Genomic DNA, 51,096 nt, shown 5'->3' on the forward strand with positions numbered 1-51,096 from the left:
CGGATGAATGGAGCGAGGATTTTTTGGTTCCTTTTTGATCCTTCAAAAAGGGACCCGCCGTAAGGGCGGAAAGGTGAATAAGCGTCGACATCAAAAATGAATGCGCATACATCTTCCAAAACCACCAAACAACAACAACAACAACAACAACAACAACAACAAGGGGAGAATCAGAAGTCAGAACAACCACCCCCAATCCGCCCCCCTGTCAAACCCCTGAAATCAATTCAAAGCATCAAGCAAAGCCTGGTTCATCTCCGGCGTCCCAATCGTAATCCGCAGGAACTGCGCAATCCGCTCCTGCTTGAAGTGCCGAACAATCACCCCCTGCTCACGAAGCCGCGCCGCGATCCCGGCAGCATCCTGCCCGGGATGCCGGGCAAAGATAAAGTTCGCCGCCGAAGGCAGCACTTCGAACCCACGCGCCACCAACTCAGAAACCAGCACGTCCCGGCTGTCGATAACCTTGCGGCAGGTCTCATCGAAATACTCACGGTCGTCGAACGCCGCCGCCGCCCCGACAATCGCCATGCGATCCAACGGATAGGAGTTGAAGCTATTCTTGATCCGCTCCAACGCCTCGATCAGGTCGGGATGCCCCACCGCCAGGCCAACCCTGAGCCCCGCCAGCGAACGCGACTTGGACAAGGTCTGGGTCACCAGCAGGTTGTCATAGCGATCAACCAGGCTGATGGCCGTTTCGCCACCGAAATCGATGTAGGCCTCATCGACCACCACCACCGAATCCCGGTTGGCCTGCAGCAGTTGCTCGACCGCCTCAAGCGGCAACAGGCAGCCGGTCGGCGCATTGGGGTTGGGGAAGATGACCCCGGCATTAGGCTTGCTGTAGTCCGAAACCCGGATCTGGAACTGCTCATCCAGTGCTACCTGCTCGAACGCGATACCGTACAGACCGCAATACACCGGATAGAAGCTGTAGCTGACGTCCGGGAACAGCAGCGGCCCACGATCGTGCTGGAACAGGCCGTGGAAGATGTGCGCCAGCACCTCGTCCGAGCCGTTGCCGACGAACACCTGGGCCGGCGTCACACCGTAGTATTCGGCCACCGCCTGCTTGAGCCGGTCACCATTCGGGTCCGGATACAGCCGCAGGTTGTCGTTGAGCTCGCCGCGCATGGCTTCCAGCGCCTTGGGCGACGGGCCATAGGGGTTCTCGTTGGTGTTCAGCTTGACCAGCCGCGCCAGCTTCGGCTGCTCACCCGGCACGTAAGGCACCAGGTCCTTGACGAAGGGACTCCAGAATCGACTCATGCTCAGTTCCCCTTCTCGTTGAGGATGCGGTATTCGGCGCTGCGCGCGTGGGCGGTCAGCGATTCGCCCCGGGCCAGCACGGAAGCGGTGTGACCCAGCTCGGACGCGCCCTGCTCGGAGCAGAAGATGATCGACGAACGCTTCTGGAAGTCATACACGCCCAGTGGCGAAGAGAAGCGCGCGGTGCCGGAAGTCGGCAGCACGTGGTTGGGGCCGGCGCAGTAGTCGCCCAGCGCCTCGCTGGTGTGACGGCCCATGAAGATCGCGCCGGCATGGCGGATCTGCGGCAACCAGGCCTGCGGATCGGCCACCGACAGCTCCAGGTGCTCGGGGGCAATGCGGTTGGCCACCTCGATGGCCTGCTGCATGTCACGCACCTGGATCAGCGCGCCACGGCCATTGATCGACTTCTCGATGATCTCGGCACGCTCCATGGTCGGCAGCAGCTTGTCGATGCTGGCAGCGACGCGATCAAGGAAAGCGGCGTCCGGGCTGACCAGAATCGCCTGGGCATCCTCGTCGTGCTCGGCCTGGGAGAACAGATCCATGGCGATCCAGTCCGGGTCGGTCTGGCCGTCGCAGACCACCAGGATCTCCGAAGGGCCGGCGATCATGTCGATGCCGACCTGGCCGAACACATGGCGCTTGGCGGTCGCCACATAGATGTTGCCCGGGCCGACGATCTTGTCCACCTGCGGCACGCTCTCGGTACCGTAGGCCAGGGCTGCCACGGCCTGGGCGCCACCGACGGTGAACACACGGTCGACCCCGGCGATGCAGGCCGCGGCGAGTACCAGTTCGTTGACCTCGCCACGCGGGGTCGGCACTACCATCACCACCTCGCTGACCCCCGCGACCTTGGCCGGAATGGCATTCATCAGTACCGACGATGGGTACGACGCCTTGCCACCAGGCACATACAGCCCGGCACGGTCCAGCGGCGTGACCTTCTGGCCGAGGACAGTGCCGTCAGCCTCGGTGTACTGCCACGAGTCCTGCTTCTGCCGCTCATGGTAGATGCGCACGCGGTTGGCGGCCTTTTCCAGGGCCTCGCGCTGTACCGGGGTGATGCGCGTCAGCGCAAGCTCCAGGCGCTCGCGATCGAGGATCAAATCGTCGATCGTCTTGGCATCAACACCATCGAAACGCTGGGTGAACTCCACCAGTGCCTGGTCACCGCGCTCACGCACGGCCTTGATGATGTCGAGCACGCGCTGGTTGACCGCGTCATCGGACACACTTTCCCAGCTCAGCAGATGATCCAGATGTCGGGCGAAATCCTGGTCAGCGGCGTTGAGACGGGCAATTGCAGTGGACACGGTCATGGCGAGGGCCTCGTTATTAGCGGATGTTCAGGCGCCCTAAAGCTACCACTCCATCCGCGCGGGCACCTGAGAAAAAAGGCTATGACGCGGATAGACGGGCGCGACAGCGGAGGTCGCGCGCAGAGGTCAGCCGCGGTGTCGCGATTCGACGGCGTTGCGCAGGGTGTCGATCAGGCTCTGGATACGGGCGTGCTGCATCTTCATGGAGGCCTTGTTGACCACCAGGCGCGAGCTGATCGTGGCGATCAGGTCCTGGGGCTCGAGGCCGTTGGCGCGCAGGGTATTGCCGGTGTCGACCACGTCGATGATCTTGTCGGCAAGGTTGATCAGTGGCGCCAGCTCCATGGAGCCGTACAGCTTGATGATGTCGACCTGGCGGCCCTGTTCGGCATAGTAGCGCTTGGCTACATTGACGAACTTGGTAGCCACGCGCAGGCGGCCTTTGGGCTCTGGTGCGCCGGTTACGCCAGCGGTCATCAGCTTGCACTGGGCGATCTGCAGGTCCAGGGGTTCGTACAGGCCCTGGCCACCGTATTCCATCAGCACGTCCTTGCCGGCCACACCGAGGTCGGCGGCGCCATGCTCGACATAGGTCGGGACATCGGTGGCACGCACGATGAGCAGGCGCACATCATCCTGCGTGGTGGGGATGATCAGCTTGCGGCTCTTGTCCGGGTTCTCGGTCGGCACGATACCGGCCTCGGCCAGCAGTGGCAGGGTATCGTCGAGAATACGGCCTTTGGATAGCGCGATGGTCAACATTGGAACGTCGGTCCTTAAGCGTCTACTGCCGGCCGGGCTCAGCAGCCCGACCGCATACGATTCGGCTGGCGCGTCCCTGCGCCACGGTGACTGCTAGCCCGGCACGCGACGGATTTTCGCGCCCAGCATCTGCAGTTTCTCCTCGATGCACTCGTAGCCACGGTCGATGTGGTAGATGCGATCGATCAGGGTGTCGCCTTCGGCGACCAGCGCCGACAGCACCAGGCTGGCGGAAGCACGCAGGTCGGTGGCCATTACCGGCGCACCTTTGAGCGCCTTGACGCCAGTGACGATGGCAGTGTTGCCCTCGACCTGGATCTGCGCGCCCATGCGGTGCATTTCATACACGTGCATGAAGCGGTTTTCGAAGATGGTCTCGATCACCGCGCCAGTGCCTTCGGCGATGGCGTTGAGTGAAATGAACTGCGCCTGCATGTCGGTCGGGAACGCCGGGTACGGAGCGGTACGCAGGTTAACGGCCTTCGGCCGCTTGCCGTGCATGTCCAGCTCGATCCAGTCTTCGCCGGTGGTGATGTCGGCGCCGGCTTCCTTGAGCTTCTCGAGGACAGCTTCGAGGATGGTCGGGTCGGTATCCTTGACCTTGACGCGGCCACCGGTCACGGCAGCGGCGACCAGGTAGGTGCCGGTCTCGATGCGGTCGGGCATGACACGGTAGTTGGCCGAGTGCAAGCGCTCGACGCCATCGATGGTGATGGTGTCGGTACCGGCGCCCTGGATCTTCGCACCCATGGCGATCAGGAAGTTGGCCAGGTCGACCACCTCCGGCTCACGGGCGGCGTTCTGCAGCACGCTGCGGCCCTTGGCCAGGGCGGCGGCCATCATGATGTTCTCGGTGCCGGTGACGCTGACGGTGTCGAAGAAGAAGTGCGCGCCACGCAGGCCGCCTTCGGGGGCCTTGGCCTTGATGTAGCCGCCTTCGACGTCGATCTTCGCGCCCATGGCCTCCAGACCGCGGATGTGCAGGTCGACCGGACGCGAACCGATGGCGCAGCCCCCCGGCAGGGCCACTTCGGCCTCACCGAAGCGGGCCACCATGGGGCCGAGCACCAGGATCGAGGCACGCATGGTCTTGACCAGCTCGTAGGGAGCGACCAGGGTCTTGATGGTACGCGGGTCGATCTCCACCGAGAGCTTTTCGTCGATCACAGGCTCGATGCCCATGCGGCCGAACAGCTCGATCATGGTGGTGATGTCGTGCAGGTGCGGCAGGTTGCCGACCGTGACCGGGCCATCGCACAGCAGGGTGGCCGAAAGGATCGGCAGGGCGGAGTTCTTTGCGCCGGAAATGCGGATCTCGCCATCGAGACGCGCGCCACCAGTGATAATAAGTTTGTCCATACGTATCTCGCCGCCAAGTAGGCTCAGGTGCGCTCAGCCCAGGCTGCGCTGCTGAAGAATTTCATAGTTACCGCGTGAATGCTGCCGTTGGCGATCCACGGATTGAGGTGAGCATAGATCGCCTGCTGACGCTTGACCGGGCTCTGGCCGGCCAGCTCGTCGCTGATCACGTTCAACTGGAAGTTGCAGCCTTCGCCTTCAACTTCGACCTGGGTTCCCGGCAATTTCTCTTCCAGAAAGCTTTTAACTTCTACGGCCTGCATGCTCAACCTCGATCGGCGCCCAACGCGCGCGGGTCGGCCATCATACAAAAAAGCCCCTCGCCTGCGAAGCCCATGAAGGGGCGCACTGACCGAGGGGCCTTTCCCGAACGGCAGGGCATCAGCCCGCCAATACCTCATCGAGGTCATAGACCCCGGCAATTTCCTGCATGTTCTCGGGGATACCGCGCAACTCCCAGGTTTTTCCAGCCGCCTGGGCATCGCGCATGAACCCCAGCAGCAACGACAGGCCGACGCTGCTCGACTTGACCACCGCAGTGCAATCGAACACCAGGCGCGCCTCGCCACTGGCGGCGATCAACGCCTTGCCCTGTTTGCGCAGGGCCGGGCCGCTGCGATAATCCAGCACGCCGGCCAGGGCAAGAACGCCCGGCGCGGCCATGCTCACGGCGGCGTCGCTCATTTGACTTCCTTATCCGGCGAGCTGTCGGCTGTTTCCTTGGCCTTGGCCACTTCACCGGCCCAACCGTCGATGGTCTTGTCCAGGTTGTTGCCATTACGCTGCATGGCATCCTGGAACTGGTCGCGGAACAGCTTGCCGATGTTGATGCCGTTGACGATGACGTTACGCACCTTCCACTCGCCGTCCAGCTTGACCATGGTGTACTGCACCGGATAGACCGCACCGTTGGTGCCGGTGATCTTCATGCCGACGCTGGTGCGATCGTCAGCCTCGGTCTTGGCCGGGTCGACGGTGATGCCCTGGTTGTTGTACTCCAGCAAGGCGTTGCCATAGAACTGCATCAGGCTGCGCTTGAAGTTCTCCTGGAAGCGCTGCATCTGCTCGGGCGAGGCCTTGCGCGAATACTTGACCGTCATGATGCTCTTGGAGATGCCGTCGGCATCGACCACCGGGCCAAGATTGGCGTTGAGCGCGTTGTAGAACGCATTGGGGTCGGCCTTGTACTGCTCCTTGTTGCTCTTCAGGTCGCTGAGCAACTGGGTGGTGGTGCCCTGGATCACATCACGGGCAGACTGCCCCGGCGCCGCCAGGGCCAGCAGGGGGAAGGCCGCCAGCAGAACCAGCAGGCCACGTCGCAGGATCGAAATCATGGAAACTCCTTAATTAGCCGGTTGAGCTTCTTTCGGTTCCTTGCCCACCGAGTTGAGCAGGAACTTGCCGATCAGATCTTCCAGCACCAGCGCCGACTGCGTGTCGTGGATGGTGCTGCCATCCTTGAGAACCACGTCCTCGCCGCCCACGCTGATGCCGATGTACTTCTCGCCCAGCAGGCCGGCAGTCAGGATCGAGGCAGTGGAGTCGGTCGGCAGGTTGTCGACATGCTTGTCCAACTGCAGCGTCACCCGACCGGTGTAGGAGTCGCGATCCAGATCGATGGCGGTGACCTTGCCGATGGTCACACCGGCCATGGTCACTTTAGCTCTGACCGTCAAACCGGCGATATTGTCGAAGTACGCATAAACTTTATATGTGTCGCTGCTCGGGCTGGCCGACAGCCCGCTGACACGCAGGGCCAGCAGCAGCAGCGCCAGGATCCCGGCCAGGAGGAACAGGCCGACACCGATTTCCAGGGTGCGGTTTTGCATCAGAAATCTCCAAACATCAAGGCGGTCAGAATAAAGTCCAGACCCAGGACTGCCAACGAGGCATAGACCACGGTCTTGGTGGTGGCACGGCTGATCCCTTCTGAAGTGGGCTCACAGTCGTACCCCTGGAATACGGCGATCCAGGTGACGACGAAGGCGAACACCAGGCTCTTGATCAGCCCGTTGAGCACGTCGTCGCTGAAAGAGACGCTGTTCTGCATGTTGCCCCAGAACGAGCCTTCGTAGACGCCCAGCCAGTCCACGGCAACCCACGAGCCGCCCCAGATGCCCACCACACTGAAGATCAGCGCCAGCAGCGGCAGCGAAATGAAGCCGGCCCACAGGCGTGGCGCCACGATGTACTTGAGCGGGTCGACGCCGATCATTTCCAGGCTCGACAACTGCTCGGTGGATTTCATGTTGCCGATTTCGGCGGTCAGCGCGGAGCCCGCGCGACCGGCAAAGAGCAATGCAGTGACCACTGGCCCCAGCTCGCGCAGCAGGGTCAGGGCGACCATCTGCCCCACCGCCTGTTCCGAGCCGTACTTGTTGAGAATGCTGTAGCCCTGCAGGGCCAGCACCATGCCGATGAACACGCCGGACACGACGATGATCGCCAGCGACAGCACGCCCACCGAATACAGTTGCTTGACCAGCAGCTGGAAACCGCCGCCGATACCACTGCGCCCGCCCAGCGAATGGCCGAGGAACAGGCACGAGCGTCCCAGCACGGCCAGCACATCGATGGCCGAACGGCCGAACAGACGGATACGTTCGAGTAAGGATTTTCTGCGCATCAACGCGTCCCCAGCAGATCGGCGCGGTAGTCAGGCGCAGGGAAGTGGAAGGGTACCGGGCCATCCGGGTCGCCTTTCATGAACTGGCGGATGCGCGGGTTGTCCGAGCCCATCAATTCGTCCGGCGTGCCCTGCCCCAGCACCTGGCCATCACCGACCACATAGATGTAGTCGGCAATGCTCGCGGTTTCCGCAAGGTCATGGGACACCACGATGCTGGTGATGCCCAGGGCATCGTTGAGCAGGCGGATCAGGCGCACCAGTACGCCCATGGCGATCGGGTCCTGGCCGACGAACGGCTCGTCGTACATGAGGATCTGCGGGTCGAGGGCGATCGCTCGGGCCAGCGCCACACGGCGCTTCATGCCACCGGACAGCTCGTCGGGCATCAGGTCGATGGCGCCGCGCAGGCCCACGGCCTGCAGCTTCATCAGCACGATGTCGCGGATCATCTCGTCCGACAGCTGCGTATGCACCCGCAGCGGGAAGGCCACGTTCTCGAACACATCCAGGTCGGTGAACAACGCACCGCTCTGGAACAGCACGCCCATCTGCTTGCGCGCATCGAACAGGTCGCCCCGCGACAGCGCGGGCAGGTTCTGCCCATTGACCCAGACTTCGCCGCCGGCCGGGCGCAACTGCGCGCCCATCAGGCGCAGCAAGGTGGTCTTGCCGCACCCCGAAGGCCCCATGATGCCGGTGACCTTGCCGCGGGGAATGCGTATGTCCACGTTGCTGAAAATGCTGCGCGAACCGCGCTTGAAGGTGACGCCCTTCAACTCGACCGCGTAGGCGCTATCCACACTCATCTAGACTCCTTGCTAGTGCAGCCTCGTCATAGTGGACGCCTGCCTTCATCTGGAAGGCACACAGGTCCCCGGCGGGCCGAATAGCGGCGAACTATAGCACCGCTGATAGGCCCGCCCCAAGGCCGTCACCCCACTCGTTCAGGGCGCAGACAGGCAAGCGCGGCATCCATATGACATTCGAAGGATGAGCCTTTCACACATTGCGGCTATAATCGCCGCCTTTTCATCAGGCATTGCGTTTCGACATGACTCAATCCAGCGAGCTGATCCAATCCGCCCAGCGCACCCTGCGCCTCGAACTCGAGGCCGTGGAGGCCCTGCTGGCCCGCATCGACGGGGACTTCGTCAAGGCCTGCGAACTGATCCTGGCCAGCAAGGGACGGGTCGTGGTGGTAGGCATGGGCAAGTCGGGGCACATCGGCAACAAGATCGCCGCCACCCTGGCCAGCACCGGCACCCCGGCATTCTTCGTGCACCCGGCCGAGGCCAGCCATGGCGACATGGGCATGATCACCCGTGACGATGTCATTCTTGCCCTGTCCAACTCCGGCAGCACCGCCGAGATCGTCACCCTGCTGCCCTTGATCAAGCGCCTGGGCATCCAGATGATCAGCCTCACCGGCAAACCGGACTCGCCCCTGGCCCAGGCCGCCGAAGTCAACCTCGACGCCAGCGTCGCCCAGGAAGCCTGCCCGCTCAACCTGGCACCCACCTCTTCCACCACCGCGGCGCTGGCGCTGGGCGACGCCCTGGCCATTGCCCTGCTGGAGGCTCGCGGCTTCACCGCCGAAGACTTCGCCTTCTCCCACCCGGGCGGCGCGCTGGGCCGTCGCCTGCTGCTGAAGGTCGAGAATGTCATGCATGCCGGCGAAGAACTGCCCGTGGTAAAGAGCGGCACCCTGCTCAAGGACGCGCTGTTTGAAATGTCTCGCAAAGGTTTGGGCATGACCGTGGTGCTGGGTAACGACGGCAAGCTGGCCGGAGTCTTCACCGACGGTGACCTGCGCCGCAGCCTGGACCGCAACATCGACGTGCACAAGACGCTCATCGACGAAGTGATGACCGTGCACGGCAAGACCGCCCGGGCCGAGATGCTCGCCGCCGAGGCACTGAAGATCATGGAAGACCACAAGATCAGCGCGCTGGTGGTTGTCGACCAGGACGACCGCCCGACCGGCGCCCTGAACATGCACGACCTGCTGCGCGCCGGAGTGATGTAAATGAACCAGGACCTGATGCAACGCGCCAAGGCCATCAAGCTGGCCGTGTTCGACGTCGATGGCGTGCTCACCGATGGCCGCCTGTACTTTCTCGAGGACGGCAGCGAATTCAAGACCTTCAACACCCTCGACGGCCACGGCATCAAGATGCTAATGGCCTCGGGCGTGACCACCGCGATCATCAGCGGGCGCAAGACCCCCGTGGTCGAGCGCCGGGCCAAGAACCTCGGTATCCAGCACCTGTTCCAGGGCCGCGAGGACAAACTGGTGGTGCTGGACGGCCTGCTCGCCGAACTCAATCTAAGCTATGAACAGGTCGCCTACCTCGGCGACGATCTGCCCGACCTGCCGGTGATCCGCCGCGTCGGTCTGGGCATGGCGGTGCAGAATGCCGCGGCCTTCGTTCGCCAGCACGCCCACGGCGTTACCCAGGCCCGCGGCGGCGAAGGCGCCGCCCGCGAGTTCTGTGAACTGATCATGCAGGCCCAGGGCACCCTGGACGCTGCCAACGCCCATTACCTGTAAGGCTGCCCATGCTCAGCAAGAAGATCAGAAATGTCGCGCTGCTAGGCGGGATTGCCGCCGTGCTGGTTGCGGTAGGCTATTGGAACATCAGCCCGGAAAGCTTCCTCGAGCAACCCCAGGCCCAGGTCGACCAGAGCGCCATCGACTACTACGCGATCAACGCCCACAGCCTGCAGTTCCTGCCCGACGGCAAGCTGCAGTACGAGATGACCGCCGCCAAGGTCGAGCACCTCAAGGCCAGCGAGGTCACCCTGGTGACCACCCCCGACCTGCACATGTACCGTGGCACCGAGTACCCCTGGCATGTGCAGAGCAAGCGCGCCGAGGTCAACCCGGACGGCACCGAGGTGGAGCTGATCGACGAAGTGCGCGTGGCGCGCACCGACGAGAAGCAACGCGAAACCATCATCACCAGCACACGCATGACCGTGTTCCCGCAGAAGCAATATGCGCAGACCGAGCAAGCCGTTAGAATCGACGGCGCCGGTGGCACGACTACGGGCAAAGGAATGAAAGCGTATTTGAAAGAAGGCAGGATGGACCTGCTCTCTAACGTAAGAGGACAGTATGAGGCTCGTTAAAACCATCCCCCTTCTGCTCAGCCTGGGCGTAGCACTGGGAAGCGCGAGCGCCTTCGCCCTGCCGAACGACCGTGACCAGCCGATCCGCATCCAGGCGGACAACGCCCACCTGGACGACAAGCAAGGCGTCGCCACCTACACGGGCGATGTGATCATCACCCAGGGTTCGATGATGATCAAAGGCAACACCGTGACCATGACCCGCGCCGCCAATGGCGATATCGACGTGGTCACCTCGGTGGGCAACCTGGCCTACTTCGAGCAGCAGCAGAGCGCCGCCAAGCCCGACAAGATGAAAGGCTGGGCCGTGACCATCCAATACCAGGCGCAGAAAGACGTGGTGATCCTCACCGACCGCGCCAAGGTCGAGAACGAAGGCAACACCACCGAAGGCGAGAAGATCGTCTACAACACCAAGACCCAGGTGGCTACCGCCGGGCGCGGTGGCAACGTGACTGCACCGCGTCAGCGTATCGACATGGTCATTCAACCGAAGAAAAAGGCCGAGTAAATGGCAACCCTCAAAGCCCAGCACCTGGCCAAGAGCTACAAGGGCAGGCAAGTCGTGCGCGACGTCAGCCTGTCCATCGACAGCGGCCAGATCGTCGGCCTGCTCGGCCCCAACGGCGCCGGCAAGACCACTTGTTTCTACATGATCGTCGGCCTGGTCCAGGCCGACCAGGGCCGTGTGCTGATCGACAGCCTCGACGTCAGCCACCAGCCCATGCACGGGCGCGCACAGGCCGGTATCGGCTACCTGCCGCAGGAAGCCTCGATCTTCCGCAAGCTGTCGGTGGCCGACAACATCATGGCCATCCTCGAGACCCGCAAGGACCTCGACCGCGAAGGCCGACGCAAAGAGCTGGAAAGCCTGCTGCAGGAATTCCACATCAGCCACATCCGCGACAACCTGGGCATGAGCCTGTCCGGTGGCGAACGTCGCCGGGTCGAGATCGCCCGCGCCCTGGCCACCGCACCCAAGTTCATCCTGCTGGACGAACCGTTCGCCGGTGTCGACCCGATTTCCGTCGGCGATATCAAGCAGATCATCCACCACCTCAAGAACAAGGGCATCGGCGTACTGATCACCGACCACAACGTTCGCGAGACCCTGGACATCTGCGAGACGGCCTACATCGTCAACGATGGCCAACTGATCGCCGAAGGCGATGCCGAGACCATCCTGGCCAACCAGCTGGTCAAGGAAGTTTACCTGGGGCATGAGTTCCGACTCTGACCGCAGGCCTGCCCGGAGCACTGGCGAATGCGCCTGATCGGGGCTTAAGTTGTTACAGTGCTCTAGGCAAACGCTGCAATTTCAGGCATATAACTTGCTTAAAGTCGGCGCCCAAGCGCCCTACGTGTAGTGGATGGCGCATGCGCGCCGGCAACAAGGTATTAAGCCCCAGCCATGAAACCATCGCTCGTCCTAAAAATGGGCCAGCAACTGACGATGACACCTCAGTTGCAACAGGCCATCCGCCTGCTTCAGCTCTCCACCCTGGACCTCCAGCAGGAAATCCAGGAAGCGCTGGAGTCCAACCCGATGCTCGAACGTCAGGAAGACGGCGAGGACTTCGACAACAGCGACCCGATGGCGGACAACGCCGAGAACAAGCCGGTCGCCGAAGCCCAGGACAACAGTTTCCAGGAAACCTCCAGCAGCAATACGGAAAACCTCGAGGACGGCGAGTGGGCCGAGCGGATCCCCAACGAATTGCCGGTCGACACCGCCTGGGAAGACATCTACCAGACCAGCGCCAGCAGCCTGCCAAGCAACGATGATGACGAATGGGACTTCACCACTCGCACATCGGTGGGCGAGAGCCTGCAAAGCCACCTGCTGTGGCAGCTCAACCTGGCGCCGATGTCCGACACCGACCGCCTGATCGCCGTCACCCTGATCGACAGCATCAACGCCCAGGGCTACCTGGAAGACACCCTCGAAGAAATCTGCGCCGGTTTTGACCCGGAGCTGGACATCGAGCTGGACGAGGTCGAGGCAGTACTGCACCGCATCCAGCAGTTCGAGCCTGCCGGCATTGGCGCCCGCACCCTCGGCGAATGCCTGCTGCTGCAACTGCGCCAGCTGCCGGCCTCGACACCCTGGATGAGCGAGGCACAGCGCCTGGTCACCGACTTCATCGACCTGCTCGGCAGCCGTGACTACAGCCAGCTGATGCGCCGCATGAAGCTCAAGGAAGACGAGCTGCGCCAGATCATCGAACTGGTGCAGAGCCTTAACCCGCGCCCAGGCTCGCAGATCGAGTCCAGTGAACCCGAGTACGTCGTGCCCGACGTCATCGTGCGCAAGGACAGCGAGCGCTGGCTGGTCGAGCTCAACCAGGAGGCAGTGCCGAAGCTGCGCGTCAATCCGCAGTACGCCGGCTTCGTCCGTCGTGCCGACACCAGCGCCGACAACACGTTCATGCGCAATCAGTTGCAGGAAGCGCGCTGGTTCATCAAGAGCCTGCAGAGCCGCAACGAGACGCTGATGAAAGTGGCGACGCAGATCGTCGAACACCAGCGTGGCTTCCTCGACCATGGCGACGAGGCGATGAAACCGCTGGTCCTGCATGACATCGCCGAGGCGGTGGGCATGCACGAATCGACCATTTCCCGGGTGACCACGCAGAAATACATGCACACCCCACGCGGCATCTACGAACTGAAATACTTTTTCTCGAGCCACGTGAGCACCGCCGAAGGCGGCGAATGCTCGTCCACGGCAATCCGCGCGATCATCAAGAAACTGGTGGCTGCGGAAAATCAGAAAAAGCCATTGAGTGACAGCAAGATCGCTGGTTTACTGGAGGCACAAGGCATCCAGGTAGCCCGTCGCACCGTCGCCAAGTATCGCGAGTCGTTGGGGATCGCCCCATCAAGCGAGCGCAAGCGGCTGATGTAGCCCCCGGATGTGCCACAGCGTTTCAGTGGCAGGTGCAACACCTGCCTCTTTATGCACGGGCAACAAAGGAGAAGCTGTATGCAAGTCAACATCAGTGGACAGCATGTAGAAGTCACCCAACCACTGCGCGATTACGTGCTCGAGAAGCTCGCCCGGGTGGAGGGTCATTTCGACAAGATCACCAACGTGACGGTGATCATGAAAGTCGAGAAGCTTCAGCAGAAGATCGAAGCCACGCTCCAGATTCCCGGCGGTGAGGTGGTGGCAAACGCCGAACACCAAGACATGTATGCAGCCATCGATGCCCTGGCCGACAAGCTCGACCGTCAACTGAAAAAGCACAAGGAAAAACAGCAAAGCCTGCTGCAAGGCGCAGCCGCCCGCTGATCCCCCTCATCCATGATCCGACTTGAAACCATCCTGACCCCCGGCCGTTCCCTCGTGAACGTGCCGGGCGGCAGTAAGAAGCGCGCCCTGGAAAAGGTCGCCAACCTGATCGCCGAGCAAGTACCCGAGCTGGAGATGCAAGACGTCTTCGACAGCCTGTGGGCTCGCGAAAAACTGGGCTCCACCGGTTTTGGCAATGGCATCGCCATTCCCCACTGCCGCCTGACAGGTTGCAGCGCGCCTGTCAGCGCCCTGCTGCACCTGGATGCCCCCATCGATTATGATGCCATCGATGGCGCCCCGGTCGACCTGCTGTTTGTCCTGCTGGTCCCGGAAGCCGCCACCGACGCCCACCTTGAACTGCTGCGCCAGATCGCCAGCATGCTCGATCGCAAGGAGGTCCGCGATCGCCTGCGTGCCGCCGACAGCAGCGAGACCCTCTACCAGGTCGTCCTGGACGTACAGAACGAGCACTGAACATGCGCCTGATCATCGTCAGCGGTCGCTCCGGCTCCGGCAAGAGCACCGCCCTCGACGTGCTGGAAGACAACGGCTACTACTGCATCGACAACCTGCCCGCCGGGCTGTTGCCGCAGCTGGCCGAAAACGCCTTGATCAACACAGAGCTGTTGCAACCCAAGGTTGCGGTCTCGATCGATGCGCGCAACCTGCCCAGCCATCTGTCACGCTTCCCGCAGTTGCTGGAGGAGGCACGTTCCCGGCATATCCAGTGCGACGTGCTGTACCTGGATGCCGACGAAGACACCCTGCTCAAGCGGTTCTCGGAAACCCGCCGCCGCCACCCACTGACCAACGACAGCCGTTCGCTGGCTGAGGCAATTCGGGTGGAGAGCGAGCTGCTGGGGCCGATTGCCGACCTTGCCGACCTGAAGATCGACACCACCAACCTGAACCTGTACCAGTTGCGTGACTCGATCAAGCTGCGCCTGCTCAACCAGCCCGAGCCCGGCACTGCGTTTCTCGTCGAGTCGTTCGGTTTCAAGCGTGGCATGCCGGTGGACGCCGACCTGGTGTTCGACGTGCGCTGCCTGCCCAATCCGTACTGGAAGCCGGAACTTCGCGAACATTCCGGCCTCGAACAGCCGGTGATCGACTACCTGGCCGCGCAGCCGGACGTCGAGGAGATGTTCCAGGACATTTCCAGCTACCTGCTCAAATGGCTGCCGCGCTTCGCCGCCAGCAACCGTGCCTATGTCACCATCGCCATCGGCTGTACCGGCGGCCACCACCGCTCGGTGTACATTACCGAACGGCTTGGCCAACTGCTCCAGCAATCCCTGAAAAACGTCCAGGTCCGCCACCGCGACCTCTAGCCACAGGATCCGCCCCACGATGCCCGCCCGCGAAATCACCATCATCAACAAGCTGGGCCTGCATGCGCGGGCGGCCGCCAAGTTCGTCGGCGTGGCCGGGCGCTTCCCCTGCCAGGTACGTGTCGGGCGCGCGCCGGACAAGCTGGTGGACGGCAAGAGCATCATGGCGGTGATGATGCTCGCCGCCGGCAAGGGCACCCAGGTGCACCTGCTCACCGAGGGTGAGCAGGACACCGACGCCATGGAAGCGTTGGTCACGTTGATCGAGAACTTCTTCGACGAAGGCGAATGAGCCAGGCGAGGACGGCAAACGGATAACTGGAGCGTGGGATCGGCTTGCCCAGCGATACCAGTGTCGCCGGTACGATGCATCGCGGGGCAAGCCCGCTCCCACGCCAATACTGCGATGACTGCTTCGCCAGCAAGGCTGGCTCCAGCAGTTTCTGAGCTGCGGCGTCAGGACATCGCCGTGTCCATCACCATCATCAGACAGAACCCGACACACAACCCCAGGCTCGCCAGGCGGTGATGCCCGTTGCTGCGTGACTCTGGAATGATCTCCTGGGTCACCACCAGCAGCATCGCCCCCGCCGCACAGGCCAGGCCCAGCGGCAGCAACAGTTCGGCGATGTTCACCAGCCAGGCACAGATCACCGCGGCCAGCGGCTCGACCAGCCCCGATGCCGCACCGATCAGGAACGCCTTGAAGCGCGGCATGCCCGCCCCTGCCAGCACCAGCGCGATCACCAGGCCCTCCGGCACATCCTGCAGCGCGATGCCCATGGCCAGGCTATCGGCATCAGGCATTCCGCCACCGGCGGAAACCCCGATGGCCATGCCTTCGGGGATGTTGTGGGCAATGATGGCAATGACGAATAGCCAGATCCTGGCAGCAATCACCGGTTGCTGATCGCTGCCGACCAAAGCCTCCGGTGAGGCGCCTGAAACCTTGAGATCGACCAGAAACAGGCACAGTGCGCCGAACAGCAGGCCGCCACTGATCACACCACCGGCGCCCCATGGGCTGAAGCCAATGGCCTGGGCCGCATCCAGCCCGGGAATGATCAGCGAGAACGCGGTGGCCGCCAACATCACCCCGGCCCCAAAACCGAGCAAGGTGTCGGCCACGGCCACTGGCATGTTGCGGATTACCAGCACCGGCACTGCGCCCAAGGCCGTCCCCAATGCGCACAGTGCTCCGCCCTCCAAGGCTCGCAACATGCGCGGTTGCAGGTCCAGCCAGGCGATGCCACGCGACACCAGCAATGCGGTGCCGACCAGCAACAGCACGGTCCCAAGCGCCAGGCGGAACAGGCGCACACTGCTGACAGACATCACCTCGGAGCGCATACCGGTCAGACTCACTTCAGGGCTTCAAGGTAGCGGCGTTCCACTTCGGTCCAGTCGACCACGTTGTAGAAAGCGCCAATGTACTCAGGACGGCGGTTCTGGTACTTCAGGTAATAGGCGTGCTCCCAGACATCCAAGCCGAGGATCGGCGTGTTGCCGTGCATCAGCGGGCTGTCCTGGTTACCGCTGCTCTCCACCACCAGGGTTTTCTGCGGGGTCACGCTGAGCCAGGCCCAGCCACTGCCGAACCGGGTCAGCGCGGCCTTGGTGAAGGCCTCCTTGAACGCCTCGAAACCACCGAGCTGCTGGTCAATGGCCTTGGCTACCTGACCCTCGGGTTGGCCACCGCCCTTGGGCGACATGACGGTCCAGAACAACGTGTGGTTGGCATGGCCACCGCCCTGGTTAACCACCGCCCCTTGCAGTTTCTCGGGCAGTTGCTTGACCGCGCCCACCAGTCGCTCCACCGGCCATTCGGCCCATTCGGAGCCCTCGATGGCGGCGTTGAGGTTGTTGATGTAGGTCTGATGGTGCTTGCTGTGGTGGATCTCCATGGTCTGGGTGTCGATGTGCGGTTCCAGCGCATCGTAGGCGTAGGGCAACGCAGGCAAGGTATGTGGCATGTCAATGGACTCCGTAGGCAGGTTTGCGATCCGTGATGTCCGCGAGCGCAACCAGCTCGCTGGCCGCGGGCGCCTGGCGGTTAAGCAGGCGCTCGGTACGCGGGTATTGGCCATACTCGGCGATGAAACTCAGCAGTTCGGTGTAGGTACGCCCGCTGTGGCGCAAGGCCGCGTCGCGCAGGGCCTGGGGCAGGCGCGGATCCTGGCTGGCCTGGAGCAGCCGCTGGTGCGCCGCGCACAGGTAGTCGGCGCTTTCGTGCGGCTGGTTCAGGCGCAGGTGCAGGTCGGCCAGGTTGTGGTGGGCGATGACCAGTGCAGCCACCGCCTCGTCGACGTCATGCCAGCGCTCGAACAGCACCTGGGCCAAGGCCAGTGCTTGCAGGTAGTGCTCCCGGGCGTCGACCAGCTCGCCCAGCTCGAACAGGCGGTTTGCATCTTGGGTGGTGCGTTTCCAATGCTGCATGACGTGCCTCCTGGGTGGCCCGGGTTCAGATGCCGCCGGCGGTAAGTTTTTCCGGGTCCAGCAGTGCTTCGAGCTGGTCCCGCGACAGGTCGGTGTGCTCCAGTGCCACATCGATGATCGGAAGCCCTTGCTTGTAGGCGGTCTTGGCGATCTCGGCGGCCTTCAGGTAGCCGATGATCGGATTCAGCGCGGTGACCAGGATCGGGTTGCGCGACAGCGCCTCCTTGAGCTTGGCTTCGTTGACCTTGAAGCTGGCAATCGCCTTGTCGGCCAGCAAACGGCTGACGTTGGCCATCAGCTCGATGCTCTCCAGCAGGTTGCGGGCGATTACCGGCAACATCACGTTGAGCTCGAAGTTGCCCGACTGGCCGGCCACGGCGATGGTCGCGTCGTTGCCGATCACCTGGGCGGCGACCATGGCGGTGGCCTCCGGGATCACCGGGTTGACCTTGCCCGGCATGATCGAAGAGCCTGGTTGCAGGCCCTGCAGCTCGATTTCACCAAGGCCGGCGAGCGGGCCGGAGTTCATCCAGCGCAGGTCGTTGGCGATCTTCATCAGCGCCACGGCAGCCGTCTTGAGCTGGCCCGACAGCGCCACGGCGGTGTCCTGGGAGCCGATCAGGGCAAACAGGTTCTCGCCAGGGGTGAACTCGACCTGGGTCAGGCCGCTCAACTGGCGGGCAAAGCCTGCGGCGAACTGCGGGTGGGCATTGATCCCGGTGCCCACGGCAGTGCCGCCCTGGGCCAGTGCCTGCAGGCTCGGCAGCGTGGCTTCGATATGCGCCTGGGCACCCTTGATCTGGGCGGCCCAGCCACCAAGCACCTGGCTCATGCGTACCGGCATCGCGTCCATCAAATGGGTGCGGCCAGTCTTCACGTGCTTGTGCACCTCGACTGCCTTGGCCTCGATCACCTGGGTGAGGTGGCGCAAGGCCGGCAGCAGCTGTTCGTGAAGGGCCAGGGCGGCGCTGACGTGAATGGTGGTGGGGATGATGTCGTTGCTGCTCTGGCCACAATTGACGTGGTCATTGGCATTGACCGGCTCGCCCAGCACATGGCTGGCCAGGGTCGCGATGACCTCGTTGGCGTTCATGTTCGAGCTGGTGCCGGAGCCGGTCTGGAACACGTCCACCGGGAAGTGCTGGATGAAATCCTCGGCGAGCAGCTGTTCCACCGCCTTGACGATGGCCGCGCCCTGCCCTGCGCTGAGCTGTTCCAGCTCGACGTTGGCCTTGGCCGCTGCGGCTTTGGCCAGCAGCAAGGCACGGATGAACTGGGTCGGCATCGGCTTGCCGCTGACCGGGAAGTTGTCGACCGCGCGCTGGGTCTGGGCACCGTACAGGGCCTGGGCCGGCACCTGCAGTTCACCCATGCTGTCGCGCTCGATACGGGTATCACTCATCTTCAAGTCCTTGCATCAGTTCTTCGGGAGAAATCGACGGCAGCAGCACGCAATTGGCGAGCTGCATCGCGTAGGGCTGCCAACGCTGGTTCTGTTCGAGGCGGTCGAGATTGCGCAGGTCGAGCAGCGGACGCCAGGCCTGGTCCAGGCACAGGCAGCGCCAGTGCCAGGGCAGCATGCGATCGTTGGCGGTATCTAGCAGCAGACGCAAGGCGGTCAAGGCCACCGACCACGGCGAGGTCTCGGTGCAGCACACCAGATAGCGGCCTTCGGCGAGGTAGTGCTCGATCAGGCGTGGCTCGTCGGGTTCCAGCGCGCAACGGATGCGCCGGCTGAGCCAGCGCCAGTTTTCCAGGTAGGGCAGTTCGTGGAGGACGGTTTTCATGAACATCATCGCCGAGTTACTGGATAATGATATTCATTATTAAGTGATAAATAGAATCAGTTCAAGCTAGACAATAGGCAAAATAAACCCGGCGCGATGGCCGGGTCGTTCGTCACGGAAAATGCTGATGCGTGTGAGTGGGTTTGCCCCGCGATAGCTGCAATGGCCTATCGCGGGGCAAACCCGCTCCCACCCGCCGCGCTGTCAGCTACCCGCGACCGTCATGCGCTCGATCAGCACCGAGCCGCTGTGGATATTGCTACGCGTCTCGATATCGCTGCCAATGGCGACGATCTGCTGGAACATGTCCTTCATGTTGCCGGCAATGGTCACTTCTTGCACGGCGTGCTGGATTTCGCCGTTTTCCACCCAGAAGCCAGCCGCACCCCGCGAGTAGTCGCCGGTCACCATGTTCAGCCCATGGCCCATCAGCTCGGTTACCAGCAGGCCACGGCCCATGCGCCGGATCAGTGCGGCCTGGTCCTCGACGCCGTGGGTGACGAACAGATTGTGCACGCCACCTGAGTTGGCGGTGCTCGGCAAACCCAGCTTGCGCCCCGAATAGGTGCCGAGGATGTACGACACCAGCTCGCCTTTGTCGACGAACGGCTTGGCGTAAGTGGCCAGGCCATCGCCATCGAACGCTGCACTGCCCAGCGCACGCGGGATGTGTGGCCGCTCGTCGAGGGTCAGCCAGGTGGGGAACAGGCGCTGGCCAAGGGTACCCTCGAGGAACGACGACTTGCGGTACAGGTTGCCGCCGGAAATTGCCGACAGGAAGCTGCCGAACAGGCCGCCGGCGAGCTCGGCCGAGAACAGCACCGGCACCTCGCAGGTAGGTACCGGACGGGCACCCAGGCGGCTTGCCGCGCGATGCGCGGCACGCAAGCCGATGCTACGCGGGTCGGCCAGCAACTGGCCTTGGCGATTGACGTCGTACCAATAGTCACGCTGCATCTGCCCATCGGCTTCGGCGATCATCACGCAGCTCAGGCTGTGACGGGTCGAGGCGTAGCCACCGATAAAACCATGGCTGTTGCCGTACACCCGCACACCCTGATGGGTATTGAGCGTGGTGCCGTCGGCGTTGCTGATGCGCTTGTCGGCATCGAACGCCGCCGCCTCGCAGGCCAGCGCCATCTCGATGGCTTTCTCCGGTTCGATGTCCCAGTCATGGTAGAGGTCCAGGTCGGGGATCTCACGGGCCATCAACGCGGCATCGGCCAGCCCCGAGCAAGTGTCCTCGGAGGTATGTTTCGCGATTGCCAGCGCAGCGGCAACCGTTTCGCGGATCGCCTCAGGGCCGCTGGCCGAAGTGCTGGCCGAACCCTTGCGCTGGCCTACGTAAAGGGTGATGCCGAACCCCTGGTCGCGATTGAACTCGACCGTCTCGACTTCGCGCTGGCGCACCGTGGTGGACAGCCCTTGCTCCAGCGACACCGCCACTTCGCAGGCGCTGGCGCCCTGGCGGCGCGCCTCGGCGACAATCGCCTCGACCTGCTCCTGCAACGCCGGCAGGTCCTTGGGGCCTACGCTCTGGACTGCACTCATGGTTTTCTCCACTGAAAATTCTGCGTACGGCTTGGGTCATTCTACGACCGGGCCGGACAAGCGGCCCCCGACTGGTTATCATGGCGGCGATTTCTTGCGGACGGCCCCCATGGTTGATTCTTACGACGACGCCTTCGATGGCGAAAAAAGCAAAACCCAGATCAAGCGCGAGCTGCATGCGCTGGTCGAGCTTGGTGAGCGCCTCACCACTCTCAAGGCCGACACCCTGGCTCGCCTGCCATTGACCGACGAGCTGCGCAAGGCGCTGGACGAGGCCAGCAAGCACACCGCCCACGGCGCTCGCAAGCGCCACATGTCGTTCGTCGGCAAGCTGATGCGCGTACAGGATCTGGACGCCATCCATGCCGTGCTCGAGCAGATCGACAGCTCCAGCCGCCAGTACAACGAGCGTTTCCACGGTCTCGAGCGCTGGCGCGATCGCCTGATCGACGGTAACGACGAAGACCTCGAGCGCTTCGTCAACGAGTTCCCCGACACCGATCGCCAGCATCTGCGCTCGCTGATCCGTCATGCCCAGCATGAAAAGGCGCGGAACAAGCCGCCAGCGGCAGCGCGTAAAGTGTTCAAGTACATCCGCGACCTCGACGAAACCCAGCGCGGCTTGCGCTGAGGCCATCGCGGGGCAAGTCGCATCGGCGCACCACCGTCCCCACGCTCGAAACCGTGGGGGCGTCGGTGCGCCGTGCGACTTGCTCCGCGATTGAACATCACCCACCGGTACCACCGACGGTGATCGCATCCAGCTTCAGGGTCGGCTGGCCAACGCCCACCGGCACCGACTGCCCATCCTTGCCGCACGTGCCCACGCCGCTGTCCAGCGCCAGGTCGTTGCCGACCATCGACACACCGCGCATCGCTTCCGGACCATTGCCGATCAAGGTCGCGCCTTTTACTGGCGCGGTGATCTTGCCGTCCTCGATCAGATAGGCCTCACTGGTGGAGAACACGAACTTGCCGCTGGTGATGTCCACCTGGCCACCGCCAAGGTTGGCGCAGTAGATGCCCTTCTTCACCGAGGCGATGATCTCCTGCGGGTCGCTGTCCCCGGCACGCATGTAGGTGTTGGTCATGCGTGGCATCGGCAGGTGCGCGTAGGATTCGCGCCGGCCATTGCCAGTTACCGCCATGCCCATCAGGCGGGCATTGAGCTTGTCCTGCATGTAGCCCTTGAGGATGCCGTTCTCGATCAGCGTGGTGCACTCGGTTGGCGTGCCTTCGTCATCGACACTGAGCGAGCCGCGACGGCCTTCGAGCGTGCCGTCGTCGACGATAGTGCACAGGCTTGAAGCCACCTTTTCACCGATGCGACCACTGAACGCCGAGCTGCCCTTGCGGTTGAAGTCGCCTTCCAGGCCGTGGCCGACCGCTTCGTGCAGCAGCACGCCCGACCAACCCGGGCCGAGCACCACCGGCAGCGTGCCGGCCGGAGCGGGAATCGCCTCGAGGTTGACCAGCGCCTGGCGCAGCGCCTCACGGGCGTAGCCCATCACCCGCTCTTCACTGAAATAGCGATAGTCGGTGCGCCCACCGCCGCCCTGCCCACCACGTTCGCGACGTCCGTTGTGCTCGACGATCACGCTGACGTTGAAACGCACCAGAGGACGCACGTCGGCGGCCAGGCTGCCATCGGCGGCAGCTACCAGGATGCGCTCCCACACCCCAGCCATGCTCACGCTGACCTGCTGGATGCGCGAGTCGAGGGCACGGGTGGCGGCATCGACGCGCTTGAGCAGCTCGACCTTCTCGGCGCGGGTCAGTACATCCAGGAGGTTGTCAGGCGCGTACAGGGCGGTCACGTCCTGGCTGCGGAAGGCTTGCACAGTGCCGTTCTGCCCGGCGCGGGAGATCGAGCGGGCGGCACGCGCCGCCGACGTCAGGGCTTCAAGGTTGATCGCATTGCTATAGGCAAACCCGGTCTTCTCGCCGGACTGGGCACGCACGCCAACGCCCTGGTCGAGGTTGAAGCTGCCTTCTTTGACGATACCGTCCTCCAGTGCCCAAGTTTCCGAGATCTGGCCCTGGAAATACAGGTCGGCGGCATCAATGCCGGGACCGGCCAACTCGCCCAGCACCGTCTGCAGGCTGTCGAGGGTCAACCCGCCCGGGGCCAGGAGCTGCTCACTGACGGTGGATAACATCTGGCTCATAGTCACTCCGAGGTATGCGCAGGCCGCAAGGCGTCCTGCGAGAAAAAGCGCCGGTGTGTTGTAACCGGCATGCGCGCCCGAATGGACGCCTGTTCTTCGATATCGCGCGTGGCAAGCAACACCGCCTCGCCTCGCGCCTGTTGCGCGACGATCCGCCCCCAGGGATCAACGATCGCCGCCTGGCCGTGGGTTTCCCGAGGCCCCGGATGTACGCCGCCCTGGGCGGCCGCCAGTACATAGCACTGGGTCTCGATGGCCCGTGCGCGAATCAGCACCTCCCAGTGCGCGGCGCCGGTCACCGCGGTGAACGCCGCTGGCGCGCTGATCAGTTCGGCCCCAGCGGCGCGCAAAGCGCTGTACAGCTCGGGGAAGCGCAGGTCGTAGCACACCGACAGGCCCAGGCGGCCCACCGGTGTGTCGGCCACCACTACCCGGCTGCCGTGGGCATAATCGTCCGACTCGCGGTAGCGGCCACGGTTATCGGCCACGTCCACATCGAACAGGTGCAGCTTGTCGTAGCGAGCGGCGATCTCGCCATCCTCGTCGATCAACAGCGAGCAGGCATGAGCCTTGGCCTCAGGCTGACCGGCCGGCGGCAACGGCAAGGTACCCGCGACTATCCATAACCTGTGGTCGCGGGCGGTGCGTTTCAACCATGGCAGGATCGGCCCCTCACCCAGCGCCTCGGCCCGACCAATGACCGCGGCGTCACGCCGGCCCATGGCGGCGAAGTTTTCCGGGAGCACCGCCAGCCGCGCGCCACCAGCGGCAGCCTGCTCGATCAGCACCGTGGCACGTTGCAGGTTGGCCAGCACATCGTCCTGGCTGACCATCTGGATCACTGCTGACGTCATGACCACCCCTGGGTTATTTATCAAAGGGTTTCACAAAGGTGATTTTAGGCTCTTTGACCGGTCCTTCGACGCGATAGTGCACGCTGGCGAAGCGCGCCACCCGATCACCGATCAGGCGATCAACGAGGAACAGCGCGCCACCCACCGCCGGTGCGCCGACAATCAATGCGGCGAGCGGAAGATTGTTGGTCACAGGCAATGTCACCAGCAGGTTGGCATCGACCCGGTCCCGGACAAAATCCATGGTGCCATCAAGCTCGAAGTTGCTCGAGGGCCCGGTGACGGTGATCGGCTTGCGCGTCACGTAGACCCCCTCGCTGGCTACCAGCAAGCCTTTGACCCGATCATAGGCCAGCCCTTTGCTGAAAAGGTCGGAGAAGTCCAGACGCAGGCGTCGGCCAATCGAATTGAAGTTGAGCAGACCGAACACCCGCAAAGCCTGGGCGCTGCCCTCGACCTCCACGAACTGGCCGCTGCGCAGGGCAGCGTCGAGGCTGCCGGAGTACCGATTGAGGCTTACCCAGGCCGGCGAGCCTGGCCAGCGGCCATCCACATCCATGCGGAAATCGCGGCTGGTGACCGTAGGGGCGAAACCCCAGGCCTTGAGGACATCGCCGAGATCCTTGCCGTCGATGCGCCCCTTGTACCAGCTCGAACTACTGCCCGGCTCGCCTTCCCAGCCACCAGTGCCGTCGATATGCAGCCCCTTGAGGTCCAGGTCGATGTCGCTCATCAGCATGCCCCGGGCTCCCTGGCGCAGCTTCAGCGTAGCGCTGCCAAACAGGTCGTCGCCGCGGTACAGTTTGTCGATGGTCAGATCCAGCGCGGGCACCTTGCGCGGATCGACATCAGCCAGGGGGTCAGGCGCATTCTCAGCCTGGGCTTCGTTAGGGTCGGCCGGCGGCAGGCGCAGGCTCTGCAGGCGGATGGACATTGGCGCGGTCTTGGCATCGGGAATACGCGCGTTGCCGATGACCTCCCTGCTGTCCACGCGCAGGTCCCAGGCTGGGCCGCCACGCAGCAGGCGAATCACTGCCTGGTTGAGGTCCATGCCGAATGCCTTGAGCTGGCCGATGCTCAGGTCAACGCTCTGCAAGTTCTGCCGGGCACTGCCGCCCGGATCCTTGCCGGCGAGGCGCTCCATCTGTTGCTGCCAAGGGGCCAGGTCCAGTGTCTCCAGCCGGCCACGCACCCTCAGGCCCTGGCCAGACGGCAAACTGGCCTCGCCTGTGCCCAACAACAGCTCGCCACGGCCCTGGGCCAGCCTGTCCGCAGGGGCGGCATAAGCGAAACGGGCCAGATCTGCGTAGCTGCCATCAATACGCCGTTCGGGGCCCTGCAGGGTCAGGCCGAAGCGGCTGTCGCGCGTCTCCCCGGCAGCTTTGCCAAACGGCGCCGGCAGGTCGATAGCGAGGCCCTTGAGTGATGAATTCACGATCAAGCGGTTATCGCGGCTGCCCAGTGTTACTTGCAACTGATACGGCAGCTCGCCCGAGGCTGGCAGTGGCTGCGTGTACTGCAACCAGTCGGTCAGGGCCTTGAGGGCAACCTGGCCACTGGCATTGATCCGGGTCTGGATCTGGCCCTGCCCTTCGGCGGTGATCTGGGCACTGACCGGTTTGCCGAAGGCGTGCAGGCTGATGTCCTTGCCGCTCAGGCCCTTGTCGATATCGAAGCTGAAGTTGCCCTTCAGCTGGCTCAGCTCCAGGGACGGAGGCGCCACTTTCAAGATGGCGTCGGCAGTCGCGAAATCCACCAGCACCTTGGGCCGCTGCCCGTGAGCCAGAGGAACATCGAGCTTGACCTTGCCTTTGAGCGGCCCCTCGCCCTCCCAGCCGGCGAATATTTCCTCGGTGCCGATAGGCGCTTGCTTGAGGATCTTCAGCCCGTCGCCGAGGCTGCCCGCAAAATCACCCTCCAAAAGCAGGTGGCTGGGCTGTCCACCTTCCACATGAGGGATGTCGACACTGACATCGCTGACCTGGGTGTCCAGCAGCAACCCTTTGTGAGCCTGGATGCGCACGCCGGTATCTTCGATATAGACATTGCCATCGACCTGTTGCACCTGCGGCCAGCCCGGCTGGAAATCCAGCGCCGCGTCATGCACCTTGAAGAACAGGCTGATATCGCGAGCGTGAGGGGGTGCATCATGATGCAGTGACCCCTGGTACTGGAAGTAGCCCTCGTCGACGCTGCCCTTGACGATGGCACTGCGCAGCCATTCGTCCAGAGCGGGGCTTAGCACCTCGGGCAGATACTTGGCGGTGTAGCGCCCGTCGCCCTCGGTGAGGCCTACCCGCAGGTCCATGTAGTCTTCATGGCCCGGCTGCAGGTGGATACGAATCAGAAAGTCCGCGGCAATCTTGCCCTCGTCGCCCAGCACCTTGATATAGGGGGCGACCAGGGTGAAGGCCTCCTTGTCCAGGGTCCAAGTGAGGCGGGCATTGGCTTTAGGGTAATGCCAGGGTTTGCCGAAAATCGGGTACAGGTGCAGCATGAATGCCTGGGTATCCAGGCGTAGCTCGCCTTGCCCGAGGTCACCGCTGATCGCCCCGGTGACATTACCGGCAGCAGGCGCGCCGTGATAGGCATCGAAGCCGACCTTTTCCAGATTGGCGGCGAACTGCAGCCGTTGGTCACCTTCGGCCTTGGGGCGGATGTCCAGGCGCACATTGCGCAGGGCACCCGTCACCTTGAGCGCGTCGACCACCGTCATCAGTTTGTCCGGCAATGGCGCCAGGGCGTCGATCAGCGGCGTCAGCGGTGTCAGGTCGAGCCGGTCAGCCTGCACTTGCCAGCTTTCCTCGGCTGGGCCCTGCCCCGGACGCTGAGCCAGTTGCAGGTGCGACTCCCAACGCGCCTTGCCAAGCGTCATGGCCAGAGAGTCGACAGCGACGTCAAAGCCCTGGTCCTGTCGCTGGAACCAGGCCGACAGCGCCAGGTTGTCCACGGTGATGGCCTTGCGCCCGGTATAGGCCCCCTTGAGCTGCGGAGCATTGAGACGAACCATCGCCCGTTGCAGTTGCCCTTGACTCCAGTCGATCCAGAACTCACCACCGGCACGCAAGGCACTGGCCTGCCATTGGCCTAGCAATCGCGGCGGCAACCAACGCGCCCAGTCGCTCTGCGGCAGGCTGAGATAGGCTTGTACACGTCCGTCGCGCCAGGTCTTGGCTGTGGCGCGGCTGTTCAGGCTCATCGCCAGGGGCTGGCCGTCGGGCAACGTGGCGCGCAGATCGACGCTTTGGCGTGAGGCCCCCGCCTGCACGCCGAGGCTGACGTAGGTAAGGGTCAGGGGATCGCGCTGCCATGGATGCAGGGTGACCTGGCTGTCGAAGACATCGACTCGTCCAAGTTGGCGCAGACGCGTGAGTGCCTGCGCCGGGTCAAGCGGAGCATCTTGCTGCTGCGGCAGGCCTTCAAGGGCCCAGACACCCTCCTGGTTTTCACGCAGGATCAATTGCAGGCCGCTGAGCTGGATCCGCGCCAGACGCACTTCACGCGCCTTGAGACTGGCCCACAGGTCAGGCACCAGCTTGACGTCGTCCAGACGCAACCCTGTGGCCCCCTCGCCCAGTTGCAGGTCGCGCACCCGCAGCATCGGTGCCAGGCCGCTCCAGCGCCCCTCGAGCGCCCCGACGTGCACGGGCATGCCCAAGGCCTGTTCGGCCTTGAGTTCGGCGTCTGCACGGTATTCGGCGACCAGAGGCACCAGTTGCCGACCGAGGCTGACATACAGCGCCACCAGCACCGCCAGCAGGGCGCAGATAACCAGCCCCCAGCGGGTCAAGGCGCTCAGAACGCGGGTCAGACGTTCCATGGCCGAGGCCCTCCAAGTCGTCCCTTAACTATGGCCGGTGTATAGCGCTTTGCCAGCCCATCCATGGGGCGACCGCTGTTAGAAAGGGTCAGAGCAGCACCACATCGTATTGTTCCTGGGAATACATGGACTCCACCTGGAAGCGGATGGTTCGCCCGATGAAAGCTTCAAGTTCGGCGACATTGCCCGACTCTTCGTCGAGCAGGCGGTCCACGACCTTCTGGTTGGCCAGCACACGATAGCCCTCGGCCTGGTAGGCACGGGCTTCCCGAAGAATCTCGCGGAAAATTTCGTAACAGATCGTCTCCGGTGTCTTCAGCTTGCCGCGCCCCTGACACGCCGCGCATGGTTCGCACAGCACCTGCTCAAGACTTTCCCGGGTGCGCTTGCGCGTCATCTGCACCAGGCCCAGCTCGGTGATGCCGATGATGTTGGTCTTGGCGTGATCACGCTCGAGCTGCTTCTCCAAGGTACGCAGGACCTGGCGCTGGTGCTCCTCGTCCTCCATGTCGATGAAGTCGATGATGATGATCCCACCGATGTTGCGCAGGCGCAGTTGCCGGGCAATCGCGGTGGCCGCCTCGAGGTTGGTCTTGAAGATGGTCTCTTCGAGGTTGCGATGACCGACGAACGCACCAGTGTTGACGTCGATGGTGGTCATCGCCTCGGCCGGGTCTACCACCAGATAGCCACCGGACTTGAGGGGTACCTTGCGCTCCAGCGCACGCTGAATCTCGTCTTCCACGCCGTACAGGTCGAAAATCGGCCGCTCGCCAGGGTAATGCTCCAGGCGATCGGCGATTTCCGGCATCAACTCGGCCACGAACTGGGTGGTCTTCTGGAAGGTCTCCCGCGAGTCGATGCGGATCTTCTCGATCTTCGGGTTGACCAGATCACGCAGGGTCCGCAGCGCCAGACCGAGGTCCTCATAGATGACCACGGGCGCTCCGCTGGTCTTGATCTGCGAGCCGATCTGCTCCCACAGGCGGCGCAGGTAGCGGATGTCCTGAAGGATATCCTCGGCACGTGCGCCCTCGGCCGCGGTACGCAGGATGAAGCCACCGGCGTCCTTCATCTCCTCCTGGGCCATGCTGTCGGTGACCACCTGCTTGAGGCGATCACGCTCGGCTTCATCTTCGATCTTGAGGGAGATACCGACATGGCTGCTGCGCGGCATGTAAACCAGGTAGCGGGACGGAATAGACAGCTGAGTGGTCAGGCGAGCGCCCTTGCTGCCTATGGGGTCCTTGGTGACCTGCACTACCAGCGCCTGGCCCTCATGGACCAGTGCGGTGATGGTCTCCACCGCAGACCCTTCGCGCTGGGAAATCTCCGAGGCATGGATGAACGCGGCCCGCTCCAGGCCGATATCGACAAAGGCTGCCTGCATGCCCGGCAACACCCGCACCACCTTGCCTTTGTAGATATTACCGACGATGCCACGGCGCTGGGTGCGCTCTACGTGCACCTCCTGCAGGACTCCGTTCTCCACCACTGCCACGCGTGATTCCATCGGGGTGATGTTGATCAGGATCTCTTCACTCATGGCGCGCTCTCGTCAGTGGTCTGGGGTAATGATGGATTGCTGCGGCGTGGCTGGCTAGCGCTGTGCGGAACCCTCTTGCAGTTGCCAACATGGCACGCCGAATTGCTCGAGCAGTTCGGCGGTTTCACTCAGGGGCAGCCCGACCACGGCCGAGTAGCTGCCCTCGATGCCGCTGACGAACACCGCGCCCAAGCCCTGGATCGCATAGCCACCGGCCTTGTCGAGCGGTTCGCCGCTGTCCCAGTAGCGCAGCGCCTCTTCGAAAGAGATGGTGCGAAAGCGCACGGTGGTGCTGACGCAGCGGCTGATACTGCGCTGGCCATCGGTCAGCGCAACGGCGGTAAGCACCTGGTGTTCGCGCTTGGAAAGGTCGCCAAGCATGGCCAACGCCTGCTCGCGTTCCTCCGGCTTGCCAAGGATCTGGCCATCGAGCACCACGGTGGTGTCGGCGCCCAATACCACCCCTGCGCCATCGGTGTGGGCGAAGCCCGCAACCGCCTTTGCCTGGGCCAGGCGCTCGACGTAGGCCGCCGGCGCTTCGCCCGGCAACGGGGTTTCGTCGATGGGCGCGCTGACCACTGTGAACGGCACACCGATCTGGGTCAGCAGTTCACGGCGGCGTGGCGAGCCGGAGGCCAGGTACAGCTGGGTCATGTGGACATCTCCCTGTCAGTGGCGGCGCGTCAGTGGATATGCAGACGATGGCGCAGGCCGCGCAGGGCAAAGCTGACCCACGGCCAAAGCAAGGCGCTGATCACCGCCGACCAGACCAGGGCCAGGGTCGGCAGGCGATTACCGGTCAGCGCGCTGAGCCACAGCTGGATCAGTTGGGCGATACCGAAGATCACCAGGATCACCAGGCTCTGCTGCCACATGGGGAACATGCGCAGGCGCTGCTGCAATGACAGCACCAGGAACGTGATCAAGGTAAGGATCAGGGCGTTCTGGCCGAGCAGGGTGCCATACAGCACATCCTCGGCCAAACCCAGCAGGAACGCGGTGGTCATACCGACCTTGCCCGGTACCGCAAGGGTCCAAAAGGCCAGCAACAGGGCCAGCCACATCGGCCGGAACACTTCCATGAACTGCGGCATGGGCGAAACGCTGAGCAACAGGCCAATGGCGAAGGTCAGCCAGATGGCCCAGCCGTTTCTGCTACGGGTGCTGGCCATTATTGTCTCCGGGGTTGGACGGGCGCGGCGGCCGGTTGGGCCGGCGCCGTGCCTGCAGCCGGCGCTGGGGTCGCGGAGGGCGAACCAGGTGGTTGCTGGGGGGCGCCAGCCGGTACCGCGGGAGCTGGCGCGGCCGGCACCTGGTTGTGGCTGGCCCCTTGGCGATCAGCTTCTTCCTGAGCGATCGCGGCCTCGGTGGCGCGCTCCTCGGGCGTGCGCCGGTCGCTGAACACCAGCAGCATATAGCGACTGCGGTTGAGCGCGGCGGTGGGGATGGCACGGACGATGGCGAAAGGCTGTCCGGAGTCATGAATCACTTCATTGACCGTCGCCACCGGATAGCCGGCCGGAAAGCGCTGGCCCATGCCGGAGCTGACCAGCAGGTCACCTTCCTTGATGTCGGCGGTGTCGGCCACGTGGCGCAGCTCCAGGCGCTCCGGGTTACCCGTGCCACTGGCGATGGCGCGCAGGCCGTTGCGGTTGACCTGCACCGGGATGCTATGGGTGGTGTCGGTGAGCAGCAGCACCCGCGAGGTGTACGGCATCAGCTCGACCACCTGGCCCATCAGGCCACGGGCATCGAGCACAGGCTGGCCGAGGAAAACGCCATCGCGCTCGCCCTTGTTGATCAGGATACGGTGGGTGAACGGATTGGGATCGACACCTATCAGCTCGGCAACTTCGACCTTCTCGTTGACCAGCGCCGAAGAGTTGAGCAGCTCACGCAGGCGCACGTTCTGCTCGGTCAGGGCGGCCAGCTTCTGCAGGCGCCCCTGCAGCAGCAGGGCCTCGGTCTTGAGTTTCTCGTTCTCGGCGATCAGTTCGGTGCGACTGCCGAACTGGCCAGCCACGCCCTGCCACGTGCGCTGCGGCAGATCGGTGATCCAGTAGGATTCCATCAGCACCAGGCCCATCTGGCTGCGCACTGGCTTGAGCAGGTCGAAGCGCGAGTCGACCACCATCAGCGCGACCGACAGCACGACCAGCACGAGCAGGCGAACGCCCAGCGAGGGGCCCTTGGAGAAAAGCGGTTTAATGGGCCGTTCCTCGTGGACGACTCAGGAGGTCATTGGACATGGGGCAATGCACCGGCCTGCTTGCGGTTGACGGAAAAGGCGCCCGGGCGGGCGCCAGCACAGCGCTTACTGGTAGCACTGTGCGTGCCACCTGTAAACCTGGACATACACTACTGCTTCAGCGATCACTCGCTGGAGAGGAGGTCCATGGCGTGCTTGTCCATCATCTCCAGGGCACGGCCACCGCCGCGGGCGACGCAGGTCAGCGGGTCTTCGGCGACGATCACCGGCAGACCGGTTTCCTGGGCAAGCAGCTTGTCCAGGTCGCGCAGCAGCGCGCCACCACCGGTCAGCACCAGGCCGCGCTCGGCGATGTCCGAGGCCAGCTCCGGCGGCGACTGCTCCAGGGCGCTCTTGACCGCCTGGACGATGGTCGCCAGCGATTCTTGCAGCGCCTCGAGCACTTCGTTGGAATTCAGGGTGAAAGCACGCGGCACGCCTTCGGCCAGGTTGCGGCCACGGACGTCGACTTCGCGCACTTCGCCGCCCGGGTAGGCGGTACCGATTTCCTGCTTGATGCGCTCGGCGGTGGATTCGCCGATCAGGCTGCCGTAGTTGCGGCGCACGTATGTGACGATGGCTTCGTCGAAGCGGTCGCCGCCGACGCGCACGGATTCGGCGTAGACCACGCCGTTGAGCGAGATCAGGGCGATCTCGGTGGTACCGCCACCGATATCGACGACCATCGAGCCGCGGGCCTCTTCGACCGGCAGGCCGGCACCGATGGCGGCGGCCATGGGTTCTTCGATCAGGAATACTTCACGGGCACCGGCACCGAGGGCCGATTCACGGATGGCGCGGCGCTCGACCTGGGTCGACTTGCACGGCACGCAGATCAGCACACGAGGGCTGGGCTGCAGGAAGCTGTTCTCATGCACCTTGTTGATGAAGTACTGCAGCATCTTTTCGCAAACGCTGAAGTCGGCGATCACGCCGTCCTTCATCGGACGAATGGCAGCAATGTTGCCGGGGGTGCGGCCCAGCATGCGCTTGGCTTCGGTACCGACTGCGACGACGCTTTTCTGGTTGCCGTGGGTACGGATAGCAACAACCGAGGGCTCATTCAGGACGATACCGCGCTCACGCACGTAGATAAGGGTGTTGGCAGTACCCAGGTCGATGGACAGATCGCTGGAAAACATGCCACGCAGTTTCTTGAACATGGGAAAGTGACCCTGGGGAAAGCGTGGGTAAAAAAGTGCGGCAAACTCTAGCAATGGCAGGGATTTTGGGCAAGGAGCCAATATGTTAAATTGGTTGTTTTTCCGAGCATGCCTGCCGATGTTCGCGGCCCTTTGACCGCCAGAATGCCGGCATGTTCCTCATCTGCGGACCCATTCCGTTTTTCGTTTCCCTGGAGATCCCCATGGCGCTTCAACGCTCCGACGTGGAAAAGATCGCCCATCTGGCCCGCCTGGGCCTGAATGAAGGCGAATTGCCACGCATCACCGATGCCTTGAACAGTATTCTCGGGCTGGTCGACCAGATGCAAGCCGTCGACACCTCTGGCATCGAGCCCCTCGCCCACCCGCTGGAAGCCACCCAGCGCCTGCGCCCCGACCAGGTCACCGAAAGCAACCAGCGCGACCGCTACCAGGCCGTCGCCCCGTCGACCGAAAACGGTCTGTACCTGGTTCCGAAAGTCATCGATTAAGGGATAGCGCCTGCCATGCATCAACTCACTCTGGCCGAAATCGCCCGCGGTCTCGCCGACAAGTCGTTCTCCTCGGAAGAACTGACCGGTGCCCTGCTGTCGCGCATCAAGCAGCTCGACCCGCAGCTCAACAGCTTCATCACCGTCACCCAAGCACAGGCCCTGGACCAGGCGCGCGCCGCCGACGCCCGCCGTGCCTCTGGTGAGACCGGCGCGCTGCTCGGTGCGCCGATCGCCCACAAGGACCTGTTCTGCACCAACGGCGTGCGCACCAGCTGCGGCTCGAAGATGCTCGACAGCTTCACCGCCCCGTACGACGCCACCGTGGTCGCCAAGCTGGCCGAAGCCGGCATGGTCACCCTGGGCAAGACCAACATGGACGAATTCGCCATGGGCTCGGCCAACGAGTCCAGCCACTACGGCGCGGTGAAGAACCCGTGGAACCTCGAGCACGTGCCCGGCGGTTCCTCCGGCGGCTCGGCCGCCGCCGTGGCCGCGCGCCTGCTGCCGGCCACCACCGGTACCGACACTGGTGGTTCGATCCGCCAGCCGGCAGCCTTCACCAACCTGACCGGCCTCAAGCCGACCTATGGCCGCGTATCGCGCTGGGGCATGATCGCCTACGCCTCGAGCCTCGACCAGGGCGGCCCGCTGGCCCGTACCGCCGAAGACTGCGCCCTGCTGCTGCAGGGCATGGCCGGCTTCGACGCCAAGGACTCTACCTCGGTCGACGAGCCGGTACCGGACTTCAGCGCCAACCTGAACGCCTCGCTGCAAGGCCTGCGCATCGGCCTGCCGAAGGAATACTTCGGCGCCGGCCTCGACCCGCGCATCGCCGACCTGGTTCAGGCCAGCGTCAAGGAGCTGGAAAAGCTCGGCGCGGTGGTCAAGGAAATCAGCCTGCCGAACATGCAGCATGCCATCCCGGCGTACTACGTGATCGCCCCGGCGGAAGCCTCCTCCAACCTGTCGCGCTTCGACGGCGTGCGCTTCGGTCATCGCTGTGAAGATCCGAAAGATCTGACCGACCTGTACAAACGCTCCCGTGGCGAAGGCTTCGGCGCGGAAGTGCAACGCCGCATCATGGTCGGCACCTACGCCCTGTCGGCCGGCTACTACGACGCCTACTACGTCAAGGCGCAACAGATCCGCCGCCTGATCAAGAACGACTTCATGGCCGCGTTCGCCGACGTCGACGTGATCCTCGGCCCGACCACGCCGAACCCGGCCTGGAAACTTGGCGCCAAGAGCAGCGATCCGGTCGCCGCCTACCTCGAAGACGTCTACACCATCACCGCCAACCTGGCCGGCCTGCCGGGCCTGTCGATGCCAGCCGGCTTCGTCGACGGCCTGCCGGTGGGCGTGCAACTGCTGGCCCCGTACTTCCAGGAAGGCCGCCTGCTCAACATCGCGCACCGTTACCAGCAAGTCACCGACTGGCACACCCGCGCCCCCAACGGCTTCTGAGGAGTTCACACATGCAATGGGAAGTTGTGATCGGGCTGGAGATTCATACCCAGCTCGCCACCCAGTCGAAGATCTTCTCCGGCAGCGCCACCACCTTCGGCTCCGAGCCGAACACCCAGGCCAGCCTGGTCGACCTGGGGATGCCTGGCGTGCTGCCGGTGCTCAACCAGGAGGCCGTGCGCATGGCGTGCATGTTTGGCCTGGCGATCGATGCCGAGATCGGGCCGCGCAACGTGTTCGCGCGCAAGAACTACTTCTACCCCGACCTGCCCAAGGGCTACCAGATCAGCCAGATGGACCTGCCGATCGTCGGCAAGGGCCACCTGGACATCGCCCTGGAAGACGGCACCATCAAGCGCATCGGCGTGACCCGCGCGCACCTTGAAGAAGATGCCGGCAAGAGCCTGCACGAAGACTTCAACGGCGCCACCGGCATCGACCTGAACCGCGCCGGCACCCCGCTGCTGGAGATCGTCTCCGAACCGGACATGCGCAGCGCCAAGGAAGCCGTGGCCTACGTCAAGGCCATCCACGCCCTGGTGCGCTACCTGGGCATCTGCGATGGCAACATGGCCGAAGGTTCGCTGCGCTGCGACTGCAACGTGTCGATCCGGCCGAAGGGCCAGACCGAGTTCGGCACCCGCTGCGAGATCAAGAACGTCAACTCGTTCCGCTTCATCGAACGTGCGATCAACAGCGAGATCCAGCGCCAGATCGACCTGATCGAGGACGGCGGCAAGGTGGTGCAGGAAACCCGCCTGTACGACCCGAACAAGGACGAGACCCGCTCCATGCGCAGCAAGGAGGAAGCCAACGACTACCGTTACTTCCCCGACCCGGACCTGCTGCCGGTGGTCATCGAGCCAGGCTTCCTCGACAGCGTGCGCGCCGCCCTGCCGGAGCTGCCACCACAAAAGGTCGAGCGCTTCCAGAGCCAGTACGGCCTGTCGGCCTATGACGCCAACGTGCTGGCCTCCAGCCGCGAGCAGGCAGACTACTTCGAACAGGTGGTGAAGATCGGCGGCGATGCCAAGCTGGCCGCCAACTGGGTGATGGTGGAGCTGGGCAGCCTGCTGAACAAGCTCGGCGTCGAGATTGACCAGTCGCCGGTCAGTGCCGAATACCTCGGCGGCATGCTGTTGCGCATCCGTGACAACACCATCAGCGGCAAGATCGCCAAGACCGTGTTCGAGGCCATGGCCGCGGGCGAAGGCGATGCCGACAGCATCATCGAAAGCCGCGGCCTCAAGCAGGTCACCGATACCGGCGCGATCGACAAGATGCTCGACGAGATGCTCGCCGCCAACGCCGAACAGGTCGAACAATACCGCGCCGCCGATGAAGCCAAGCGCGGCAAGATGTTCGGCTTTTTCGTCGGCCAGGCGATGAAAGCGTCGAAAGGCAAGGCCAACCCGGGGCAAGTGAACCAATTGCTCAAGGCCAAGCTCGAAGGGTGACCCCAATCGCGGTGCAAGTCGCATCGGCGCACCGCCGTTCCCACGATCTGTCGTGGGAGCGGGCTTGCACCGCGATCGTCTGCGGCAACACCGGAGTGTCCGACTTGCTAAAACGATCCCTCACCACCCTCACCCTCTTCTCCGTCCTGGCCGGCTGCGCCAGCCACGACATCGACCCCCGCGGTTACAACGAAACCGGCACCGCCTCCTATTACGGTTCACGCCACCATGGCAAACGCACTGCCAGCGGCGAGCCCTTCAACCAGTATGGCCTCACCGCCGCCCACCGCAGCCTGCCCTTTGGCAGCCGTGTGCTGGTCACCAACCTGGCCAACCAGCGCAGCGTTGTGGTACGCATCAACGACCGTGGCCCGCACACCCGCGGCCGGCTGATCGACCTTTCACGCGCCGCCGCAGAAAAAATCGACATGCTCCGTAGCGGAACCGCGCGAGTCCGGGTACAAGGTCTGAGCGATTGACCTGACTGGAGCCCTCGCCATTTTCGACCTGGCCACCCTCCCCGCCTTCAGCCTGCTGCAACTGGGCCTGGGCCTGCTGCTGATGATCTTTGGTGCCGAGCTACTGGTACGCGCCGCTCTGCGCCTGGCCAGCCGCCTGCACGTGCGCCCTCTGATCATCGGCCTGAGCCTGGTCGCCTTCGGCAGTACGGCGCCACAGCTGACCGTGAGCCTGCAAGCCGCCTACCAGGGCGCGCCGGATGTCGCTGTGGGCAGCGTCGTGGGCAGCAACATCTTCAACGTGCTGGTGATCCTGGGCCTTGCCGCACTGATCATTCCGCTGCGTGTGTCACGCCAGCTGGTGCGCCTGGATATCCCATTGATGATCCTCGCCAGCGCCCTGGTATACCTGCTCGCGCTCAACGGTGAACTGGGGCGGCTCGAAGGCGGCCTGCTACTGCTCGGGTTGACCGGTTACCTGGCCATGCTCTGGCATCAGTCGCGCCACTACGCCCGCACCTACCCGGCGCCATGCACCAAGCACGCCAGCCCGCTGCGCTTCTGGAGCGGGGCACTGCTGCAGATTCTCCTGGGGCTGGGGCTGCTGAGCCTGGCGGGTTACCTGGTACTGGAGGCAGCCGTCGAGGTGGCGACCGACCTGGGCCTGTCCGAACGCATCATCGGCCTGACCGTGGTTGCGGTATGCACCTCGCTGCCGGAACTGGCCGCCGCGCTGATCGCGGCCCTGCGTGGCGAACGGGAGATCGCCGTGGGCACGGTGATCGGCAGCAACCTATTCAACCTGCTGGCGGTGCTGGGGCTGACGGCAGTGACCGCACCCGCTCCCTTGTCGATTTCACCCAATGCACTGGACTTCGACCTGCCGGTGATGCTCGGCGTCGCCGCGCTGTGCCTGCCAGTATTCTATTCAGGCTACCGGGTAACCCGCGCCGAAGGCCTGGTATTCCTGTGTCTTTACCTGGCCTACGGCCTGCACGTGGTGACCTTCACCACCGGCCTGCCATTGGCCGGACGCCTCGAACAACTGATGCTGTTCTATGTAATGCCGGTGCTCGGGGTCGTGCTGCTTTACACGACGATCCGCGCCTGGCGCCGCCAACACTAAGGAAAACAACATGGCCGACACGAAACAGACGGGTGAACGTATTCGCCGCCAGGTGATGGGCGATGCGTTCGTCGATCGCGCCCTGGGCAACGCAACGGCGTTCACCCAACCGCTGCAGGACTTCGTCAACGAACATGCATGGGGCAGCGTCTGGGCCCGCGACGGGTTGCCGCTGAAGACCCGCAGCCTGATCACCCTGGCCACTCTGACCGCGCTCAAGTGCCCGCAGGAACTCAAGGGCCACGTACGTGGGGCGTTGAACAATGGCTGCACGGTCGAGGAGATTCGCGAGGCGTTGCTGCATTGCGCGGTGTATGCAGGGGTGCCGGCGGCGATCGATGCGTTTCGCGCGGCGCAGGAAGTGATCGACAGCTATCAGGCGAGTACCGCGGATTAAACGGCGAAACGCCAGAGGCTCATGGAGATCCCCTGGCGCCCGTCAAGACGACCTGCCTCAACCAACCGGCCGCAGGCCCTGGCTCATTCCGAACAGAAACAGTAAAAGATCATGATCTGGCTGAGCCTGCGCCTGGTCAGCCTTCACCACACGAGGCAACGGGCACTGCCCACCCTTCCCGGCCTTGCTGAACACCATGGGCCGCGGTTGCTCCCAGGCCGCCGCCGCTGCGGTAGTCACCGCTAACGCCGCAACCAGGAACAAAGCTCGAGCGATTTCTAGTTTCATTGCCCTAAACCTTTGACAGCGCTGCCAAACGCCATTTGGTAAAAGTAGAGCAAGGTTTGCCACTCCGCTTCACTGAACGACGAGTGGCGACGCAATTGACGCAGGTCGTTGTACGCCGCCCGCTGGCAACTGATGCGCCGACGGCATTTCTCCAAATCCAGCAATGCGACCTCCACCCGGGCCTGCTCGCCTTCGCCATATACCTTGACGAACACATGCTTGCCATACAGGCAACCATGCTGCCAATGGCCCAGGTGCATGCGCGCCAGATTGTCGGCCAGGTCCTTGAACATGCGCTCTTGCACTGCCTGTGGGTATCGCTCGCGAGCCCCCGAGGCATGCCAGGTGTCAAGATCGACAAAGCCGTCTAGGGCTTCACTGACCAGCAACGCACGCCACTGGTGATCGGCGTCACGCTCGGCACCTGCATAGACGATACGGGGTACCCGCACGCCCAGTTGCTCGAAACTGTGCAACGCATCAAGTTCGCGCAACACCGTGGGGCGCCCGAAGGGATGCAGAAGGCTGCGGTAGATATGCCCGACCTGGCGTTTCGCATACAGCATGTGGCCGTGGTCATCACTCAGTCGTTGCACGCCGCTCTCGCCGCCACGCCGCTGGTTGGGTTCCTCGACCCATTCCCCTTGCTGCTGCCAGTAAAAATCGAACTGTCTGGATTGATGCTGCGCTACCGCCATGACCCTTTACCCCTTGCGCAATACGTAAACTCGCCACATGGCATAGAACGGCAGAAAGTCGAGACGTTCCTGGATTCTGAAGCCTGCTGAGGAAAACTCTTCTTCCACTGTAGCCGCAGGTAACACAAATCGATTTTGGTAGCTGTCCTGCGCAGCCCGGAGGCTGCGCCGAGCCTCAAGCTTGCGCCGACGCCAAGCTTTGAAATTGCCGTCCACCCACAACGACAAAATCACACTATCGCGGCTAACCCTTTGAAATTCAGAGAGAATTTTCTTTCGATGCGCGGGATCACCTATGTGATGGAACAGGCGCATGCAGAAAATGCTGTCCACCGCGTTGTCCGGCAGATCGATCGCAAAGGCGGAAGTCTGCAAGGGCCGTACCCGCTTGACGATCTCTGGCGGTTGTGCCGCACAGGCTGTCTCAATCATCGCGGCAGAATTATCTGCCCCGATGATGACCCGGTTGGCTTTTTCCGCCAGCAAAGGCCAGAACCGTCCTGCACCACAGGGCAGATCGAGCACCAGCCCCGGCTCGCCGGCAAGCGCCAGGGCTCGTCGTGCCAGTTGTTCGTCGCGCTGGTGGGAAAGGCGCCGAGCCAGGCCATCCTGGTGCTTGAGAAAATACTGACGAGCATGATCCCGGTCGTATTTTTCCGAGAATTCGAGTTTGATGGGGCTACGCATTGGGCATCTCCTGACTCCAGTGCGCCCACCTTATGCAGGCGGACGTTGGCGTCAGGTCATGCCTATGTGAAAAATCCGTAGGAAAAATCAGCAGGTGTTACCGGAAGTTAATCCGGATCCAATATCCCGTCGGATCCCGGCGGCAGTGGGGCTCCCTGGCTCAGGTCGACCCGGAAACGGCAACCATGGGGCAGCGTTGTCGTCAGGGTCACGCGCCAGCCCTGGTCGTCACAGATGCGCTGCACCAGTGAAAGGCCTAGCCCCAACCCTTCGCCCCGACGCTCGTCGCCTCGCACGAAGGGCCGGAACATCGCTTCGCGCTGCTCCTCAGGGATTCCTACCCCACTATCTTCCACGCTGAAGCCATTGGCCTCCAGGCTGAGACGGATATAACCGCTATCGGTGTAGTGGGCGGCATTGCGCAACAGGTTGCCCATCACCGACTGCAGGAATGTAGCGTTGTACAGCACCGGGCTGGCGCTTACCCGGCCGTCGTAATACAGCGCCAGTCCCTTCTGTTCGATGGTGTCGCGCCAAACGCCGATCAAGTCATCACCTACCTCGCGCAGCGACGCCCGTGAGGCCACAGCGCCCTCGTCTCGCTGCGCCCTGGCGAGCATCAGGAAAGTCTTGACCAATTCGCGCATCTCCTCGGTCGCCCGGACGATACGCTCGACATGGCTGCGAGCACGGGGTTCGAGATTGGGGTTTTCCATCAACAGCTCGCACGAAGTGGCCAGGACCATCAGCGGCGTTCGCAGCTCGTGGCTGACATCACTGGTGAACAAGCGCTCACGGGTCAACGCATCACGCAGGCGGCCCAGGGTATCGTCGAAAGCGACGGCCAACTGGCCGACCTCGTCCGCCGCATAATCCGGTGCCAATGGCGGCGCCAATCCCAGCAACTGGTCACGGTGGCGGACCTGGCGCGCCAGACGGATCACCGGTGCCATCACACGTCGCGCCAGCAGCCAGCCGAGAATCACCGCAAGGGCCAGGCTGAGCACGAAACCGACCACGACAACGGCGAACAACACTCGCTCGCGCTCTTCGAAGTCGCTCTGATCCTGCAGCAGCACATAACGTCGGCCGTCAACGATCTCGACCATCGCGTGGTACGAGAGCTGATCACGAAATACCTCGTGAAAACCTGCATCCAGGTGACGCAGGTCCTTGGGTAGTTCGAAATCGTCGCGCCCGCCGCTGAAGTAGAACAACTGGTCGGGGCGCGGCCGGTGGCTCCAGTCGCTGACGCTGTCCATGCGCAGCAAGCGTTGCAGGTCGCCACCGAGCACCGAAGAGATCAACCGCTCTTCAACCAGGTGCACTGTGGCGACAATGCCGAAGGCAAAGGCCCCGGCCACCAGCGCGCTCATCAGCGCAAAGGCGATGATGATGCGCTGGGCAAGGCTCTGCTTAAACTCCATCACGGCCCTCGGCGAGGCGATAGCCGACGCCATGGACGGTATGTAGCAACGGTTTTTCGAAAGGCTTGTCAATCACCTGGCGCAGCTGGTGCACGTGGCTGCGCAGGCTGTCGCTGTCGGGGCAGTCATCGCCCCACAAGGCTTCTTCCAGTACTTCGCGGCGCAGTACATGGGGGCTCTTCTGCATGAGTACGGCCAGCAGTTTCAGACCGACAGGGTTGAGCTTGAGCAGACGGCCCTGGCGGGTCACCTCGAGGGTGTCGAGGTCGTAGGTCAGGTCAACCACCTGCAAGGTGCGCCGGCCGCCCCCCTGGGCACGGCGCAGCACTGCCTCGATGCGCGCGGCCAGCTCCGACAAAGCAAACGGCTTGAGCAGGTAGTCGTCTGCGCCCGAGCGGAAGCCTTGCAGGCGGTCGTCCAGCTGGTCGCGGGCGGTGAGCATGATCACCGGGGTGTCGCGGCGGGCATCCTCGCGCAGACGTTTGCACAGCGTGTAACCGTCGATGCCCGGCAGCATGATGTCGAGCACAATCAGGTCGTAGTGTTCGGTCGCGGCCAGGTGCAGGCCAGACAGGCCATCCTGGGCACAGTCGACGGTGTAGCCCTTCATGCCGAGGTAGTCGGCCAGGTTGGCCAGAATATCGCGGTTGTCTTCAACCAAAAGAATGCGCATCAAGATCTCCTTTGCGGCGCTTCGCCGGGCGCGGCAGGCGCAGCTTACGGCCATTGCGCGCATGGTGCCATGCCCTGAAGCTAAAACACCGGCCTTGACAGTTTTTTCACCGATCATTCACGGACACAGGATAGCGGCCCGAGGACAATGCACCGTCTCGTCCACCCTCTGGAGTCACCATGCAGGCTAGCGTCTCCCCTCGTCCGATCAACCCATGGCTTTACCTGGGCATCCCGTTTATCACTGTCGTGACCCTTGTTTTGCTGGAATGGACTTCGCTGGACATGGACCTTGCCAACCTGTTCTACGAACCGACCGCCGGCGGATTCATTGGCCGCCACAGCTATCTGCTGGAAAACATCCTGCATGACCGCGTCAAGCAGGGTGTGATCCTGTTCGGTCTGCTGGCATTGACCGGGTTCGCCCTGAGCTTCTTCTGGAACCGAGTGGCGGGCTGGCGCCGCGAGCTAGGCTGCCTGGTACTGGCGCTGGCGCTGTCGACGGCCTTCGTCACGCCACTTAAGAAGGTTACCCAGGTACAGTGCCCCTGGAGCTTGACGCAGTTCGGTGGCAAGGAGACCTACAGCAAGTTGCTCGAAGCCCGTCCGGCCACCGACAAGCCTGGCCTGTGCTGGCCCGGTGGGCATGCGGCGACCGGGTTCTGCCTGTTCGGCCAGTTCTTCATGCTGCGTGACCGCAAGCCACGTCTGGCCCGGGTCGCGCTGGCAGTGGCCTTCGTCGCCGGGTCGGTGCTGTCGATCGGGCGGATGATGCAGGGCGCGCATTTCCTGTCACACAACGTGTGGACAGCGGTGTTCTGCTGGCTGATCGGGCTGGGGTCGTACTACCTGATTCTGTATCGCCACGCGACGACCAAGCTACCTGCTGTCGAGCGCAGCGCAGCCTGATCCCTGGCAGGGACAAGGAAAACGAAGAAGCCCCGGTTCTCACGAACCGGGGCTTCTTCTTGGTACCGGGGGTAAGGCTGGCTTACATCATGCCGCCCATGCCACCCATGCCACCCATGTCAGGCATGCCAGCAGCTGGCTTGTCTTCCGGCAGGTCGGCAACCATGGCCTCGGTGGTGATCATCAGACCGCCGATCGAAGCTGCGGCTTGCAGGGCCGAACGGGTGACCTTGGCTGGGTCCAGGATGCCCATCTCGATCATGTCGCCGTACTCGCCGGTAGCGGCGTTGTAACCGTAGTTGCCCGAACCTTGCTTGACCTTGTCAGCGACAACACTTGGCTCGTCGCCGGCGTTGGCAGTGATCTGGCGAAGCGGCGCTTCGACTGCGCGACGCAGCAGGGCAATACCGACGTTCTGGTCTTCGTTGTCACCTTTGAGGTCAACGATGGCCGCCAGGGCGCGAACCAGGGCAACACCGCCGCCAGGCACCACGCCTTCTTCAACGGCTGCACGGGTAGCGTGCAGGGCGTCTTCAACGCGAGCCTTCTTCTCTTTCATCTCGACTTCGGTGCCTGCACCGACCTTGATCACGGCAACACCGCCAGCCAGCTTGGCCAGACGCTCTTGCAACTTCTCACGGTCGTAGTCCGAGGTAGTGTCGGCAACCTGGGCACGGATCTGGGTAACGCGCGCCTGGATGTCGGACTCTTCGCCAGCACCGTCGATGATGGTGGTGTTTTCCTTGGAAAGGATGACGCGCTTGGCGTTACCCAGGTGCTCCAGGGTGGCGGTTTCCAGGGACAGGCCGATCTCTTCGGAAATCACGGTGCCGCCAGTCAGGACAGCGATGTCCTGCAGCATTGCCTTGCGGCGATCGCCGAAGCCTGGTGCCTTGACTGCGGCGACCTTGACGATGCCACGCATGTTGTTGACCACCAGGGTAGCCAGGGCCTCACCCTCGACGTCCTCGGCAACGATCAGCAGCGGACGACCGGCTTTGGCTACAGCTTCCAGTACCGGCAGCAGCTCACGGATATTGGAGATCTTTTTGTCGACCAGCAGCAGCAGCGCGCCTTCAAGCTCAGCCACCATGGTATCCGGCTTGTTGACGAAGTACGGCGACAGGTAGCCACGGTCGAACTGCATGCCTTCGACGACAGACAGTTCGTTTTCCAGGCCCGAGCCTTCCTCAACGGTGATCACGCCTTCTTTACCGACTTTTTCCATGGCTTCGGCGATGATTTCACCGATGGAGTTGTCGGAGTTGGCGGAGATGGTACCTACCTGGGCGATGGCCTTGGAGTCGGCGCATGGCTTGGACAGGTTCTTCAGCTCGGCGACAACGGCAGCGGTGGCCTTGTCGATGCCGCGCTTGAGGTCCATCGGGTTCATGCCGGCAGCGACGGCCTTCAGGCCTTCGTTGACGATGGCCTGGGCCAGAACGGTGGCGGTGGTGGTGCCGTCACCGGCAGCGTCATTGGCCTTGGAAGCAACTTCCTTGACCAACTGGGCGCCCATGTTCTCGAAGGCGTCTTTCAGCTCGATTTCTTTGGCGACGGAAACACCGTCCTTGGTGATGGTCGGCGCGCCGAAGCTCTTGGCCAGAACCACGTTACGGCCTTTCGGGCCCAGGGTCGCTTTTACCGCGTCAGCCAGAACGTTGACACCAACCAGCATTTTCTTACGAGCGGAATCGCCGAATTTTACGTCTTTAGCAGCCATGATCGTTTAATCCTTGGAATTCTTTGGAGTAACGGGAAGTCGGGGAATCAGCCTTCGATGACGGCGAGGATTTCGTTCTCGGCCATGACCAGCAGGTCTTCGCCATCGACTTTCACGGTGTTGCTGCCCGAGTAAGGGCCGAAAACCACTTTGTCACCCACTTTCACGGCCAGCGCACGTACTTCGCCGTTGTCCAGGATGCGACCGGTACCTACCGCAACGACTTCACCGCGGTTTGGTTTTTCAGCGGCCGAACCCGGCAGGACGATACCGCCAGCGGTTTTCGATTCTTCTTCGCTGCGACGGATGACGACGCGGTCATGCAGAGGACGAAGTTTCATTGTCGATCTCTCCCAAATTGTGGTTTTCATCGGCCGGTGCCAGCACCGGCGGGTTGATTCGATCCGGCGTTGCCGGGGATGGCCCGCAAATGGCGAACCACCTGTGTCATGTCTGGTGTTGCCACCAGAAACCTTGCGGTGACCACATACATGAGGCCGCCAAAATCGATTACAAGGCTTGAGAGGAAAAATTTTCAGCCCCCCATCGCAAAAGCGGGCCTGCCTCGCGACAGCTTCAGCCATCGCGGGGCAAGCCCGCTCCTGCAACACACCCTGGGTATTATTTATCGCGTCGCTCGTACTCGCCCTCGATCACATTCGGACGATGCCCGCCATCGCGGGGCTGGGCCTGGAGCGGATCGTCCTGGAACGCCCGCTGGCGCAGGGCCTGCTCTTCGGCGCGGCGACGCAGCCGACCGACCACCAGGCGTCGAGTGAACGGCAGCAGGCACAGCAGGCCCAGCAAGTCACTGATGAAGCCCGGCAGCAGCAACAGGCCACCACCGACGGTGAGCATCAAGCCCTGGAACATGTCCTCGGCTGGCAGTTCGCCGCGCTGCAGGCTCTCCCGGGCACGCAGGGCGGTGGCCAGGCCAGCAACGCGCATCACCAGCACCCCGAGGGCGGAACCGGCGATGATCAGCAGCAGCGCCGGGAAGAAACCGATTGCCGCACTGACCTTGACGAAGACGAACAGCTCCAGCACGGGGAAAAGCAGTAACAGCAATAGAAAAGCACGCATCAAGGGTTCCTCGACGGAAGAGAATCTTCCTGTAAGACCATCAGATGGATGCCTCGACGCAGGTTTTCAACCCTCGCCTTGCGACGAACCGGGCCATACATCCGCACGAGCCAGCGAAACCAAGGCCTCGCGAACTTGTGTCGGGGTGTTGCAAGTAGTGGGGAAAGGCAACCAGTAGATGCCCTGGCCTATACGCAAGTGCATGCCCTCGCTGTCGATACCAACCATGTGTGCCGAACGCGGTAGCCCTGACAGTTTTGCATAGTGGTCAATAGCATTGGCATGGTCGTCATTCATATGCTCGATCATGCTTTGTTCGGCTTGGCCCGCAAAGGGATTGGCCAGCGTCACCTGATCTAGCCAGTGGATCGCGCCGAAACCACCGATGTAGCGGTGGCGTACTGGCTCAAGCACCCAGAAGTCGAAATCGTGAGCCTTATGGTAGTTCGCAGATTCGGGGAAATACCGGTAGTAGCGACTCGCAGCAGCCTCGATAGCGGCATCGTCAGTGAGTTTGCGGGCCTCGGCCATTACCGTCAGCCGCCCGACTGCCTGGACATCCTCGGCGTCGCGCTCACCCACCAACAGCGAGCATTTGGGATCCCGCTGCAGGTTATGGGTATGCTGGGCGATGCGGCTGATGAGGATGAGCGGATGACCGTCGGCGTCGAGGCAATACGGCACCACCGAGCCGAATGGGAACCCTGGCATCGATTTGGAATGCGTGGAGAGGACACCGCGGTATTCCTTGAGCAGCAGTTCCCGGGCGGGGCGAAGGGCGTTGGTACTCACTGGAGAGGCTCCTGAAAAAATCAGCTGCAAGCTATAAGCTACAAGCGACAAGAAAAAGCAAGGCGGCACCGTCCGTTGAGACCGCACACACGACGCTTGCTTGCCGTTTGTAGCTTACTGCTAACGCCTGTTTTTACCAGGTAACGCCGAATCCGGCGGTATAGCGGGTTTTGTCCAGATCGCTGTCGCGGGTGCCCTTGATCAGGTCCTTTTCGGCCTTGAGGTTGAGCGAGGCCCACTCCGTGACTTTGTAACGCAGCCCCATCTCGGCATCCAGCGAGTAGTCGGCGACGCCGCCCAGCGGCTTGCCAAACTCGCCATTGGTGAAAAACTCGACTTTTTTGCCGATCAGGTAGCGGTTGTAGTCCCATTTCACCGCGGCGGAATAGAAATTGTCCTTGCCGCCATCGCGGTACTCGAAGTCCGTGCGGTTGATCAGCGAACCCAGCGAGAACGCGCCGAGTTCGTCGTCCCAGAACTGATAACCCGGGCCGGTACCGACGGTGCGCTGGCGGGCCAGATCCTCGATATGGTCACGCTTGTATTCCAGGCGCCCCTGCCAGAACCACTTCTCGGTGATGAAACGGTCGAGCGCGTACTCGGCGCTCCAGTTATTGGTGGTGGTGACATCGTCCTTGGTCTCGCGGTTGTACTCGCCCTCGGCGTTGTGCCGCCAACGGCCATGACGGGCGGTGGTCTTGAAGCTGACGTCATAGTCGTCGGTGTTGTTCTCGGCGCGCTTGTAGTCCATCGCCACATCGACGTTGCCCTTCCACAGGAAGTCTTCGACCACGGGGCGCGGCTTCATGATCTGCTCGATGCTGGCCAGCTCCACGGTCTTTGGCGCCTCGCCATTGGCCAGAGTCACCTTGCCGGGTTCAGCGGCTTTCAGCGACTTGGCCTTCTCGCCGCTGTACGCATCTTGCTTGACCAGCAGTTCCTGATCGCTTTCCAGCGTCTTCACCTGTTTCCAATCCAAGGCGATCGAACCGCCATAGGGGGTTTCCAGCAGCAGCTTGCCGCCATCGAAGACCTTGATCTTGCCGCTCAGGCGGTCACCGTTCTTCATCCACACGGTGTCAGCGAGCACGGGCGTACAAAGGGATGCAGCGATGAAACACAGCAGGGTTCTAGAAGACATAAGCGCAATATGGGTTCGATTCGACGAAAAAGCCGGGCATTATCCAGATACCGACAACCTGAGCAAGGACAGACCCAGACCATGCCGATGAGTTCCACTCGCATTTGCCGCGACCTTCTGTCCGGTTTCATCTGCAGGACAGGGATCTCCTGATGTGCGCCCTCGATCCAGCTGCGGCGCAAGATGCAGATGCCCGACGAATGGCGCTGTATTCTGTACTCGGCCAGGTACCGGAGGGAAAAGTCGTCAGCTACGGGCAACTGGCCGAGCTTGCAGGCCTTGGCCGCGCGGCGCGGTGGGTGGGGCGCACACTTTCGCAGCTACCGCAGGACACTCGCCTGCCCTGGCACCGGGTGCTGGGCGCGGGTGGCAGGCTGAGCCTGGCCCTGGGCACGCCCTCGGGCGACGAACAACGCGCCCGGCTACGCGCAGAAGGCGTGAATGTGGCTAATAATCGTGTGGATATGGCGCGCCATGGCTGGCGTCCGATGGAGCACAGCGGTTAGAGTGCGCGCTTTGTTTTCGCAAACCTTGAGGCAGATGTTGGCCCATGCCCCGTAAAACCTGGCGCGCTGCGCTCGCTGCCTATGCCAGCCCGTCAACTTTGGTGCTTTTGCTGCTCGGATTCGCCGCCGGCCTACCGTACATGCTGGTGTTCTCGACGCTTTCTGTATGGTTGCGCGAGGCCGGCGTGGCCCGCGAGACTATTGGCTACGCCAGCCTGATCGGCCTCGCCTACGCCTTCAAATGGGTCTGGTCGCCGCTGCTCGACCAGTGGCGCCTGCCACTGCTCGGCGGCATGGGCCGGCGCCGTTCGTGGCTGCTGCTGTCGCAGGTGCTGGTGGTGCTAGGGCTGGTCGGCATGGGCTTCTGCGATCCGCAGAAACACTTGTCGTGGCTTGTCGCCCTGGCAGTGCTGGTGGCCTTCGCCTCGGCCACCCAGGACATCGCCGTCGACGCCTACCGCCTGGAGATTGCCGACGACCAGCGCCAGGCCGCCCTGGCCGCCAGCTACATGGCCGGCTACCGGGTCGCCGCACTGCTGGCCACTGCCGGTGCGCTGTTCTTCGCCGAGTGGTTCGGCTCCACCGGTTTCAGCTACTTGCACGAAGCCTGGACCGGCACCTACGTGCTGTTCGGCGTGCTGATGCTGCCCGCCGTGTTCACCACCCTGGTGATGCGTGAGCCGCCGGTCCCCCTGCGCACCCAGCTGTCGGCCGCGCGCTATGGCTTGATGCACCAGCTGGCGTCGGTGTTCGTACTGATCATCCTGCTGGTCTCGGTGCCGGCAAGTTTCACCCAGATGTTCAACACCGATTGGGGCAGCGTGGCGTTCGGCGACGCGACCATGCTCGACCTGCTGCTCGAAGATCGGGCCTTCCTGCGCCTGATCCTCTATGTGCTGCTGACCTGGGCCTGCCTGTCATCCCTTGGCCGTCGCGGCCTGGCGCCGGTACTCACGCCGGTCAACGACTTCATCGTGCGCTATCGTTGGCAGGCGCTGCTGTTGCTTGGGCTGATCGCCACCTACCGCATGTCCGATACGGTGATGGGCGTGATGGCCAACGTGTTCTACATCGACATGGGCTTCACCAAGGACCAGATTGCCAGCGTCAGCAAGATCTTCGGCCTGATCATGACCCTGGTCGGCGCCGGCGCCGGGGGCCTGCTGATCGTGCGCTTCGGCATCCTGCCGATCCTGTTCATCGGCGGCGCGGCCTCGGCAGCCACCAACATCCTGTTCCTGATGCTGGCCGACATGGGCCCGAACCTGGAAATGCTGGTGGTCACCATCTCGCTGGACAACTTCAGTTCGGGGCTTGCCACCTCGGCCTTCGTCGCCTACCTGTCGAGCCTGACCAACCTGAAGTTCTCGGCCACCCAGTACGCCCTGCTCAGCTCGATCATGCTATTGCTGCCACGCCTGATCGGCGGCTATTCCGGAGTCATGGTGGAAAAGTTCGGCTATCACGACTTCTTCCTGGTCACCGCGCTGCTGGGTGTGCCGACGCTGGTGCTGATCGCGCTGCACTGGCGCCAGGAAGTCGGTCGGGGAAAGCCGGCGCCGGTCGAGAGCCCGGCGGCTGAACAACACTAGGCCTTCACTGGCCTCATCGCGGGGCAAGCCCGCTCCCACGTATTCAGTCTGAGGACTGCGTGGGAGCGGGCCTGCCCCGCGATGTTTCTACTATGTCGCAGTTCCGTCCCCCGAACGCCCGCCTACCACGAACCACAAGGGCCACAGCGCAAGCGCGCCCGCCACGCCCGCAGCCAGGGCAAAGTGCATCAGGCTGGCACCGCCCCCCAGCATCGCCAACACCGCACCGCCCAATCCCAGCAAAGCGATGGTGATCATGCCCAGCATCGCCGACACCAGGCCCTTGCTCTGCTCACTGGAGAACAGCGTCATGCGGTACAGCACCGCGTTGGCCACGCCCAACCCCAAGGCGTACAGCGACATGCCGGAAACCACGCTGGTCACCGTTGGCCAGAGCCAGGTTGCCAGCGCCATCAGCGACAAGCCAGCCAGGTATGGCCACAGAGCGCCACGCACCAAGGCCGGCAGCGGGTAGCGATCGGCGATACGGTTGATGATAAGGTTACCCAGGATCAGCCCGCCGAACACCGGCAATTGCCAAAGCGCGTATTCCATCGTGCTCAGGCCTTCATCATGGATCAGCAGCACAGGTGACAGGCCGATCCAGCCAATAAGAGGCAAACCTACCAGTCCCAGCGCCGCGCTACCGGCCACGAAACGACGATTGCCCAGCAACTGGCCATAACCTGCCAGCAATGGCAGCAGATGAATGGGCGTGAACGGCAGGCACGAGCCGTCGCGGCGCTCCACCCCCAGAGTTTCCGGCATCAGCCGGTAGAGCAGCAGCCAGCACAGCACCGCGCCGCCGGCGAAGGCCACGAACAGCCACCGCCAGTCCAGCCACTGCAGCATCAGGGTGCCCACCAGTGGGCCAAGCAACGGCGACAGCAGCGCGATGTTGGCCAGCAGCGCCATCATGCGCACCGCGTCGGCCTCGCTGAATGCCTCGTTAAGCGCCGGGTAGCTGACTGTGACGACGAAACCCAGGCCGATGCCCTGCAACAGCCGCAGCAGGTTGAACACACCGATATCCTGGGCCCAGAAGGTTGCCAGGCACGCCCCCCCGAAGAACACACAGCCCGCCAGCAACAGCGGGCGCCGGCCATAGCGGTCGGCCAACGGGCCGATCAGCCATTGCAGCAGCACGCCACCCAGCAGGTAGAGGTTGAGGGCATGGGGAATGTATTCGGGGCTGGCCTGGAGATCGCCGACCACGACCGGCATGGCGGGCATGACCGCGTCGCTCGCCAGATAGGTCAATAGTTCGAACAGCGCCAGGGTGAGGCCGAACAGCAGGGCGCGCAGGGGAGTGATATACAGCAGAGGTTTCATGGCGGACATCGGATTGGCAGGCAAGATCAGGGTGTATGCCAGATATGGCAGCGCCTGGCTGTGAACAAGTGTAAAAAACAGGGCCGCGTGGCGCCCCCAACCCCGGGACGCCGCCCCCCCCCCAGGGGGGGGGGGAACGAGGGGGGCGGCCGGGCCGCGGAGGGGGGGG

At 63.2% G+C, this 51,096-nt stretch carries 56 protein-coding genes; 20 read left to right on the forward strand and 36 right to left on the reverse strand.

All coding sequences use genetic code 11. From position 1 onward, the window contains the following. From OH705_RS25110 to OH705_RS25160, 11 genes are all read right to left on the reverse strand, one after another. A partial coding sequence (locus OH705_RS25110; RefSeq protein ID WP_267303221.1) for a hypothetical protein occupies positions 1-190 on the reverse strand: 190 nt, incomplete at its 3' end. A 32-nt stretch (positions 191-222) separates the two neighbouring features. After that, positions 223-1,272 carry a histidinol-phosphate transaminase gene (gene hisC, locus OH705_RS25115; RefSeq protein WP_023630429.1) on the reverse strand — a complete coding sequence of 350 codons (1,050 nt, stop codon included), beginning with the start codon at positions 1,270-1,272 and terminating at the stop codon, positions 223-225. A gap of 2 nt (positions 1,273-1,274) precedes the next feature. Continuing rightward, entirely contained in the window at positions 1,275-2,597 is a 1,323-nt protein-coding gene (gene hisD, locus OH705_RS25120; protein ID WP_023630428.1) for a histidinol dehydrogenase, read from the reverse strand. Between the two features lie 126 nt (positions 2,598-2,723). Beyond that, positions 2,724-3,359 (reverse strand): ATP phosphoribosyltransferase, encoded by a 636-nt coding sequence (gene hisG, locus OH705_RS25125; protein WP_023630427.1) that lies wholly within the window; start codon positions 3,357-3,359, stop codon positions 2,724-2,726. Between the two features lie 93 nt (positions 3,360-3,452). Continuing rightward, positions 3,453-4,718, reverse strand: coding sequence for a UDP-N-acetylglucosamine 1-carboxyvinyltransferase (gene murA / locus OH705_RS25130; RefSeq protein ID WP_046856963.1), 1,266 nt, complete (start codon positions 4,716-4,718; stop codon positions 3,453-3,455). A gap of 23 nt (positions 4,719-4,741) precedes the next feature. Further along, positions 4,742-4,981 carry a BolA family protein gene (locus OH705_RS25135; RefSeq protein ID WP_023630425.1) on the reverse strand — a complete coding sequence of 80 codons (240 nt, stop codon included), beginning with the start codon at positions 4,979-4,981 and terminating at the stop codon, positions 4,742-4,744. A gap of 118 nt (positions 4,982-5,099) precedes the next feature. Further along, the gene (locus OH705_RS25140; protein ID WP_023630424.1) at positions 5,100-5,402 is read right to left on the reverse strand and encodes an STAS domain-containing protein; all 303 of its coding nucleotides are present in this window, start codon (positions 5,400-5,402) and stop codon (positions 5,100-5,102) included. Further along, the gene (locus OH705_RS25145) at positions 5,399-6,052 is read right to left on the reverse strand and encodes an MlaC/ttg2D family ABC transporter substrate-binding protein (protein WP_023630423.1); all 654 of its coding nucleotides are present in this window, start codon (positions 6,050-6,052) and stop codon (positions 5,399-5,401) included. The genes OH705_RS25140 and OH705_RS25145 overlap by 4 nt, the downstream gene beginning before the upstream one ends. A gap of 9 nt (positions 6,053-6,061) precedes the next feature. Further along, positions 6,062-6,547 carry an outer membrane lipid asymmetry maintenance protein MlaD gene (gene mlaD / locus OH705_RS25150; protein WP_023630422.1) on the reverse strand — a complete coding sequence of 162 codons (486 nt, stop codon included), beginning with the start codon at positions 6,545-6,547 and terminating at the stop codon, positions 6,062-6,064. Next, positions 6,547-7,344, reverse strand: a complete 798-nt coding sequence (gene mlaE, locus OH705_RS25155; protein ID WP_031315029.1) for a lipid asymmetry maintenance ABC transporter permease subunit MlaE — start codon at positions 7,342-7,344, stop codon at positions 6,547-6,549. The genes mlaD and mlaE overlap by 1 nt, the downstream gene beginning before the upstream one ends. Continuing rightward, on the reverse strand, positions 7,344-8,153 hold the full coding sequence (locus OH705_RS25160) for an ATP-binding cassette domain-containing protein (protein ID WP_023630420.1): 810 nt from the start codon (positions 8,151-8,153) through the stop codon (positions 7,344-7,346). Before OH705_RS25160 ends, mlaE begins: the two co-directional genes overlap by 1 nt. 245 nt (positions 8,154-8,398) lie before the next feature. Here OH705_RS25160 and OH705_RS25165 point away from each other — a divergent pair, with 245 nt between their 5' ends. From OH705_RS25165 to OH705_RS25210, 10 genes are all read left to right on the forward strand, one after another. Further along, positions 8,399-9,373 carry a KpsF/GutQ family sugar-phosphate isomerase gene (locus tag OH705_RS25165; protein WP_038707430.1) on the forward strand — a complete coding sequence of 325 codons (975 nt, stop codon included), beginning with the start codon at positions 8,399-8,401 and terminating at the stop codon, positions 9,371-9,373. Then, positions 9,374-9,898: a KdsC family phosphatase gene (locus OH705_RS25170; protein WP_104444470.1), complete on the forward strand. Its 525-nt coding sequence runs from the start codon at positions 9,374-9,376 to the stop codon at positions 9,896-9,898. Between the two features lie 8 nt (positions 9,899-9,906). After that, positions 9,907-10,479 (forward strand): LPS export ABC transporter periplasmic protein LptC, encoded by a 573-nt coding sequence (gene lptC / locus OH705_RS25175; RefSeq protein WP_046856968.1) that lies wholly within the window; start codon positions 9,907-9,909, stop codon positions 10,477-10,479. Continuing rightward, positions 10,466-10,990, forward strand: a complete 525-nt coding sequence (gene lptA / locus OH705_RS25180; protein ID WP_023629083.1) for a lipopolysaccharide transport periplasmic protein LptA — start codon at positions 10,466-10,468, stop codon at positions 10,988-10,990. Before lptC ends, lptA begins: the two co-directional genes overlap by 14 nt. Beyond that, on the forward strand, positions 10,991-11,716 hold the full coding sequence (gene lptB, locus OH705_RS25185) for an LPS export ABC transporter ATP-binding protein (RefSeq protein ID WP_023629084.1): 726 nt from the start codon (positions 10,991-10,993) through the stop codon (positions 11,714-11,716). It begins immediately after the preceding gene. 174 nt (positions 11,717-11,890) lie between these two features. Next, positions 11,891-13,387: an RNA polymerase factor sigma-54 gene (locus OH705_RS25190; RefSeq protein ID WP_023629085.1), complete on the forward strand. Its 1,497-nt coding sequence runs from the start codon at positions 11,891-11,893 to the stop codon at positions 13,385-13,387. Between the two features lie 78 nt (positions 13,388-13,465). Next, positions 13,466-13,774 (forward strand): ribosome hibernation-promoting factor, HPF/YfiA family, encoded by a 309-nt coding sequence (hpf, locus tag OH705_RS25195; protein ID WP_023629086.1) that lies wholly within the window; start codon positions 13,466-13,468, stop codon positions 13,772-13,774. 12 nt (positions 13,775-13,786) lie between these two features. Continuing rightward, positions 13,787-14,251, forward strand: a complete 465-nt coding sequence (ptsN, locus tag OH705_RS25200) for a PTS IIA-like nitrogen regulatory protein PtsN (RefSeq protein WP_023629087.1) — start codon at positions 13,787-13,789, stop codon at positions 14,249-14,251. Between the two features lie 2 nt (positions 14,252-14,253). Further along, the gene (gene rapZ, locus OH705_RS25205) at positions 14,254-15,108 is read left to right on the forward strand and encodes an RNase adapter RapZ (protein WP_023629088.1); all 855 of its coding nucleotides are present in this window, start codon (positions 14,254-14,256) and stop codon (positions 15,106-15,108) included. A gap of 19 nt (positions 15,109-15,127) precedes the next feature. Continuing rightward, the gene (locus tag OH705_RS25210; protein WP_023629089.1) at positions 15,128-15,400 is read left to right on the forward strand and encodes an HPr family phosphocarrier protein; all 273 of its coding nucleotides are present in this window, start codon (positions 15,128-15,130) and stop codon (positions 15,398-15,400) included. 164 nt (positions 15,401-15,564) lie between these two features. On the opposite strand, the gene OH705_RS25215 is transcribed toward OH705_RS25210, so the two are convergent. The 6 genes from OH705_RS25215 to pmbA all read right to left on the reverse strand — a co-directional run bounded on the left by OH705_RS25215 (position 15,565) and on the right by pmbA (position 20,882). After that, a complete protein-coding gene (locus OH705_RS25215) occupies positions 15,565-16,458 on the reverse strand; it encodes a ZIP family metal transporter (RefSeq protein WP_094010361.1) in 894 nt (297 codons plus the stop codon). 11 nt (positions 16,459-16,469) lie between these two features. Beyond that, positions 16,470-17,081 (reverse strand): superoxide dismutase, encoded by a 612-nt coding sequence (locus tag OH705_RS25220; protein WP_267303222.1) that lies wholly within the window; start codon positions 17,079-17,081, stop codon positions 16,470-16,472. Position 17,082: 1 nt separating this feature from the next. Next, on the reverse strand, positions 17,083-17,544 hold the full coding sequence (locus tag OH705_RS25225; protein WP_094010202.1) for a hypothetical protein: 462 nt from the start codon (positions 17,542-17,544) through the stop codon (positions 17,083-17,085). Between the two features lie 25 nt (positions 17,545-17,569). Further along, complete coding sequence (locus tag OH705_RS25230; RefSeq protein ID WP_104444471.1) at positions 17,570-18,946, reverse strand: class II fumarate hydratase; 1,377 nt, start codon at positions 18,944-18,946, stop codon at positions 17,570-17,572. Further along, positions 18,939-19,340, reverse strand: coding sequence for a hypothetical protein (locus OH705_RS25235; RefSeq protein WP_023632765.1), 402 nt, complete (start codon positions 19,338-19,340; stop codon positions 18,939-18,941). The genes OH705_RS25230 and OH705_RS25235 overlap by 8 nt, the downstream gene beginning before the upstream one ends. 195 nt (positions 19,341-19,535) lie before the next feature. Beyond that, the gene (pmbA, locus tag OH705_RS25240; protein WP_267303223.1) at positions 19,536-20,882 is read right to left on the reverse strand and encodes a metalloprotease PmbA; all 1,347 of its coding nucleotides are present in this window, start codon (positions 20,880-20,882) and stop codon (positions 19,536-19,538) included. A 109-nt stretch (positions 20,883-20,991) separates the two neighbouring features. Between pmbA and yjgA the strand changes: the two genes are divergently transcribed. After that, positions 20,992-21,513, forward strand: a complete 522-nt coding sequence (gene yjgA, locus OH705_RS25245) for a ribosome biogenesis factor YjgA (protein WP_023632090.1) — start codon at positions 20,992-20,994, stop codon at positions 21,511-21,513. 97 nt (positions 21,514-21,610) lie between these two features. Here the strand turns inward: yjgA and tldD are convergent, their stop codons facing one another. The 8 genes from tldD to mreB all read right to left on the reverse strand — a co-directional run bounded on the left by tldD (position 21,611) and on the right by mreB (position 32,681). Further along, the gene (gene tldD, locus OH705_RS25250; protein WP_267303224.1) at positions 21,611-23,050 is read right to left on the reverse strand and encodes a metalloprotease TldD; all 1,440 of its coding nucleotides are present in this window, start codon (positions 23,048-23,050) and stop codon (positions 21,611-21,613) included. 2 nt (positions 23,051-23,052) lie between these two features. Then, positions 23,053-23,904 (reverse strand): carbon-nitrogen hydrolase family protein, encoded by an 852-nt coding sequence (locus tag OH705_RS25255; protein WP_104444473.1) that lies wholly within the window; start codon positions 23,902-23,904, stop codon positions 23,053-23,055. Positions 23,905-23,917: 13 nt separating this feature from the next. Beyond that, the gene (locus OH705_RS25260) at positions 23,918-27,724 is read right to left on the reverse strand and encodes a YhdP family protein (protein WP_094010206.1); all 3,807 of its coding nucleotides are present in this window, start codon (positions 27,722-27,724) and stop codon (positions 23,918-23,920) included. 88 nt (positions 27,725-27,812) lie between these two features. Further along, complete coding sequence (gene rng, locus OH705_RS25265) at positions 27,813-29,270, reverse strand: ribonuclease G (RefSeq protein WP_023630855.1); 1,458 nt, start codon at positions 29,268-29,270, stop codon at positions 27,813-27,815. A 54-nt stretch (positions 29,271-29,324) separates the two neighbouring features. After that, positions 29,325-29,924, reverse strand: coding sequence for a Maf family protein (locus tag OH705_RS25270; protein WP_104444475.1), 600 nt, complete (start codon positions 29,922-29,924; stop codon positions 29,325-29,327). Between the two features lie 29 nt (positions 29,925-29,953). Then, positions 29,954-30,442: a rod shape-determining protein MreD gene (gene mreD / locus OH705_RS25275; protein WP_023630854.1), complete on the reverse strand. Its 489-nt coding sequence runs from the start codon at positions 30,440-30,442 to the stop codon at positions 29,954-29,956. After that, entirely contained in the window at positions 30,442-31,431 is a 990-nt protein-coding gene (gene mreC, locus OH705_RS25280) for a rod shape-determining protein MreC (RefSeq protein WP_416383592.1), read from the reverse strand. Before mreC ends, mreD begins: the two co-directional genes overlap by 1 nt. 212 nt (positions 31,432-31,643) lie before the next feature. After that, entirely contained in the window at positions 31,644-32,681 is a 1,038-nt protein-coding gene (gene mreB / locus OH705_RS25285) for a rod shape-determining protein MreB (protein ID WP_003255163.1), read from the reverse strand. 203 nt (positions 32,682-32,884) lie between these two features. On the opposite strand from mreB, the gene gatC reads away from it, so the two are divergent. The 6 genes from gatC to OH705_RS25315 all read left to right on the forward strand — a co-directional run bounded on the left by gatC (position 32,885) and on the right by OH705_RS25315 (position 38,077). Then, positions 32,885-33,172 carry an Asp-tRNA(Asn)/Glu-tRNA(Gln) amidotransferase subunit GatC gene (gatC, locus tag OH705_RS25290; RefSeq protein WP_023631156.1) on the forward strand — a complete coding sequence of 96 codons (288 nt, stop codon included), beginning with the start codon at positions 32,885-32,887 and terminating at the stop codon, positions 33,170-33,172. 15 nt (positions 33,173-33,187) lie between these two features. Beyond that, on the forward strand, positions 33,188-34,639 hold the full coding sequence (gene gatA, locus OH705_RS25295) for an Asp-tRNA(Asn)/Glu-tRNA(Gln) amidotransferase subunit GatA (protein WP_094010210.1): 1,452 nt from the start codon (positions 33,188-33,190) through the stop codon (positions 34,637-34,639). Positions 34,640-34,650: 11 nt separating this feature from the next. Then, positions 34,651-36,096, forward strand: coding sequence for an Asp-tRNA(Asn)/Glu-tRNA(Gln) amidotransferase subunit GatB (gene gatB / locus OH705_RS25300; protein WP_094010211.1), 1,446 nt, complete (start codon positions 34,651-34,653; stop codon positions 36,094-36,096). A 104-nt stretch (positions 36,097-36,200) separates the two neighbouring features. Further along, a complete protein-coding gene (locus tag OH705_RS25305; RefSeq protein WP_267303225.1) occupies positions 36,201-36,575 on the forward strand; it encodes a septal ring lytic transglycosylase RlpA family protein in 375 nt (124 codons plus the stop codon). A gap of 61 nt (positions 36,576-36,636) precedes the next feature. Further along, positions 36,637-37,680 (forward strand): calcium/sodium antiporter, encoded by a 1,044-nt coding sequence (locus OH705_RS25310; protein ID WP_038707423.1) that lies wholly within the window; start codon positions 36,637-36,639, stop codon positions 37,678-37,680. Between the two features lie 10 nt (positions 37,681-37,690). Then, positions 37,691-38,077, forward strand: coding sequence for a carboxymuconolactone decarboxylase family protein (locus OH705_RS25315; RefSeq protein WP_023629763.1), 387 nt, complete (start codon positions 37,691-37,693; stop codon positions 38,075-38,077). A gap of 57 nt (positions 38,078-38,134) precedes the next feature. On the opposite strand, the gene OH705_RS25320 is transcribed toward OH705_RS25315, so the two are convergent. The 5 genes from OH705_RS25320 to colR all read right to left on the reverse strand — a co-directional run bounded on the left by OH705_RS25320 (position 38,135) and on the right by colR (position 41,850). Continuing rightward, positions 38,135-38,365, reverse strand: a complete 231-nt coding sequence (locus tag OH705_RS25320) for a hypothetical protein (protein WP_267303226.1) — start codon at positions 38,363-38,365, stop codon at positions 38,135-38,137. Continuing rightward, on the reverse strand, positions 38,362-39,063 hold the full coding sequence (locus tag OH705_RS25325; protein WP_023629765.1) for a lipopolysaccharide kinase InaA family protein: 702 nt from the start codon (positions 39,061-39,063) through the stop codon (positions 38,362-38,364). Before OH705_RS25325 ends, OH705_RS25320 begins: the two co-directional genes overlap by 4 nt. 6 nt (positions 39,064-39,069) lie before the next feature. Then, the gene (locus OH705_RS25330; RefSeq protein WP_267303227.1) at positions 39,070-39,750 is read right to left on the reverse strand and encodes a class I SAM-dependent methyltransferase; all 681 of its coding nucleotides are present in this window, start codon (positions 39,748-39,750) and stop codon (positions 39,070-39,072) included. Between the two features lie 107 nt (positions 39,751-39,857). After that, positions 39,858-41,177 carry a sensor histidine kinase gene (locus OH705_RS25335; protein ID WP_267303228.1) on the reverse strand — a complete coding sequence of 440 codons (1,320 nt, stop codon included), beginning with the start codon at positions 41,175-41,177 and terminating at the stop codon, positions 39,858-39,860. Then, positions 41,167-41,850 (reverse strand): two-component system response regulator ColR, encoded by a 684-nt coding sequence (gene colR, locus OH705_RS25340; protein WP_023629768.1) that lies wholly within the window; start codon positions 41,848-41,850, stop codon positions 41,167-41,169. Before colR ends, OH705_RS25335 begins: the two co-directional genes overlap by 11 nt. Before the next feature lie 179 nt (positions 41,851-42,029). Between colR and OH705_RS25345 the strand changes: the two genes are divergently transcribed. Further along, on the forward strand, positions 42,030-42,758 hold the full coding sequence (locus OH705_RS25345) for a phosphatase PAP2 family protein (protein ID WP_267303229.1): 729 nt from the start codon (positions 42,030-42,032) through the stop codon (positions 42,756-42,758). Positions 42,759-42,840: 82 nt separating this feature from the next. On the opposite strand, the gene groL is transcribed toward OH705_RS25345, so the two are convergent. From groL to OH705_RS25370, 5 genes are all read right to left on the reverse strand, one after another. Continuing rightward, complete coding sequence (groL, locus tag OH705_RS25350; protein WP_023629770.1) at positions 42,841-44,481, reverse strand: chaperonin GroEL; 1,641 nt, start codon at positions 44,479-44,481, stop codon at positions 42,841-42,843. 47 nt (positions 44,482-44,528) lie between these two features. Then, entirely contained in the window at positions 44,529-44,822 is a 294-nt protein-coding gene (locus OH705_RS25355; RefSeq protein WP_003260750.1) for a co-chaperone GroES, read from the reverse strand. Between the two features lie 280 nt (positions 44,823-45,102). Then, positions 45,103-45,564 (reverse strand): FxsA family protein, encoded by a 462-nt coding sequence (locus OH705_RS25360; protein ID WP_023629771.1) that lies wholly within the window; start codon positions 45,562-45,564, stop codon positions 45,103-45,105. Between the two features lie 66 nt (positions 45,565-45,630). Beyond that, a complete protein-coding gene (locus OH705_RS25365; RefSeq protein WP_023629772.1) occupies positions 45,631-46,356 on the reverse strand; it encodes a HugZ family protein in 726 nt (241 codons plus the stop codon). A gap of 133 nt (positions 46,357-46,489) precedes the next feature. Next, positions 46,490-47,497, reverse strand: coding sequence for a DUF481 domain-containing protein (locus tag OH705_RS25370; RefSeq protein ID WP_023629773.1), 1,008 nt, complete (start codon positions 47,495-47,497; stop codon positions 46,490-46,492). A gap of 152 nt (positions 47,498-47,649) precedes the next feature. Here OH705_RS25370 and OH705_RS25375 point away from each other — a divergent pair, with 152 nt between their 5' ends. Next, a complete protein-coding gene (locus OH705_RS25375; RefSeq protein WP_038707422.1) occupies positions 47,650-48,003 on the forward strand; it encodes an MGMT family protein in 354 nt (117 codons plus the stop codon). A 44-nt stretch (positions 48,004-48,047) separates the two neighbouring features. Further along, positions 48,048-49,595, forward strand: a complete 1,548-nt coding sequence (locus tag OH705_RS25380; RefSeq protein WP_023631292.1) for an AmpG family muropeptide MFS transporter — start codon at positions 48,048-48,050, stop codon at positions 49,593-49,595. A gap of 90 nt (positions 49,596-49,685) precedes the next feature. On the opposite strand, the gene OH705_RS25385 is transcribed toward OH705_RS25380, so the two are convergent. After that, positions 49,686-50,927 carry an MFS transporter gene (locus OH705_RS25385; RefSeq protein WP_267303230.1) on the reverse strand — a complete coding sequence of 414 codons (1,242 nt, stop codon included), beginning with the start codon at positions 50,925-50,927 and terminating at the stop codon, positions 49,686-49,688. Between the last annotated feature and the right edge of the window lie 169 nt (positions 50,928-51,096).

It is taken from the genome of Pseudomonas sp. BJa3 (genome assembly GCF_026343815.1).
GTDB lineage: Bacteria > Pseudomonadota > Gammaproteobacteria > Pseudomonadales > Pseudomonadaceae > Aquipseudomonas > Aquipseudomonas soli.

Coding starts and splice junctions, on each gene's coding strand:
- gatC (WP_023631156.1), top strand. CDS start 32,885: ATGGCGCTTCAACGCTCCGACGTGGAAAAGATCGCCCATCTGGCCCGC.
- mreB (WP_003255163.1), bottom strand. CDS start 32,681: ATGTTCAAGAAACTGCGTGGCATGTTTTCCAGCGATCTGTCCATCGAC.
- rapZ (WP_023629088.1), top strand. CDS start 14,254: ATGCGCCTGATCATCGTCAGCGGTCGCTCCGGCTCCGGCAAGAGCACC.
- yjgA (WP_023632090.1), top strand. CDS start 20,992: ATGGTTGATTCTTACGACGACGCCTTCGATGGCGAAAAAAGCAAAACC.
- OH705_RS25165 (WP_038707430.1), top strand. CDS start 8,399: ATGACTCAATCCAGCGAGCTGATCCAATCCGCCCAGCGCACCCTGCGC.
- OH705_RS25380 (WP_023631292.1), top strand. CDS start 48,048: ATGCCCCGTAAAACCTGGCGCGCTGCGCTCGCTGCCTATGCCAGCCCG.
- lptC (WP_046856968.1), top strand. CDS start 9,907: ATGCTCAGCAAGAAGATCAGAAATGTCGCGCTGCTAGGCGGGATTGCC.
- OH705_RS25375 (WP_038707422.1), top strand. CDS start 47,650: ATGTGCGCCCTCGATCCAGCTGCGGCGCAAGATGCAGATGCCCGACGA.
- OH705_RS25170 (WP_104444470.1), top strand. CDS start 9,374: ATGAACCAGGACCTGATGCAACGCGCCAAGGCCATCAAGCTGGCCGTG.
- OH705_RS25230 (WP_104444471.1), bottom strand. CDS start 18,946: ATGAGTGATACCCGTATCGAGCGCGACAGCATGGGTGAACTGCAGGTG.
- colR (WP_023629768.1), bottom strand. CDS start 41,850: ATGCGCATTCTTTTGGTTGAAGACAACCGCGATATTCTGGCCAACCTG.
- rng (WP_023630855.1), bottom strand. CDS start 29,270: ATGAGTGAAGAGATCCTGATCAACATCACCCCGATGGAATCACGCGTG.
- OH705_RS25330 (WP_267303227.1), bottom strand. CDS start 39,750: ATGCGTAGCCCCATCAAACTCGAATTCTCGGAAAAATACGACCGGGAT.
- tldD (WP_267303224.1), bottom strand. CDS start 23,050: ATGAGCCAGATGTTATCCACCGTCAGTGAGCAGCTCCTGGCCCCGGGC.
- OH705_RS25270 (WP_104444475.1), bottom strand. CDS start 29,924: ATGACCCAGCTGTACCTGGCCTCCGGCTCGCCACGCCGCCGTGAACTG.
- murA (WP_046856963.1), bottom strand. CDS start 4,718: ATGGACAAACTTATTATCACTGGTGGCGCGCGTCTCGATGGCGAGATC.
- mlaE (WP_031315029.1), bottom strand. CDS start 7,344: ATGCGCAGAAAATCCTTACTCGAACGTATCCGTCTGTTCGGCCGTTCG.
- OH705_RS25140 (WP_023630424.1), bottom strand. CDS start 5,402: ATGAGCGACGCCGCCGTGAGCATGGCCGCGCCGGGCGTTCTTGCCCTG.
- groL (WP_023629770.1), bottom strand. CDS start 44,481: ATGGCTGCTAAAGACGTAAAATTCGGCGATTCCGCTCGTAAGAAAATG.
- OH705_RS25360 (WP_023629771.1), bottom strand. CDS start 45,564: ATGCGTGCTTTTCTATTGCTGTTACTGCTTTTCCCCGTGCTGGAGCTG.
- OH705_RS25225 (WP_094010202.1), bottom strand. CDS start 17,544: ATGCAGCATTGGAAACGCACCACCCAAGATGCAAACCGCCTGTTCGAG.
- OH705_RS25160 (WP_023630420.1), bottom strand. CDS start 8,153: ATGAGTGTGGATAGCGCCTACGCGGTCGAGTTGAAGGGCGTCACCTTC.
- OH705_RS25260 (WP_094010206.1), bottom strand. CDS start 27,724: ATGGAACGTCTGACCCGCGTTCTGAGCGCCTTGACCCGCTGGGGGCTG.
- hisC (WP_023630429.1), bottom strand. CDS start 1,272: ATGAGTCGATTCTGGAGTCCCTTCGTCAAGGACCTGGTGCCTTACGTG.
- mlaD (WP_023630422.1), bottom strand. CDS start 6,547: ATGCAAAACCGCACCCTGGAAATCGGTGTCGGCCTGTTCCTCCTGGCC.
- OH705_RS25320 (WP_267303226.1), bottom strand. CDS start 38,365: ATGAAACTAGAAATCGCTCGAGCTTTGTTCCTGGTTGCGGCGTTAGCG.
- OH705_RS25215 (WP_094010361.1), bottom strand. CDS start 16,458: ATGCGCTCCGAGGTGATGTCTGTCAGCAGTGTGCGCCTGTTCCGCCTG.
- gatA (WP_094010210.1), top strand. CDS start 33,188: ATGCATCAACTCACTCTGGCCGAAATCGCCCGCGGTCTCGCCGACAAG.
- OH705_RS25345 (WP_267303229.1), top strand. CDS start 42,030: ATGCAGGCTAGCGTCTCCCCTCGTCCGATCAACCCATGGCTTTACCTG.
- OH705_RS25210 (WP_023629089.1), top strand. CDS start 15,128: ATGCCCGCCCGCGAAATCACCATCATCAACAAGCTGGGCCTGCATGCG.
- OH705_RS25315 (WP_023629763.1), top strand. CDS start 37,691: ATGGCCGACACGAAACAGACGGGTGAACGTATTCGCCGCCAGGTGATG.
- pmbA (WP_267303223.1), bottom strand. CDS start 20,882: ATGAGTGCAGTCCAGAGCGTAGGCCCCAAGGACCTGCCGGCGTTGCAG.
- OH705_RS25235 (WP_023632765.1), bottom strand. CDS start 19,340: ATGATGTTCATGAAAACCGTCCTCCACGAACTGCCCTACCTGGAAAAC.
- lptA (WP_023629083.1), top strand. CDS start 10,466: ATGAGGCTCGTTAAAACCATCCCCCTTCTGCTCAGCCTGGGCGTAGCA.
- mreD (WP_023630854.1), bottom strand. CDS start 30,442: ATGGCCAGCACCCGTAGCAGAAACGGCTGGGCCATCTGGCTGACCTTC.
- OH705_RS25135 (WP_023630425.1), bottom strand. CDS start 4,981: ATGCAGGCCGTAGAAGTTAAAAGCTTTCTGGAAGAGAAATTGCCGGGA.
- gatB (WP_094010211.1), top strand. CDS start 34,651: ATGCAATGGGAAGTTGTGATCGGGCTGGAGATTCATACCCAGCTCGCC.
- OH705_RS25355 (WP_003260750.1), bottom strand. CDS start 44,822: ATGAAACTTCGTCCTCTGCATGACCGCGTCGTCATCCGTCGCAGCGAA.
- OH705_RS25255 (WP_104444473.1), bottom strand. CDS start 23,904: ATGACGTCAGCAGTGATCCAGATGGTCAGCCAGGACGATGTGCTGGCC.
- OH705_RS25145 (WP_023630423.1), bottom strand. CDS start 6,052: ATGATTTCGATCCTGCGACGTGGCCTGCTGGTTCTGCTGGCGGCCTTC.
- OH705_RS25370 (WP_023629773.1), bottom strand. CDS start 47,497: ATGTCTTCTAGAACCCTGCTGTGTTTCATCGCTGCATCCCTTTGTACG.
- ptsN (WP_023629087.1), top strand. CDS start 13,787: ATGATCCGACTTGAAACCATCCTGACCCCCGGCCGTTCCCTCGTGAAC.
- OH705_RS25335 (WP_267303228.1), bottom strand. CDS start 41,177: ATGGAGTTTAAGCAGAGCCTTGCCCAGCGCATCATCATCGCCTTTGCG.
- hisD (WP_023630428.1), bottom strand. CDS start 2,597: ATGACCGTGTCCACTGCAATTGCCCGTCTCAACGCCGCTGACCAGGAT.
- lptB (WP_023629084.1), top strand. CDS start 10,991: ATGGCAACCCTCAAAGCCCAGCACCTGGCCAAGAGCTACAAGGGCAGG.
- OH705_RS25190 (WP_023629085.1), top strand. CDS start 11,891: ATGAAACCATCGCTCGTCCTAAAAATGGGCCAGCAACTGACGATGACA.
- OH705_RS25220 (WP_267303222.1), bottom strand. CDS start 17,081: ATGCCACATACCTTGCCTGCGTTGCCCTACGCCTACGATGCGCTGGAA.
- OH705_RS25325 (WP_023629765.1), bottom strand. CDS start 39,063: ATGGCGGTAGCGCAGCATCAATCCAGACAGTTCGATTTTTACTGGCAG.
- OH705_RS25385 (WP_267303230.1), bottom strand. CDS start 50,927: ATGAAACCTCTGCTGTATATCACTCCCCTGCGCGCCCTGCTGTTCGGC.
- hpf (WP_023629086.1), top strand. CDS start 13,466: ATGCAAGTCAACATCAGTGGACAGCATGTAGAAGTCACCCAACCACTG.
- hisG (WP_023630427.1), bottom strand. CDS start 3,359: ATGTTGACCATCGCGCTATCCAAAGGCCGTATTCTCGACGATACCCTG.